The organism is Ruegeria sp. YTSA168, from assembly GCF_059610045.1.
The window spans coordinates 1-54,200 of sequence record NZ_JBXWMW010000007.1 but is presented as its reverse complement, the minus strand read 5'-3'; the positions used below and the strand labels follow the sequence as shown (position 1 = coordinate 54,200).

Sequence of the window (54,200 nt, the reverse complement as noted above, 5' to 3'; positions counted from 1 at the left end):
CCTCCGTGATCCGTTGCGCAGACTTCTTACCCATAGGAATCATCCAAAGAGCAGCCATTGCGCTTTAGCAAACTCAAACTGACCGGCTTCAAAAGCTTCGTTGACCCGACCGATCTGATCATCGCGGACGGGTTGACCGGGGTGGTCGGTCCCAATGGCTGCGGCAAATCCAACCTTCTAGAAGCTTTGCGCTGGGTGATGGGCGAAAACCGCCCGAAATCCATGCGCGGCGGCGCGATGGAAGATGTGATCTTTGCCGGGGCGGCCACGCGATCCGCGCGCAACTTTGCCGAGGTTGTCCTGACCATGGACAATTCGGAACGCCTCGCGCCTTCGGGTTTCAATGAAAGCGATCAGCTTGAGATCGTGCGCCGCATCACCCGCGATGTCGGCAGCGCCTACAAGACCAATGGGAAAGATGTGCGGGCGCGCGATGTGCAGATGCTATTTGCGGATGCTTCGACGGGCGCGCATTCGCCTGCGCTGGTGGGGCAGAACCGCATTGCCGAGCTGATTAACGCCAAACCTCGGGCGCGTCGTCGTATCCTGGAAGAGGCCGCCGGGATCTCGGGCCTCTATCAACGGCGTCACGAGGCCGAGTTGAAGCTAAAAGGCACCGAGGCCAACCTGACCCGCGTCGATGACGTTCTGGAACAGTTGGGAGGCCAACTATCGCAGCTTGCGCGCCAGGCTCGGCAAGCCGCCCGCTATCGCGAGATTGGAGAATTGCTGCGTCAGGCCGAAGGCATGCTGCTGTATCGCCGTTGGAAAGAGGCCGACATGGCCCGCCAGCAGGCCGAAGAAAAGCTGCGCGAACGGATCACCGAAGCCTCGCGCGCCGAAGCAGCCGCACGCGAAGCCGGGGTAAAGCGAGCTCAGATCGAAGAAACCTTGCCCCCGTTGCGCGAAGAAGAGGCCATTGCCGCTGCGGTGTTGCAGCGCCAGCAGGTGCAGCGCGATCAGTTGTCCGATCAGGAAACCCGTGCGCGCCAGACGATTGAGACGCTGACCAACCGGATCAAGCAGTTGGGCCACGATATCGAACGCGAATCCGGCCTGAACCGCGATGCGGGCGAGATGATCGAACGGCTGGAATGGGAGGCCCGAGAGCTTGCCAAAGCCGCTGAAGGTTACGATGACAAAGTGGCCGAAGCCGCCGAGGTTGCCCGCGAAGCTGCCACCGTTTTGCAGCAGCGCGAAGATCACTTGTCGCAGGAAACCGAAGATATGGCCCGGTTGGTGGCCCGTCACCAATCGGCGCAGCGCTTGGTCGAGGATAGCCGCAAAACCCTGGCTCGGTCGGAAGGCGAAGAAGAGAAGGCCCGCGCCGCGGTAGATGACGCCCAGCAGGCCCTGACCCGCGCAAGTGAAGCCTTCGCAACAGCCCAGGTCGGAGAGGAAGAGGCCCGCGTGGCGGCGGATGCGGCCGAACAAGCATTGGCGGCTGCGGATGACAAACGCGCAGAGACGCAGGCACGCGAAGCCGAAGCGCGGGCGCAACGGTCCGAGGCCGAAGGCGAATTGGGTGCAATCCGCGCTGAAACCATGGCGCTGGCAAAGCTGGTCGAACGCGACACGGCTGAGGGCGGTCAAGTGTTGGACCTGCTGCGCGTGGCACCGGGGTATGAAAAAGCTCTGGGTGCCGCACTGGCCGACGATCTGCGTGCGCCACTGGTCGAGGGCGATGGCCCATCCGGCTGGGTTCCGATGGCGGGGTACGACAGTGACCAGCCACTGCCCGAGGGGGCAGAACCCTTGGCCTTGCATATCAACGGCCCGGATCGGCTGAGCCGACGGATCGCTCAGATCGGGCTGGTGGATGCGGATCAGGGCGCGCGTTTGCAGGCCCAGCTGAAACCCGGTCAGCGGCTTGTGTCTCGATCCGGCGATCTGTGGCGCTGGGATGGGTTCCGCGCCTGGGCTGAGGATGCCCCCAGCGCGGCGGCTCTGCGGCTAGAGCAGTTGAACAAGCTGGAAGCGCTTAAACAGGAGCTTGCGCGGATTGAAGCACAAGCTGACGGCGCGCGTGCGGCGCATGAGGCCCTGTCAAAACAACTTGCAGAGGTGACCGAAGCCGATCGTGAAGCGCGTGAGGCGCGCCGGGCAGCCGATCAGCGTATGGCCGAAACCGCCCGACAGCTGAGCCGGGCAGAGGCAGACCGCAACCTGGCGCAAGGCAAGCTGGAAACCCTGACATTGGCTGTGGATCGCCATAAAGAGGATGCCATGGCCGCCCGCGCGCAATTGCGCGAGGCCGAAGGTGCCCTGACTGGGTTGGGTGATCTCGACAGTGCGCGGGCGCAGGTTGAAGACATCAAACAGACGGTCGAGGCTGCGCGGATTACCATGCTGACTCATCGTTCGTCCCATGACGAACTACGCCGTGAGGGCGAGGCCCGGACCCGGCGCTCGCAGGAAGTCACTAAGGATCTCAGCGGTTGGCGGCATCGTCTGGAAACCGCCGAGAAACGGATTTCCGAACTTGCGGAGCGCAAGGAAAGTTCCGAGGAAGAACTGACCGAGGCCACAGCGGCACCGAGCGAAATTGCCGCGGCGCGCGAAGAGCTAAACACGCTGATCGAAACTGCCGAGGCGCGACGGGCTGAAGCTGCCGATAAGCTGGCCGCGGCCGAGGCCCAGCAGCGCGAGGTTGTGATGGCCGAGCGTGAGGCAGAACGTCTGGCCTCGGAAGCGCGCGAAATCCGAGCGGCAGCCGAGGCGCGCTGTGACGCGGCGAAGGAAAGCGTTGTTGCGGCAGCTGAGCGGATCGCCGAAGATCAGCAGTTGACCCCGAACCAGTTGTTGAACCAGTTGGACGTGAACCCCGATCAGATGCCCGCTGCCGATGCGCTCGAAGCCGAGGTCAACCGCCACAAACGCCAGCGTGATGCGATGGGCGCGGTGAACCTGCGGGCCGAAGAGGACAGCAAAGAGGTTCAGGAAGAGTTTGACACGCTCAACACTGAAAAGGCTGATCTGGAAGAGGCGATCAAGGCCCTGCGCAGCGGCATAGCCAGCCTTAACCGCGAAGGGCGCGAGCGTCTATTGACTGCATTTGAACAGGTGAATTCAAACTTCGCGATGCTGTTCAAGCATTTGTTTGGCGGCGGAGAGGCCAATCTGGTCATGGTCGAAAGCGACGACCCTCTGGATGCGGGGCTTGAGATCATGTGCCAGCCACCAGGTAAGAAGCTGTCGACCCTCAGCTTGTTGTCAGGCGGCGAGCAAACGCTCACAGCGACCGCGCTGATCTTTGGCGTCTTCCTTGCCAACCCGGCCCCGATCTGCGTGCTGGACGAGGTCGACGCGCCCTTGGACGACGCCAACGTCACCCGCTTCTGCGATTTGCTGGACGAGATGTGCCGCCAGACCGACACGCGGTTTCTGATCATAACCCACCATGCGGTGACCATGGCGCGGATGGATCGGTTGTTCGGTGTTACTATGCAGGAACAGGGCGTCAGTCAGCTGGTCTCGGTCGACCTGAAAAAGGCCGAGCAGATGGTCGCCTGACCCATCACCGTTTCGTTATGATGATGTCGGGCTTATCGCGCTAATTTAGTCTTATGAAACGCGTTCTGATCCCCGCCCTTATCGCCGCCAGCCCGGCCTTCGCCGCCGATTGGCCAACAAAAACCGGTGACATCCCGCTGTCTTCCGACGAATTGGATGCTTTGGCCGGCCAAACGCTGACATTCTACGATGATGGCCAGGCCAGATTTTCGGCAGGTGGGGCCTACTCTTTCACCTATTCCAGTGGTGACGCGGCGTTCGGGACATACTCGATTGCCGAAGATGGCAGTGTTTGTATCGCATATCGCAATGGGTTTGATCGGTGTGATCTGTATGTGCGCAATGGTGAGCGATTGATCCTGATCGATCAAAAAGGCGATAGGTATCCGGTGCGACCGAAGTAATTGACCCGTTATTTGTCGGTTCAAGCGATCATATGATTGAAGATTGAGGAAATCTGTAAAGAAAATTCGGGAAAATCCTCCACACTGCTTTGATACTCTTCTCTCAACTCGAATGGTGAAGAAAGTGATCAGATGTGTCGGTTTTTGGCTTGGGTCGGCAAGCAGCGATATCTTGATGAACTGGTGCTGGAGCAAGAGCAATCTCTTGTCATCCAAAGCCGCAATGCGCTGATTGGAAAGACGCCGATCAACGCGGACGGGTTTGGTCTTGCCTGGTATTCAGACCGAAAGGTGCCTTGCTTTTACAAAGACACGCACCCGGCGTGGTCGGATGCCAACCTGAAACAGCTGGCGCATCATACGAGATCACGGCTTTTTCTGGCCCACGTGCGGGCCTCCACCGGTACGGCGACGTCCCGGAACAATTGCCACCCCTTTGGGGTCGACCGCTGGAGTTTTATGCATAACGGGCAGGCGGGTGGGCATGACCTGATACGGCAGGAGCTGGATGCGATGATCCCGGCGCATCTGTACGGACACCGCTTTGGAGCAACTGAAAGCGAAGCCATCTTTCTGGTTGCACATGGAGAGGGGCTAGATGCCGATCCTATCGGGGCAATGGCGCGCGCCGTGGCGCGCGTCGAACTGGTGTCGAGAGGGAATAAGGTTCTGCCTTACATGAGGTTTGCCGCCTGCTGGTCAGATGGCGAGCGCTTGTATGCGGCACGTTACGCCTCGGATAAACACGCGCCCAGTCTGCACTACCGAACCTGTAAGGACGGCATCATCATCTCGTCCGAACCGCTGGACGGAAACAATGAGGGTTGGATCGAAATCCAACCCAATACGGCGATTGAAACCGAAGGGTCCTCGGTCAAGGTCCATTCGTTCAGACCATTCGAGGCTTTGGATCAGGCCGCAGTCGCGTAAGGCTTTATAGCCGATTCAGTAGGTCTGCGGTAGGCCACCCATCCGCAGGCAGCCCCAGCCGCTTTTGTTCGGCCTGTACTGCGGCGCGCGTGCCCGCGCCCAAAATGCCGTCAATTTTGCCGACGTCATAGCCTTTGGCCTGCAATTTGGTTTGCAGCTGTTTCATCTGCGCACCCGACAGTCCTGCGGGTGGAGTGCCCGCGTCATAGATTTGACCGCCTTCAAGCCGGGTCCCGAAATAAGCAGCGGTCAGCACATAGACAAAGCTCTGATTCCATTCGAAATAAACATCGAAATTTGGATAGGCGAGAAAGGCAGGTCCTTTATGCCCCTGCGGCAGGATTAGCGAGGCCGGAAGGTTGGCCAGAGACCCGCTGCGCGCCTGAACGCCCATGGCTTGCCAATCCGCGACCGAACGTGGTTTGCCAGGGCCAGACAAGGACCAGTCCATCTGGGCAGGAACTATCACCTCTTGCAGCCACGGCTGGCCCGGTTGCCACCCCAGATGTGACAGCATCTTGCCACCCGACACCAATGCATCGGGGGCTGAGGTTTTTAGGGAAACCTTACCATCGCCATCGCCGTCGACGCCATTGTCCAGAATATCTTGCGGCAGCATTTGCACCATGCCGATTTCACCCGCCCAGGCCCCGGTGGTGCGGTTCGGGTCGAAATTGCCCTGGCTGAACAGTTCGATTGCCGCAAAAACCTGCGGTCTGAACAAATAAGGACGGCGGCAATCATGGGCCAGGGTGACCAGCGCGTTGCGCGTATTGAAATCACCCTGAAACGCGCCGTAGTCGGTTTCGAACGCCCAGAAGGCCAGCAAAACGCCCCGTGAGACGCCGTAGTCCCGCTCGATCTGGTCAAACACCGCGTCATATTTGCGCGACATGGATTGCCCTCGGTCGATCCGGTTTTGCGAAATCAGGCGGCGTGAGAAATCGATGAAGGGTTTCTGAAACACCCCCTGAGCCCGGTCAGCGCGTAGCACCGCTGGGTCCTGCTGTACGCCTTGAAAGAAGGCATTCACCGTGGCCTGATCAAAGCCCTTTTGCGCGGCTTCGGATTTCAACCCGTTTACAAACTGGTTGAAACCGCCACCGCATTGGGCAAAGGCAGGTGCCGCAAACAGGGCGGCGGCGAACAGAGAGGGCAATAAACGCATCGGAAGTCCTTCAGAATATAAACGTGATCCCAACCCACACTGACAGAAGGCCGAGTGCAAGCCCCCAGACCCGCCACAAGATGGTACATGCGCGGAAAATCTCCTCCGCTCCGATCTCACGTTCGGCGTTTCCGTTCACCCAAGCCAGATCGCGGAGCTGTCCGTCATAGCTGCGCGGCCCGGCGAGCGCGATGTTCAGCGCCCTGGCCATTGCGGCTTCGGGCCAGCCTGCGTTGGGTGAGATATGACGACGCGCATCTGCGACAATCTCGGCCCAGCGAGACCATTGGCCGGAAAGCGCGATGATCATCAAACAGGTCAACCGTGCCGGGATCAGGTTCAGCAGATCGTCGAACCGGGCCGAGGCCCATCCGAATGCGCGGTGCTTTTCCGTGCGGTAGCCGATCATGCTGTCGGCAGTGTTGACGACCTTGTAGATCAACAGCCCAGGCAGGCCGCCAATCAGGAACCAGAAGGCAGGGGCGATAACCCCGTCACTCAGGTTTTCTGCCGCGCTTTCGATGGCAGAACGGGCGGTTTGGGCCTCCGTCATATCCGTCGTATCGCGGGATACGATCATGGCGACTTTGGCGCGGCCATTCTCCACAGATTGTCGCAGCCCATCGCCCACGGCCCGCACATGTGAAACCAGTGAGTTCTGCGCCAGAAGGATGGCGCAGATGATCACCTCGACCACCGGACCAAACCGGGCCAGTGCCCAGCCCAAGAGGCCAGCCAGGCTGATCAGCAAGATCAAGGTTCCCACGCCTTTCAAACGGCGGTACGGGTGGTGGTTCAGGGTTCTGTCCAGTGTAGCAACCGCTTTCCCCATGATCACCGCAGGGTGGCGCAAGCGGGACCAGAGCCAATTGGGCTCGCCCAGTACCGCGTCCAGCAGCATGGCGCAGGTCAGCATGAACGCGGTGCTCATAATGCGTTTTCCAGCTGGCTCCATCCGTCTGACGGGGGCAGCCCAAGGCGCAGATAGGTGTCGGAATAGGGGAAGATGCGGCTCCAGATATGCCCGCGCGCCAGACGGTTTCGCCAAATCTGCGCGTTGTCGACCTTATACAGGCGAAACAAGGTGGTGCCGCCAACCAGCTGCGCGCCTCTGTTCAGAAGCAATGCGTCCAGACGGTTCGCGCTGGCGACCAGTTTTGCGCGTGTCTCCTCAGCCCAGCTTACGTCTTGCAAAGCAGCGGTACCTGTTCGCAGGGCCGGGCCGGACACGGACCAAGGACCGGTCAGGTCGTTCAGCCGAGAGATCATGTCAGGCTGACCGATCGCAAAGCCAAGCCGCAGCCCAGCCAAGCCCCAGAACTTGCCGAAACTCTTGAGAACTACGACACCAGGGCGGGCAGTTAAATGGATCAGAGACGCCTCTGGGCTCACGTCGCAAAAGCTTTCGTCAATCACGGTCAAGGGCGCATTGGCATCCTCTTCGCGCCAGAGGTGACCGTCTGGGTTGTTCGGGTGCACGAGAACGCGCGCATCGGCGGGGCCGTCTTCCTGAACCTGCCAGCCTTGCGCCGCAAAGGCCGCTGCATGTTCATTATAGGTGGGCGTTGTGATTTGCACCCGCCCGGCAGGCGCAAGCGCGGGTAGGCGTGCAATCACAGCGGATGCGCCGGGGGCGGGCAGTATCTGCGCATCCTTCGGCACATTCCAAAAGTTCCGCGCAGCCTTACAGAGCTGTTCAAAGGCGCCATGATCGGGCAATTGCATCCAATCTTCGGGCCGGAAGGCCGGCAGGTCATAGGGGTGTGGGTTGATCCCGGTCGACAGGTCGATCCAATCGCCGCGGGTGCCGCCATAGTGCTTGATCGCCTGATCCAGCCCACCGCCATGGTCGCGTTCGGCGCGCGGATCTAACATGTTGTCACTCATCGCGCCTTAAGCCTCAAACGCCAAATTTGCCTTGCTTCAAGCGGATTTTTGCCGTTTTGACAAGCAAATCCGAATGATCAGCGCGTGTCGCTGGCGTCGTTAACATTTTGTTAAGGAAATAACGGGATCACAGACCACGGGGGTCGGCACCACTCACCATACCAAGTGCCGAGGTTGTTGCAAATGAAAGTTCTGATTGTTGAGAGTAACCCCGACCTCGGTCGGGTTTGGAAAAGGCATCTTGAAAGACAAGGTGCAGATGTTGAACTGGTCACCGGGCAAGAGGCTGCGATCCTCGCGCTCTATGGGACGGCGTTTGACATCATCGTGCTGGATTTGGTGCTGGAAAGCGGCAGCGCGCTGGCAGTGGCTGATTTCGCCAGTTATCGCCGCCCCGAGGCGCGGGTGATCTTTGTCACCAACACCACTTTCTTTTCAGACGGGTCAATCTTTGCCCATAGCCCCAATGCCTGTGCCTATGTGCAAAGTGGAACACCGCCAGAGGATCTGGCGGCGATGGTTGAACACTACGCGGCAGGTCGCTGATCGCGGCCATGCGGCTCCATGTAGTCCAGCACCGGGTTTACCGGGATGATCCGGTGCGGATTGATGCTGTCGTGGCTATAGTGATAGTGGCGCACGATGTGGGTCATGTTGATGGTCTGCGCGACGCCCGGCCACTGATATAATTCGCGGGTATAGGCCCAGAGGTTCGGGTAATCGACCAGCCGGCGCTTATTGCATTTGAAATGCAGGTGATAGACCGGATCGAACCGGATCAGGGTTGTGAATAAGCGCCAGTCCGCCTCGGTTACGCGATCCCCCATCAGATAACGGTTCCGGCTCAGGCGGTCTTCGAGCCAATCCAGTGTGTCGAATAACGGGCCGACAGCGGCATCGTAGGCTTCTTGCGAGGTGGCAAAACCGGATTTGTAGACACCATTGTTGACATCGGAATAGATGCGAGCATTGACCTTTTCGATCTGATCGCGCATCGCCTCGGGCCAGTAATCATCGGTGTTGCCGGTAATCCCGTCGAAAGCCGCGTTGAACATGCGGATGATTTCCGAGCTTTCGTTCGATACGATTGTCTGTTGCTGCTTATCCCAAAGGATCGGAACGGTAACGCGACCGGAGTAAACGGGATCGGCCTTGGTATAGATCTGATGGGCGAAATCGAGGCCATAGAGGTCATCACCCGTCGCCCCGTGATCGTCCGTCTCGAACGTCCAGCCTTTGTCCAGCATGTCCGGATGCACGACTGAGACCGGGATCAAATCGCGCAGCCCTTTGAGTTCGCGGAAGATCAATGTGCGATGTGCCCAAGGGCAGGCGTGAGAGACATACAGGTGATAGCGACCTGGTTCTGCCTTGAACCCGGCCTTACCAGATGGTCCCGCGCTGCCATCGGGAGTCAACCAGTTGCGAAACTGTGCGGCGCTGCGTTTGAACGCCCCGCCGGTGGATTTAGTGTCATACCAGCTATCATGCCATGTGCCGTCAACCAGCAAACCCATTGGTCATCCTCCGCATTTTGAGTCTTCAGCAAAGATAGGAGGGCAGGGATAGTCCTGCCACATTAGCCTATGCGCATCTGGCCTGCGCCTTTGCACAGTCAGGCCTGCGATGGCTGCGCAACATTTTGCCACCCGGTCCGGTCTATGTGACGAAGTTCACTGGATTTTTACGCTCACGTGCCCACAATAATAGATACAAGAGGGGGAATAGTTTGATGAGTACTTATGTTTCCAAAGAGATTCGCGCCGAATTAGACGCCGCACGAATCGCCGCCCTGAAAAAATCGAGCCGTTTGCGGGTTGAGATGGGCGACAATACCCATAAAATTCTGAAATTGTGGAAAGATGGGTTCACGGTTGAGGCTGCCACCACGCCGCGCTTGCGCGGGTTAGTCGATATCTATGACGGGGCGAACCATCTATACCAATGCCTGATCATCGCGGATGAGGATGAAGGCGGTGAGATGCGGTACGAGTTCAAGCGCAGCACAGCGGCGCATGATAAGGCACCGCTCGATTTCTACCGTGCGCCGGACGCGCCAATCGCGTTGTTGGGGCACGAGGACTAGGGCCTTAAGGCTGGATCGAAGCCGGGTGCTCCGTAAAGAAGTTCGCCCGGCTTTGTTTTTTATGCAAAAGCAGATCGCTTACTGCAAATCCGAGAAAGCCTTTTTCAACCGCGCACAGGCGTCCTCGATCCGCGCGCGCTGGGTTCCCAGGTTGAAGCGCAGGAAGTTTTCGCCGCCGGTTCCAAAAGTTGTGCCGTGGTTCCCCGCGATTTTGGCGGTCTGTTCGACACGGTTGGTGAATTCGGCACGCTCCATCCCGGTTCCCGAGAAATCAACCCAGGCAAGGTAAGTGGCCTCCAGCGGCATTGACCGAAGGCCGGGGATGTCAGCGATGGCCGCGTCGAACACCTGGCGGTTCGTTTCGATATACGCGACCTGTTCGTCCACCCATGCAGCACCCTCCGCCGAATACGCGGCCGCCGTTGCAAACTGGCCGACCGAGTTGGGTGCAAGCGACAAGGCAGCCATACGTTTGGCGAATTTGCCGCGCAATTCGGGATCGGGGATGATCACTTGACCGGTGTGCAGCCCCGCGATGTTGAACGTCTTTGACGGCGCAGTCAGCATCAACAAACGGTCGGAAACCTCAGGGGCCGCGTTCTGCATCGGGATGTGAGTGTGACCCGGAAAGACCAGATCGTGGTGAATCTCATCCGACAGGATCAGCAGGTCATGACGCTTGGCGAAATCGGCAACGGCTTGCAGCTCGTCCTGACTCCAGACGCGCCCACCGGGATTGTGTGGCGAGCACAGGATAACCATCTTCTCGCGGCCGGTCATCTGTTCGTCATAGGCGTCGAAATCCATCTCATACCGTCCATTGGTATTGCGCATCTCGCATTCAACGACTTCGCGCCCGGCATTGCGGATGACTTTGGCAAAGGCGTGATAGACCGGGGTGAACAATACGATCCCGTCACCCGGTTTGGTAAAGGTGTCCAGGCACATGCCAACCCCGTTGACCAGACCGGTGGTCGTAAAGATCGCATCGGCATCGACCACCCAGTCGTGACGGGTGCGCATCCACCAGCGGATCGCGTCCTTATAGGGTTGATCCAGATTCACGTAGCCAAAAACGCCATGATCCAGCAGCTCGCGCATCTTGTTCAGCACAGGTGACGGTGCGCGAAAGTCAGTGTCGGCGACCCACATCGCCAGGCCGTCATCGGCTGGCACGCCGTAAACCGGCTCCATCATGTCCCATTTGGCGCAATGGGTGCCGTGGCGGTTGATGAGGTCGTCAAAGCTCATGTGTGTCTCCTGTATGATCGTTTCGCAAGCTATCGGGAATTGCAGCATGCGCAAGGGGGGCGTTGCGGCGGCGCGCGCGATGCCCTAAATCAGCCCCATGAAACGCACTATTCTAATTCACCCTGATCCCCGTCTGAAAAAGGTTTGCGCGCCGGTGGCTGACCTGACGGACGATTTGCGCAAACTGGCTGATGATATGCTCGAGACGATGTATGACGCGCCGGGTATTGGCTTGGCTGCGCCGCAGATCGGTGTTTTGGATCGGCTGATCGTATTGGATTGTGTCAAGGAAGAGGGCGAGGCCCCACGCCCGTTGATCATGTTCAACCCCGAGATCATTGCCTCCTCCGATGAGACCAATGTCTATGAAGAGGGCTGTCTGTCGATTCCCGAACAATATGCCGAGGTGACGCGCCCCAAGGTTGTGGATGTCGCCTGGATGGATCGGAACGGCAACCTGCAGCAAGAAACCTTCGATGGGCTCTGGGCGACCTGTGTGCAGCATGAGATTGATCATCTGGATGGCAAACTGTTTATCGACTACCTCAAGCCTCTGAAACGGCAGATGATCACGCGCAAGATGCAGAAGCTAAAGCGCGAAAAGGCGCGGGCATGAGCGTTCGGATTTGCCTGCCCTGGCCCGATAAGCGCCTGCGCACCAAGGCTGACGACGTTGTCGAGATCACGGATGAAATCCGCGCAATCTGGGACGATATGATCGACACGATGGAGGCGATGCCAGGCGTTGGCCTTGCCGCCACGCAGATCGGTGTGATGCTGCGCTTGGCGGTTGTTGACGGCTCGACTGAACGGGGACGGGCGGTGCGTTTGGCAAACCCGGAAATCCTGCACAGTTCAATCGAGATGCGTGAGCATGATGAGGCCAGTCCGAATCTGCCGGGTGTATCCGCCAAGGTGAAACGCCCGCGTGCTGTAACGGTCAAGTTCCTGAACGAAAACGGGATGATCGACCGCCGCGATTTCGTGGGGATCGAAGCCACCAGCGTGCAGCACCAAATCGATCATCTGAACGGTAAGATGTATTTCGACAGGCTCAGCAAGGTCAAACGTGACATGCTGCTGCGCAAAGCCAAAAAACAGGGGTAGCGATGCGCGTTATCTTCATGGGTACGCCTGATTTCTCGGTCCCGGTGCTGGATGCGCTGGTCGAGGCCGGGCATGAGATTGCCGCCGTCTATTGCCAGCCGCCCCGTCCGGCGGGCCGCGGTAAGAAAGATCGCCCGACACCGGTTCATGCGCGCGCCGAGGCGCTGGGTCTGACAGTGCGCCATCCGGTGTCTCTGAAGTCAGCCGAAGAACAGTCCGCTTTTGCGGCACTGAATGCGGATGTGGCGGTCGTGGTTGCCTATGGTCTGATCCTGCCACAGGCTATTCTGGATGCGCCGGATCAGGGCTGTTTGAACATCCATGCCAGTTTACTGCCGCGCTGGCGCGGAGCCGCGCCTATCCACCGCGCGATCATGGCGGGGGATAAGGAAACCGGCGTCTGTATCATGCAGATGGAGGCCGGGTTGGATACAGGTCCCGTCCTGCTTCGGCAAGCAACTCCGATCCAGACCGAAGAAACAACGGCCCAGCTGCACGACCGCCTGTCAGTTATGGGTGCGGAGCTGATCGTTGAAGCGCTGAACCGACTGTCTGATCTGACCCCCGAGCCGCAGCCCGACGAAGGCGTCACCTATGCCTCGAAGATCGACAAAGCCGAGGCGCGGATCGACTGGTCGCGCAGCGCTGCCGTGGTTGATCGCCAGATACGCGGCCTGTCGCCATTTCCCGGTGCCTGGACCGAGATGGAGGGGGAACGGATCAAGCTACTGGCCTCGCGTCTGGCAGAGGGGCAGGGCGCGCCCGGTGAAGTTTTGAACGATGATCTGCTGGTGGCGTGCGGGCAGGGCGCGGTTGAACTGCTGCGCTTGCAAAGGGCAGGCAAAGGTGGGCAGGATCGGGAAACCTTCCTGCGGGGCTGGCCGATCCCACCCGGCACACGATTGGTATCGGAGTAGCGCATTCATGTTCATGGTCTTGATGGGTACTGTGGTGATCGCCGGGATCGTTGGATACCTGTCCGAAAAAACCGGCTTTACCCATAATGGCTATTTGCAATCTATCATCATCTGCGTCGGTGGGGCGTTTCTGTTCTACTTTGTACGCATCATGTTCGGGATCAGCTTTGGCCCTCCTGGGCTGGACGCGGTCCTGTCGTCGGTCGGTGCGCTGATCATCGTGCCGACCCATTGGAGGAAATAACATGCCCGTTATCGCCCTGATCATCATCGGTGCCGCTGCGGGCTTTCTGGCGACCCGTTTGATGCGGATCGAATCCGATATCCCCACAACGATGCTGATTGGTATTGTCGGTGCGCTGGTTGGCGGCTTCCTGCTGCGGGCCCTGGCGACGATGATGGGCTGGCTATCTGGCTTTGTCGGGGCTGTGCTGGGGGCGTTGCTGGTGATCTGGATTTGGCAGGCAATTCGTCGTCGATAGCAAGCTCCGTTGGCGCTTAGCTGTCCAAGCAAACATCAGATGCGTCTTAGCGTTCGTCGCACATCGTTGCTGAGCCCAAACGGGGTGCGGCGCTATTGGTCATGTCAAACTGGTCAGCCTCGGCTGCGGTCATCCAGTGCATGTCTTCAGCAGGGGCGGCGTTGAGTGTGTACCAGTAGAATTCCTCATCCACGCCGATGTCTTCGAAGTAATCGAGATAGCGGTCATGCTCGGGATCATCCTCGGGCAACTCTGTGGCAATGATACCCCCACCGCTCCAGCTGTGGACACCGACGCAGGCCCCCGGTTGCAGAATGCGGGTGTTCCCGGCCAGAAACAGATCGGTCCCGCCCGATGCGACCAGCCCGTCAGAGGGCACCAGTGTATTCATCCCATTCTCATGAACAACGCGGCTGAAGATGACGTTGGCATCGTCATCGACGGACCCTTCGATTTGCTGCAACACCAGCGTTTTGGCCTGAGGGTTCTGCGCGACCACCTCTTCAAAAGCATCCAGCGTAGTATGGTCAATGGTGCCGGTCGCAATGATCTGATCCCCTCGGGCGACAAAGCTGACGGGCGTATATTGCTCAGCGCAGGCGGTCAGGACGGTTAGACCCGTCAAAATCGCATATGCTTTCATCAGTCTTCGATCTCCAAAGTTTAGCAGATTGCAAACAGCCGGCAGTTGGTACGCAGATATCGAGCTTATTGTCGCGGTGGTCGGGCTTTGTAAACCGGCAGTTTCCAGCCAAACAGCAAAGAGCCTGCTCTGAGAACCCAGCAGACAGCAGCACATAACCCAAGAGCCAGTAGGCCCTCCAGCCCGAACTTGGTGGCCAAAACCGCGCTTAACGCGCCTGCCAAGGCGCAGGAGACATATAGCTCACCCTGTTTCAGCACCAGTGGCACCTCATTGCAGACCACATCGCGCATCAGGCCGCCCAGACATCCGGTTGTGACACCCATCAACACCACGATGATCCCGGATTGGCCCAGTGAAAGCGCGGCGCCTGTCCCGGCGGCCACGGCGATGGATAGGGCGAAACTGTCAAGCCAGACGAGCCAGTTATATCTGCTTTCAACCAGATGAGCGGTGAAAAACACCAGAACGGCGGCGCTGACGGCGATCAGGATGTAATCGGGTTGACCAATCCAGAAGACAGGATGCCGATTCAGCAGCACGTCCCGTACAGTTCCACCGCCGACCGCCGTCAGGCAGGCCATGAACGCAAACCCCACAAGATCAAGCTGTGCCCGGCTGGCGACAAGCGCACCGGTCAATGCAAAGATCAGGACCGAGGCATAGTCGAGCAGTGCAAGCCCGTTCACGCCTGTGCCTTTTTGGGTTTAAACGGGGCCATGCCAGCGCGGGCCAGTTCATCGGCTTTTTCGTTTTCGGGATGACCCGCATGGCCTTTGACCCATTCCCAGGTCACATCGTGGCGCGCTTGTGCGTCATCCAGACGTTGCCATAGATCGACATTCTTGACGGGTTTTTTGTTCGAAGTTTTCCAGCCGTTCCGCTTCCACCCGAAAATCCAGCCGGTGACGCCGTTTTTGACGTAAGCGCTGTCGGTTACAATAGTGATCCGAGATGCGCGCTCCAGCGTTTCCAAGGCGCTGATCGCGGCCAGCAATTCCATGCGATTGTTCGTGGTCTCGGCCTCGCCGCCATTCAACTCACGCTCTTTCAGAACCTTCTCACCCTCCATCGCGCGCAGCAATACGCCCCAGCCGCCGGGGCCGGGATTGCCTGAACAGGCACCATCTGTGTAGGCGAACAGCTCAGGCATGGGTCGCCAGCGCGATGTAGTCCGAGACAGAGCCCTCCAGGCCAGTGCCGCTGCCAAGCCTTTGGTCGGTAATGGTAAAGCCTGCGTTTTCCAGATAAGTCTTCAATTCATCCTCGGAGTAGTAACTGTAGTAACGCCCCAATCGGTCGGGGCCTTCACCTTCGCCCAGTTTCATGGCGACAAAGAACACGCCACCGGGTTTCAACGCGTGGTGAATGGCGCTGAGGTGTTTTAGGAAATCTGCCCGCGTGGCATGCAGCAAGCTGAAATTGGCCCAGATACCATCATAGATGCCTGTGACTGTAAGATCGGAAAATGTGGCTTGCCGGGCTGATACACCGGGGTGTTCTGAGGCCAGTTTTACCATTTCTTCCGACGCATCCATTGCGTCGACCTGTAATCCGGACTTGGCCATGATTGCAGAGGATGCGCCCGGTCCACACCCCAGATCCAGCACTTTGCCACCGGCGGGCACAGCTTGAATGAACCGGCTGAGTTGAGGATCGCCTGTATTGTCTTTGTTGGTCAACTCGGCGTAGCGCGCCGCCTGAGCGTTATAGACGGATATGGTGTTGCGGTCGCTCACAGGTAAACTCCAACTGCCAGGCAGAGCAATACAATCGCGGTCAGCAAAATGCGTAGTCGCATCCACCAGTTGGGGGCCAGGCCCCAATACCAGAAGATGGCGTCCAAAACCAAGAGCCCCGCAAAGCCAGCAATCAGGTTATTGCCCGCATTCACCGGCCCGCCACCTGTCATGAAAAAGGCCCAGAGCGCGGGCAGAACCGACAGGGTATACCCCACTGTTGCTCGGCTACCTGAGGCTTTGGTCGCAAACCCCCAAAGCACCCCAGACATGAAACTCAGGATCACCGAGCCGTAAAACAGCTGGATGTATGGCCCGACGAAGCGGGTCCCAAATTGGCGCGAACCCCAAGCGTTCAGGTCGCTGTTCAGATAAGTCAAAGCGCCCCAGATAAACGGGATCAGCCCGGCCAGACCTAAATACAGCGAAGCCCTTGGTACGCCATTCATGTGGGCTGCCTTAGGACGCGAGGCACTTTGAATTCCACGTTTTCCACGGCGTTTTCGGCCAGCTCAACCGTCACGTCATACCGTTCACGGAAGGCGTCGACCACCTCGTTCACCAGTTGCTCGGGGGCCGAGGCTCCGGCTGTGATGGCCACGCTGGAGATACCCTCTAGCGCGCGCCAGTCGATATCGGGTGCGCGTTGAACCAGCTGCGCATAGCTGCATCCGGCGCGCGAGGCGACCTCGACCAGACGTTTCGAATTTGATGAGTTCGGCGCGCCGACCACCAGCAGGGCGTCTGACTTCGGCGCCACGGCTTTGACAGCTTCTTGCCGGTTGGTGGTGGCGTAGCAGATGTCTTCCTTGTGCGGCCCTACGATGGCTGGAAAGCGGTCCTGCAAGGCTGCGATCACGTCTTTGGTGTCGTCAATCGACAGGGTGGTCTGGGTCACGAACGCCAGCTTGTCCGGGTCTCGTACCTCGATATCAGCGACATCTTCGACCGTTTCGACCAACAGCACTTCGCCTTCGGGCAATTGCCCCATGGTGCCAATCGTTTCCGGGTGTCCTTTATGGCCGATCATCACCATCTGCAGACCGGCATCGAAATGGCGTTGCGCCTCGATATGCACCTTTGACACCAGCGGGCAGGTCGCATCTACAAACAGCATCTCGCGCCTGGATGCCTCAGCCGGGACAGATTTTGGAACGCCATGAGCTGAGAAGATCACAGGCCGATCATCGGGGCACTCGTCCAGCTCGGCCACAAATACAGCGCCTTTGTCACGCAAGCCATCGACGACAAATTTGTTGTGAACGATTTCGTGGCGCACGTAGACAGGCGCCCCCCATTTTTCCAGCGCCATTTCGACGATCTTGATGGCCCGGTCTACGCCCGCGCAAAATCCGCGAGGGGCGACCAGATGCAATGTCAGTGGTGGCTTGGTCATGTCGGTGTCTCCTTACGGCACAGGTAAGGCTTTTCCCGGCATTGGTCCAGCCGCCAGATCTGTCATCCATGTGACATGAATCGGTGTTAGCCAGCCAGTGTTTGAGCACCAAGCTATAGTTAATGAAGCGCGGCCAGATCAGTGAGCCCTGGCCGCGCGACCTTCCTGGCCTTTATTGGCCAAATTTCGATCAGGTTCCGCTAGCGACTGCGACGCTGCGCGGTTCAACGGGCATTTCGCGCGGGGGCCGCCCGATCACATCGCGGAGGTCTTCCAGTTCGATGAAGTTATCGGCCTGACGGCGCAGTTCGTCAGAGATCATCGGCGGCTGGCTACGGATGGTCGAGACGACCGAAACGCGCACGCCCTGTCGCTGCAGGCTGGCGATCAACGGACGGAAATCTCCGTCGCCCGAGAACAACACGATATGGTCAACGCGGGGGGCCAGTTCCATGGCATCGACGGTGAGTTCGATATCCATGTTTCCTTTGACCTTCCGACGCCCCATGCTGTCAGTGTATTCCTTGGCCGGTTTGGTCACCATGGTGAAGCCGTTATAGTGTAGCCAGTCCACCAGCGGTCGGATCGGAGAATACTCGTCATTTTCCAAAAGCGCTGTGTAGTAGAAAGCCCGAAGCAGTTTGCCTCTGCGCATAAATTCCTGGCGTAGCAACTTGTAGTCGATGTCAAACCCAAGCGCTTTGGCGGCCGCATAAAGATTGGAGCCGTCGATGAACAGCGCTAGCCGTTCGTCTTTATAAAACATAAATAGTCCCTTCCGGTATAATACAGCGCGGTGAGTGAAGTGTGAGTGGGTGTAAAAATGTCGCGCTTTGGTGCCCCTATAATTAGGGCTTTTGTTGGGCATCGCAAGTATGCAGTTGACCGAATATACGGCCCTATATGAGTGATTCTGTGCCAAAAACCATCGTTGCCTTGGGGGCAAATCTCAGTTTGGGACCAACTGAGCCGCACTTGACCTTACGGCAGGCGCTTTCTGCGCTTTCGGGGAAGGGCTTGGTGATTCGCGACGTCAGCCGGTTTTTTTCCACCCCTTGTTTTCCCGCAGGTGCCGGGCCGGACTATGTGAATGCGGCCGCACTGATTGAAACGGCGAAGGCACCTGAGGAGTTGTTGCAGGATTTGCATGCCGTCGAACATGAATTCGGTCGCGAACGCGCGCAACGCTGGAGTATGCGAACCCTCGATCTGGATCTGATCTGCTATGAGGATCACGTATTGCCCGACCGTGCCACTTTCGATCATTGGCGCGATCTTGATCCGGAACTGCAGGCGCAGGCGGCCCCGGACGAACTGATCCTGCCGCATCCGCGTCTTCAGGACCGGGCGTTTGTGTTGGTTCCCATGGCCGATATTGCGCCGGACTGGCGGCATCCGGTGCTGAACAAGACGGTGAAGCAGATGCTGGCTACCTTACCTGCTACAGACGTGGCTGAGGTCACGCCACTGTGATTGGTGCAGGGGCCGCATTTCTTGCTTGTCAAGACGTACAATCGGCCTTAGATAAACCTCTTCCTGACATGGACTCAGTAACGGAGAGCGCCCAATGGCCCGCGTGACGGTTGAAGACTGCGTAGACAAGGTTCCGAACCGGTTCGAACTGGTGATGCTGGCGGCCCACCGGGCGCGCGAAATTTCTGCCGGCGGTCCGATCACAGTTGACCGTGACAACGACAAGAACCCTGTCGTGTCGCTGCGCGAGATCGCCGACGAAACCCAGAGCGCGGATGAACTGCGTGAGCGTCTGATCGAAGCCAACCAGACCCAGATCGAGGTTGATGAGCCCGAAGAAGATCAGATGGCATTGCTGATGGGCGCCGAAACGGACAAGCCCGCCGATGATGACATGTCCGAAGAAAAGCTCCTGCGTGCTCTGATGGAGGCGCAAGGCCAGGGGTAACCCCAGCGGTAAAGGTGCGGACCGGATGATTTCAGCAGAAGACCTGATTGCGCTGGTCCGCAATTACAATCCCAAGACAAATGCCGAACGCATCGAACGGGCCTATGAGTTTGGCCAGCAGATGCATGAGGGGCAGTTCCGCCATTCTGGCGAGCCCTATTTTACCCATCCCGTTGCCGTTGCCGCCATTCTGACCGAACAGCGTCTGGATGATGCGACGATCATTACTGCCTTGCTGCACGACACGATCGAAGACACCAAGGCGAGCTATGGTAAAGTGGCCGAGCTGTTCGGGGATGAGGTCGCCAAGCTGGTCGATGGTGTCACCAAGCTGACCAACCTGCAGCTTTCCAGCCGCGAAACCAAACAGGCTGAGAATTTCCGCAAGCTGTTCATGGCGATGTCCAAGGACCTGCGGGTCATCTTGGTCAAACTCGCCGACCGTCTGCACAACATGCGCACGATCAAGGCGATGCGCCCCGAAAAGCAGGTGATCAAGGCGCGCGAGACGATGGATATCTACGCGCCACTTGCAGGCCGGATGGGGATGCAGTGGATGCGCGAGGAGTTGGAAGACCTTGCCTTCCGTGTCCTCAATCCCGAAGGCCGCCAATCGATCATTCGCCGCTTTATCACCCTGCAACGCGAAACCGGCGATGTCATCCACCGGATCACCGGTGATATGCGGCATGAGTTGGAAAAGGCAGAGATCGAAGCCGAGGTCTTTGGCCGCGCCAAGAAACCCTATTCGATCTGGCGCAAGATGCAGGAGAAAGACCAGGGTTTCTCGCGCCTGTCCGACATCTACGGGTTCCGCATCATCACGATGACCGAGGAAGACTGCTATCGCACGCTTGGAGCCATCCATCAGCGTTGGCGTGCGGTCCCGGGGCGGTTTAAGGACTATATCAGTCAGCCGAAATCGAACGGCTATCGTTCGATCCACACCACCGTGTCGGGCCGCGATGGTAAGCGGGTCGAAGTGCAGATCCGCACCCGTCAGATGCACGATGTGGCCGAAACCGGGGTTGCAGCGCATTGGTCGTATCGGGATGGTGTGCGCACGGAAAACCCATTTGCCGTGGACCCGGCCAAATGGATTTCGAACCTGACTGAACAGTTCGACAACGAAGAAGACCACGAAGATTTCCTCGAAGCCGTTAAGCTGGAAATGTACTCCGACCAGGTCTTCTGTTTCACGCCCAAGGGCGAGGTGGTGAAACTACCGCGCGGGGCGACACCGATTGATTTCGCCTATGCCATCCACACACGCATTGGCCACGCCTGCGTCGGAGCAAAGGTAGATGGTATTCGCGTGCCGCTATGGACCCGGCTCAAGAACGGGCAGTCGGTGGATATCATCACCGCAGATGGACAGACGCCGCAGGTCACATGGCTTGAGATCGCGGTAACAGGCAAGGCGCGCACCGCGATCCGGCGTGCGCTGCGCGAGGTTGATCGCGAGCGCTTTATTCGGTTGGGTAAAGAGCTGGCACGCTCGGGTTTTGAACATGTAGGTCGCAAAGCGACCGACAAGGCGTTGGACACTGCGGCACGGCACTTGCGCCTGAAGGATCGGGATGAACTGTTGGCGAGATTGGGCAGTGCGGAACTGACCGCCCATGACGTGGTCGAGGCCGTTTATCCCGAACTGACCAAGGATGAGGGCGATGCGATCCCGATGCGCCGCGCGGTGATTGGCCTGGAGCCGGGGCAGAAATTCGACCGTGCACCTTGTTGTCAGCCGCTGCCGGGTGAGCGCATTGTTGGCATCACCTATCGCGGTAAAGGCGTTGAGGTGCACGCAATCGATTGCAATCGATTGTCGGATTTCGAAAGCGAGCCAGAGCGCTGGGTCGATCTGCATTGGCATTCCGGCACCCACCCCGCCGCCTATGGCGCGACGCTTGATTTGACCATCGGCAATGATGCCGGGGTACTGGGGCGCATTTGCACATTGATTGGCGAGAAAAAGGCCAATATCTCGAACCTGGAGTTTGTTGATCGGAAACCAGATTTTTACCGGTTGCTGATCAATGTTGAGTTGCGTGACCTGGAACAGTTGCATTCACTCATGCTGATGCTTGAGGCTGAAAGCCATGTCGCCGCCGTAGAACGGCACAGGGAACAGGCAAAACCAGTTGTTGCGGCTGGCTGAGTAGGGGTGATCAGGAGTGGTTTTCAAGCGCCGAGATCGACGCTCGCCCATCCAGATCGCATCGGAGTTCGTCTATCCGCGCGGTGGCTGGACCCGCGCCTTTCACTACGTCAAGCATCGTGTGCGGCGGCTTCCGGATTCGCCTGATCGAATCGCGCGTGGCATCGGCGCCGGGGTTTTTGCGGCCTTCACGCCGTTTTACGGGATGCACTTTGTTGTTGCTGCGCTTTGTGCACGGCTGATCAATGGCAATATCCTTGCGGCGCTCAGCGGGACGTTCTTTGGGAATCCGCTGACTTATGTCCCTATCGGGGTGATCTGCCTGCAAGCGGGTCATTTCATTCTGGGCACTGAATTCGATGAAGGTGTCGAACACGGCCTGATGCGAAAGTTCGCCAGCGCGCTGGGCGATCTCAAAAACAACTTTCTATCGATTTTCACCGATCGGGTTGCCGACTGGCATGGGCTTGGCGTGTTTTACCATGAGGTGTTTTATCCTTACCTCGTTGGGGGCATTCTGCCCGGCCTTTTGGCCGGGGCCATTTGTTACTACCTCAGCCTGCCGCTGATCCGGACGTATCAGCAACGCCGCCGCGACAAGATCAAAGCGAAATTCGAAGAAATCAAACGGCGGGCAGAAGAATCGGCTGACGCCCTGACCTCAAAGACCCTAGGCTCGGGCCAAACATTGAAAAAGGAATCGAACGATGTCTGACAACCAATTGCGCCTGGGTGTAAACATCGACCATGTCGCCACCGTACGTAATGCACGTGGCGGGGCCTATCCGGATCCTCTGCGTGCTGCCAAGCTGGCCGAAGAGGCTGGGGCCGATGGCATCACCGCCCATTTGCGCGAAGACCGTCGCCATATCTCGGACGCAGATATTGACGGGCTGATGGAGGTTCTTTCGGTCCCACTGAACTTTGAAATGGCCGCAACGGACGAGATGCAGAAAATCGCCCTGCGCCATAAGCCGCATGCTGTTTGTATCGTGCCCGAAAAACGCGAGGAACGCACCACTGAAGGCGGGCTTGAAGTGGCGCGTGAAGAAAACAAACTGGCGCATTTTATTGCGCCGTTGCGTGATGCGGGATGTCGGGTGTCGATCTTCATTGCCGCAGATCAACGCCAGATTGAAGCCGCGTATCGCATCGGGGCTGAGGTTATCGAACTGCACACCGGCGCCTATTGCGATGCCCATGCCGAAGGCCGGCTGGAAGATGCCGCGCGCGAGCTTGAGGCGCTGCGCGCCATGTCGAGTTTCGCGCATTCGTTGGGGCTTGAGGTGCACGCAGGTCACGGGCTCACCTATGACACGGTTCAACCGGTCGCGGCCTTCCCCGAGGTGAAAGAGCTGAATATCGGTCACTTCCTGATTGGCGAGTCGATTTTTCTGGGCCTCACGCCTGCCATCCAGCAGATGCGCCGCCTGATGGACGAGGCGCGCGCGTGATCACATCCGGCTTCATCGCCATCTGGTTTGCCTGGCTCATGGCCGGGGGCTCTCCGGGACCTGCAACCATGGGCATCGCTGGAACCGCAATGAACGAAGGCCGCCGCGCCGGTCTGGCCTTTGCGCTGGGCATTTGTGCGGGTTCTGCGGCCTGGGGGATCGCAGCAGCGCTGGGGCTGTCGGCGATTATGCTGGCCAATGTCTGGGTTTTCGAAATTATCCGGTATGTCGGCGTGGCCTATCTGGGCTGGCTCGCCTTTAAAGCCCTGCGCCGGGCAATGGCCGCGGATGAGGTCGCTTTGGGCCAACCTGTCACAGGTTCTCTGTCGACAATATTTGCCAAGGGCGCTGCGATCCACCTGACCAATCCCAAGGCAATCCTCAGCTGGGGTTCTATCTACGCTATCGTCGCGCCGAGCGACGCCAGCTTGCTGATGCTGCTGGGGTTTTTCGCGCTTCTCTATGCCGGATCACTACTAATTTTTATCGGATATGCCTTTCTCTTTTCCTCAAGCCGTATGGTCCAAGGTTACCGCCGGGCCCGCCGCTGGTTTGATCTGGCATTTGCCGGGTTCTTTGGGGTGGCGAGCTACAAGATTCTGACGGTGCGGTTGCAATGATCCTCGGCATCGGCACAGATCTCGCAAACATCGACCGCATCCAGGGCACGCTGGATCGCTTTGGCGACCGGTTCCGCAACCGGGTCTTCACCGAGACCGAACAGCGCAAGGCCGAACGCCGTGCTGACGCCGCTGGCACCTACGCCAAACGCTGGGCCGCGAAAGAGGCTTGTTCCAAGGCGTTGGGCACTGGTCTGCGCATGGGTATCTCTTGGAAAGATATGGCTGTTACCAACCTGAAAACCGGCCAGCCGATCATGCATGTCACCGGCTGGGCGGCCGAACGGCTCAAGGAAATGACGCCCGAGGGGCATGAGGCGATCATCCATGTCACTCTGACGGATGATCACCCCTGGGCGCAGGCTTTTGTGGTGATCGAGGCCAGACCGCTTGCAGACACGGCTGCGGCCTTGACTTGGCCCCAGTCGCCCCGCATGTAGCATCCCAACGACGTAATGACCGGAGAGCAGCATGGCCGAAGACGCCAAAACAGGTAACCCCGTGTGGGAGACGATCAAAACCATCGTCTATGCCCTTTTGATCGCGGGCGTTTTCCGCACCCTGTTCTTTCAGCCGTTCTGGATTCCCTCCGGCTCGATGAAGCAGACCCTGCTGATCGGGGATTTCCTGTTCGTGAACAAGATGGCCTATGGCTACTCCTATGCCTCCTGTCCCAGCTTGAATTTCGTGAACATCGATGCCGAAGATATCTGTGGCTGGCTGCCCGGCGACGACAACACGCGTATCTGGGGCGGAGAGCCCGAGCGCGGTGATGTCATCGTGTTCCGCCACCCGGTCACGGGGCGGGACTATATCAAACGTCTGATCGGATTGCCGGGTGATCGCATTCAGGTGCGCGAAGGCCAGATCATCCTGAACGGCACGCCGGTGCCGCAGCAGCCAGACGGCGTGTTCACTGAAATCGCTGAACCACAGGGGCCGCAACGTCTGCGCCCGCGTTGTGAAAACGGGCCGGTTGGAAATGGCGGCACCTGCGAAAAATCGCGCCTGATCGAAACTTTGCCCAATGGCGTGTCCTATGATGTGCTGAACATTGGCAATCAGGGGTCAGACAATACCGGCATCTATACCGTGCCCGAAGGCCACTATTTCTTCATGGGGGACAACCGCGACAACTCGGCCGATAGCCGCTTGCCGCAATCTGCCGGTGGTGTTGGCTTTGTGCCATACGAAAACCTGATCGGCCGTGCCGACCGGATCATGTTCTCGTCCGCCGGGCGGTCCATGCTGTTCTTCTGGACCTGGCGCGGGGATCGGTTCTTTAAGGCGGTGAATTGAAGCTTTCCTCCGAGATAAGAGCATTCCAGCAGCGTTTGGGATACGAATTCACCAATCCCGAACTGCTGGTGCGCGCGTTGACCCATGGATCAGTGTCTTCGGCCACGAGACCCGATAACCAGCGGTTGGAGTTTCTGGGGGACCGCGTACTGGGCCTGGTTATGGCGACTGCCTTGCTAGAGGCGGACAAGAAAGCCACCGAAGGCCAGTTGGCACCGCGCTTCAACGCGTTGGTTCGCAAAGAGGCCTGTGCTGATGTCGCTCGCCAGATTGATCTGGGAGCCGTCTTGAAACTGGGCCGGTCCGAGATGCTGTCGGGGGGGCGCCGCAAACAGGCACTGCTTGGCGATGCGATGGAGGCTGTCATCGCGGCCATTTATCGTGATGCCGGTTTTGAGGCGGCGCGGGACGTCATCATAGCTCTGTGGGGCGACCGCATCCACAAGGTCGAAGCCGACGCCCGCGACGCAAAAACCGCGCTGCAGGAATGGGCGCAAGCCCGCGGTCAGAAACCCCCGGCTTATGTCGAGGTCAAACGCACCGGCCCCGACCACGCCCCCATCTTTACCATCGCCGCCCGTCTGCAAGATGGCACTGAGGCGCAGGCGACCGCAGGCTCCAAACGCCAGGCCGAGCAGGCTGCTGCGAAATCCCTGTTGGGTCAGTTGAGTTGAGCTGTTTCGCCGAATTCGGGACATGAAGATCAGACCGGCACAAAAAGCGGACGCTGCCAGCCTTGCGGCATTGTCGATTGAGGTCTGGATCAGTACCTACCTGCGGCGAGGCGTAAACGCATTCTTCGCCGAGTTTGTTCTATCCGAATTCACGACCGCCCGGTTCGAGGCTCTGCTTGAAGAGGGGGGTGATATGCTGATGGTCTCTGAAAACAGCGATGGGATCGATGGCTATGTTCGCCTGTCAGAGAAACGCGTTGCACCTGTTGATGGGCTTTCCGACCTTGAGGTCCTGACGTTTTACGTCCAGCCCCGCCATCACGGCAAAGGCATAGGCTCCGCATTGCTGGATGTTGCGATCGAATATGCTCGGGGTCGAGGCCGTAACGGGATCTGGCTGACAACCAATTCCGAGAACAAACCCGCAATTGATTTCTACCTGTCCAAAGGGTTCCGGCAGGTTGGTATCACGGATTTCCGTATCGGGGATCAAACCTACCCAAACCATGTGCTGGCCTTGAGAATACAAGGGCAAGATTAAGATCAACCTGCCGGACAAACCCGCTTGGCCGGGTCTTCCAATGCTTAATCAAATGACATTGAAACATCCGGCTCCTCGAACGCTCCAGAACTACGTCGCCCACCCGCAATGCGACAAATCCCTCTGGCCCGCCGCGCCATTCTGCTATAGGGATGCGCACTTGCAAACAGGATCGCAGCACACATGACCGCACGCGCCGGATTTATCGCCCTGATCGGAGAGCCAAACGCAGGCAAATCCACCCTTTTGAACCGCATGGTCGGGGCCAAGGTCTCGATCGTGACGCATAAGGTGCAGACCACCCGCGCCCGCATTCGCGGTGTGGCGATGGAGGGCGACGCGCAACTGGTTTTTGTCGATACGCCCGGCCTGTTCAAACCCCGCCGCCGCCTGGACCGCGCTATGGTCGCCGCCGCTTGGGGCGGGGCTGCGGATGCGGATGTGGTTGTCCTGATGGTCGAGGCCCATCGCGGCATCACCGAAGGCGTAGAGCGCATCCTTGAAGGTTTGGAAGAGATCGGACAGGGCCGCACCATCGCGCTTGCCATCAACAAGATCGATAAAGTGCCCTCCGAGAAGCTGCTGGCGCTCACCAGCGACCTGAATGCGCGTTACCCGTTTGCCGAAACCTTCATGATCTCGGCCGAGAAAGGCCACGGTGTCGAAGACCTCCGCAAATGGCTGGCCTCGGAACTGCCCGAAGGCCCGTGGCTTTACCCCGAAGATCAGATCGCCGATCTGCCCCTGCGCATGATCGCGGCGGAAATGACGCGCGAGAAGCTGACCCTGCGCTTGCATCAGGAACTGCCCTACCAACTGACGGTCGAGACCGAGACCTGGGAAGAACGCAAGGACGGCTCGGCCAGAATTGATCAGGTCATCTATGTCATGCGCGACGGTCACAAGGGCATCGTTCTGGGCAAGAAGGGCGAGACGATCAAGGCCGTCAGTCAGGCCGCTCGGGCGGAGCTGGAAGAGTTCCTGGACCGCAAGATCCACCTGTTCCTGCAAGTGAAGGTCCGGCCCAACTGGCTTGAGGAATCCGAGCGCTATTCGGAAATGGGGCTGGACTTCAAAGACGGTAACGCATGACTCGCCTGACGGCTGAATTCTGGGTGCATGCCTATCTGGCGCGGCTGCGTCTACAGGATATCCCGGCTTTCGTCGTGGCCCATGGGGACAACACGGCCGGGGCGGTACTGGTCAAGATGAACACACTCAACGGTCAGGCCATCGCCTATCAACGTAGCTTTGACCTTATGAGTGGCGACCGGAAGTGGATCGAGCTATCTTCGGGGCCTGAAGACGATGTGGATGCCACCCTCACCAGACAGCGCAGTTTTGACCCGGATCTTTGGGTGATCGAGGTCGAGGACCGGCAAGGGCGGCATCTGTTGGGGGAAGAGGGGTTGGAGTAGACTTCTCATGTGCACAGAGTTTTAACAGTGCCCTGAAACTTCCTGCGTAATGCTGGCACCTGAACTGTTGTAGACATCGATTCTTAGCACGCCTCCCATTTCTAAGAACTCTCGGATGGTTTCATCCTGACAACCGTCGAAGTGGTCTGCAAGTATGATGTTATCCGGGCTCATTGACGGCAATGAGTTGTATTCATCAAATTGTGTATCAGGAATAGATGCTTCGATAAAAACCGTTTTTCCGTCGGTGGTGACCTCAGTCATTTCGAAACCATCTTTGTCGGGTTCTCCAACAAGCGTTCCAAATGCCAAGGCAAAGACATTTGCGTACGTGCAAAGCTGTTGGCCTTTGCAGCTTTCAGTGATTTCCCAGAATTGTTTGTCAGTAAGCCCATCTTCCGTAGAGCAAGCAGTAAGTGAAATTGTTGCGAAGCAGATTAGGAGCGATCTTAGTAGCATTCTAAATCTCGTAATGGGTTCGTGACATAAATAGTTCTTTAGAGTGCCTTCCTGCCATGGATGGTTTGAGTGTTGAATGTGAGTAAGTCACAAAAGAAATTGTTATGTATGAATGTGGCGCGTTTGCTTCATAGTCACTCTGAACTGGGTAGCCTGATCTTCTGTCTTGAAAGGCAGTAGATAAATTTCGGCATCTACAACGCTTTGGGAAAACAGTTTTCGACAATGGACTGGCGCGATCACGGCATACTTTTGACTTCTCGCCGTCACGGTGAAACGGGAGCGATTATCGAGGTCTTTACTGAGGGCCACGGGCGTCATGCCGGTGTGGTGCGGGGCGGGACCAGCCGCAAGATCGCCCCGATCCTGCAACCCGGCGCGCAGCTGGATGTGCTGTGGCGCGCGCGGTTGGAGGAGCATATCGGCACGTTTCAGGTTGAACCTCTGCGGTCCCGTGCGGCGGCGGCGTTTTCGGGGCGTTTGGCCTTGTCAGGTTTGAACGCGGTTGTGTCGCTGCTGTCCTTCTGTCTGCCAGAGCGAGAGCCGCACCCGGCGATCTACAAGCAGACCGAACAATTGATGGACCTGTTGGGTCAGGATGAGATCTGGCCGCTGGCCTATCTGCGTTGGGAATTGGCGCTGCTTGAGGAACTGGGCTTTGGTCTGGACCTGTCGACCTGTGCCGTCACCGGCGCGACGGAGGGGCTGGCCTTTGTCTCACCCAAAACAGGCCGCGCGGTCAGCGCAGAGGGTGCGGGTCATTGGGCAGATCGGCTGCTGCCATTGCCGCCCTGCCTGCGGGGCGAAGGTGACGCACCGGATGTTGAGATTTTAACCGGCCTTCAGACCACGGGCTATTTTCTCGAAAACCGCGTCGCCCCTGCGTTGGGCCATACGCCCTTGCCTCAGGCACGGGCGCGGTTTGTAGATCAGCTTACTCGACGGCTTTGAACACCATCTCGTGCCCGGCTTCGTTGCGCAGGATCAGCACGTTCCCCGACACCTCGGATTGAGTCATCGCCATCAACGCGGCAAAATAAGTGCCTTCAAGTTCGAGCGATGCGCAGGCCGCTCGCGTCGCGCTGAGATTTTCAATCTCGAACCAGGGATATGGCGCGCTGATTGTCGCTTGATAGCTGTTGCAGGGGGCATTTCCGTCAATCTGCCCGTCTGCGGGAAACCTTAGCAGCGCGCTGGCCTCAAATAATTGGCCATCAATCTCCTGCAACTTCCATGTCTGGTCTGCCGCACCATAGGCAGACACGGTTTCATCCCGGTCACATTGCAAGAGCCCGATGAACGGTAACGCAAAGGCAAGGCGGATCATATCAGTTTCCTACAACCTTGGAACGCTTTGCCTTTAGGCGTGTCGATCCGGCATCGTCAAGGAAGTTGAAGGCTTCTGGTCGTATTCAGGCCATAGTTGACCCAAGGTCACAAATCGACATAGTGGAGCCAAGCTAAACCCGGGACTTAGTCAGCATTACACCTCATGCTGAAGGGCGATGCCCTTTGAACTGGTCGTTCCAAAAGTAGAGTTTGTTTCATGTCACAGGTCAGCGACACCGAAACCAAAAAGCGAACGCGGCCCATCGTCAAAGTCGTGATCGTCCTGGTTTATCTGGTGTTTTTGTTCCTGCTGGTTGAATTGCTGTCTTACGTCGCGGTTGTCCACCTGTTTGACAATGCGCTCGGTGGCAAGGCCGAGCGTCATCTTTACTCCTCGATCCGAGGGCATGAACTTAACCCCGACTACCAACGTCAATTCGATACGGGCGGGCAGCGCATTCATTCGGATCAGGGGTTCAGGTATGACTCCGTTGTCGATCTGCCTAAGCCAAATAGCACCTATCGCATCTTTCTGATGGGAGGCTCCACCGCCTATGCCATCGGATCGCAAGGGCGCGTGTATCCAGATCATCCGACGCTCACCAATAGTGAAACGGTGTCCTACTTTCTTGAACAAACGCTCCGCGAGCAGCTGAAGGATGACATGCCCGGTGTGAAGATCGAGGTGATCAACGCCGGTGTTGCCGCCTATCATAGCTTTCAGCATGTGCTGTATATCTACGAGACGCTCTATGAGTACGAGCCCGACCTGATTGTTTTTCTGGACGGCCACAATGATTTCTACAATGTAGGCGTTACAAATCCGATCCAGAGCTATGGCTATTCCTCAGCCCGGATGGTGGATGCTCTAAACGACCGCGAGCCGTTCTTTGCGGCCTATGCATTCCTGCGGGCCCCGGCCAAGTATTCCTATACGTTCAAGCTGGCGTCGAAATTCACACAGGGGCTGTATCAGCGCTATGAAGCCCCCAACTACAATCTGACCGGCGACGTGACCGCGTTGGAGCGCGACTTCTCAGCCGAGCTAGCCGAGACCGCGCGTCGTGGATTTTTGCGCAATTACAAGCTGATCGAGACTTTTGGTGCCTATCATGGGTTCTGCTACCATGTCTTCCTGCAGCCCGAGGTCGTCTTTGAGGACGTCGAAAACCTCAGCGCGGCAGATCAGGAAATCGCTCAGATCACGCGCGACTGGTATGTGCCCGGACGAGAGCAGGTGATGACGCGCGCGCGCGCTGAGTTTCCGGCGCTGTTTGATCAGGCCGATATTCCCTATACCGAAATCGCTGAGATTGCAGGTCCAGAGCACAAAGACAAAAGCCTGTATGTCGACTATACGCACCTGACGGCGGAAGGGTCGAAATTGGTGGCGGCCCGGATGTTGCCCGTGGTGGTCGACACGATCTCAAAATGCCAGACAGGATCCTGACCTCAAAACGCAAGCTCACCGTTTAGCAATTGCGTGCGCACCTCCATCCTTGGGCGCCAGTTGTACCGGGTATCTTCCCGAACAGGCCCCCAGAACAAGGCCCCGCTATTGCGCCACGGATCAAGGATTATGCCGTCATACATCGAATCGCCTTTGGCACTGATAAGGGCGGAATGGTGAATGATCCGGAAGGGTGTCGGTGGTGATGTGGCCCAGTGCAGTTCGAGCGTTCGAAACCCTTCCTGCCGCAATCGTCGGGTCATGGCCTGTGCCCAGTCATTGCACAGCCCGTATTCCCGAAAGCCATTGGCGACCTTGGCGTTATGTATGATCGCCGGGTCGGTTATATTCCATTCTCGGGCAAGTTGCTGAGAATAGGTGTACGAGATCGATGCGGCGGTTTGTGCCTCGACCGGATCAACCTCTGGCCCGAGGGATTGAATGGTTTTTGCCAACGCGTCGATATCGTCCTGATTGACGGTTGGCTGCGGCACCGCGCAGCCGCTTAGGATCAGGGCTGTCAACATAGCCCAGAGAACCAGTATTCGTGTCATGTCAGGTGCCAGCAATTGTACAGTTTCGTCTTGTGCCAATAAGCGGGTACCAACGGATTTCATAGGGGAAGTTTGGCCGCAGGTTTGCCAACACGACGGGATCAGGGAATTGGACTGCGTTGGTTACAACAACTGGCGCAAGAAAAGACCCGGCGCTAAGACCGGGTCAGTTGGGGAAACAAGGCTGCCTTGTTCGATCATCCGAGCAGACGTCGTGCGATGACCTGTGCCTGAATTTCGGCAGCCCCTTCGAAGATATTCAGAATGCGTGCGTCACACAGAACGCGGCTGATCTTGTATTCCAGCGCAAAGCCGTTGCCACCATGAATTTGCAGCCCGTTATCGGCCGCCGCCCAAGCAACGCGGGCCCCCAGCAATTTGGCCATACCGGCCTCAAGATCGCAGCGATGGCCGTGGTCCTTTTCCCAGGCCGAGAAATAAGTCAGCTGACGCGCGATCATGATCTCGACCGCCATCATCGCCAGTTTGCCCGAGACGCGAGGGAAGTTGATCAGCGATTTACCGAATTGCTTGCGATCCCGCGCGTATTGCATGGCAATATCCAGTGCGCATTGCGCCACTCCAATGGCGCGGGCGGCAGTCTGGATGCGGGCAGATTCAAACGTCTCCATCAGCTGTTTGAAACCCTTGCCCTCTTCTCCGCCCAGCAGGTTTTCACCTTTCACTTGGAAACCGTCAAAACCCAGCTCGTATTCCTTCATTCCGCGATAACCCAGAACTTCGATCTCGCCACCGGTCATGCCGGGGGTGGGGAATGGGTTTTCATCGGTGCCCGGGGTTTTTTCGGCCAGGAACATCGACAAGCCACGGTGGTCAGTGCTGTCCGGGTTGGTACGGGCCAGCAGGGTCATGACATGGGTGCGGGCCGCATGGGTGATCCAGGTTTTGTTGCCGGTGATCTGGTAGTCGCCGTTTTCATCTTTGACTGCCCGGGTGCGCAGGCTGCCAAGGTCTGATCCGGTATTGGGTTCTGTAAACACCGCGGTCGGCAGAATCTCAGCGCTGGCCAGCTTGGGCAGCCAATTGGCCTTTTGCTCATCGGTGCCGCCAGCCAGGATCAATTCAGCTGCAATTTCAGACCGCGTACCCAGCGAGCCGACGCCGATATAGCCGCGCGACAACTCCTCCGAGACCACGCACATCGAGGCTTTGGACAGACCAAAGCCGCCGAATTCCTCGGGGATGGTCAGGCCGAACACGCCCATTTCGGCCAGTTCTTCAATGATCTCGATTGGGATCAGTTCGTCTTTCAGGTGCCAGTCATGGGCGTTGGGTTCGACCTTTTCGACCGCGTAACGGCGGAACTGATCGCGGATCATCTCAAGCTCTTCATCCAGGCCAGAAGCCCCGAACATGGCAGCGCCGACCTGCGCCTCCATCAGCTCGACCAAACGTGTCCGCGCGGCTTGTGTGTTAGCCTGCGACATGAGGGTCTGCACCTCGGGGCATTGGAACCCGGACAACGCGTCCCAACCAAGGCCGAGATCCTGAAGGCGCACAACCTCGCTCTGGTTCATGGGGATACCGCCGGCCACCTGATGCAGGTATTCACCAAAGGCGATCTGATGCAAAAGCTGTTCGATCTCGCCGAACTTACCTGCGGCCTCCAGTGCTTCGGCCCAACGCTGCATCTGTTGCAGTGACTGATGATAGGTGGCCAGCCATGCCAGCCCATGGGCGGCGGTTTGGTTGGCTTCGATCAACGCACCGGAGACGCGCCCATCGGATGTCACCATGCCCCGCACTGAAACGCGTGCTTTTTCAAAGACTGCCTCAACAGCGGGTACAGCTTTGCTGGTCAGGCTCAGAAGGTCTGGCAAAGTCGTGCTGGTGTTCATCTGGGTTACATCCTGTCCGTCATGGGCCATGAATCGCGTCCTGTTTTGGGTCGTCTGGTCATATCATGCTGCACGTGCAGCGCAACAAAAATACCTATTACGTTGCGAAAAAGTTCGAAAGTTACGCCTTCATTTTTGCAGTGCAGAGATTTTCTGCGGTGATATCTAGAAGCCATGACGTTGTTTTCCACGCTCTCCCCTTTTGATCTTGTCTTGGCTGCGACAATTGCGTGTCTGGCAGGATGGGTCAAAGGCATGGTCGGGTTTGCAATGCCTATGGTATTGGTCTCGGGCCTTAGCATTATCTTGCCGCCCGAAATTGCAGTTGCCGGGTTGATCTTGCCCACACTGGTGACCAACGGTGTACAAGCGCTGCGCGAAGGGGTTCGAGCCGCCTATGACTCGATCCGGCGATTCCGCGTTTTTTTGGGCGTCGGTTTGGTGTTCCTACTGATCGGCGCCCAGTTGGTGGCGTTTGTGCCGACAGCCACGTTTTTGCTGCTGATCGGTCTTCCTGTGACAGCTTTCGCGTTGATCCAGGTCTTCGGAGTTACGTTCACATTGGCATCCGCCTCTGCCCGAGTTGAGGCCGCGATAGGCGCTTTTGCAGGTTTCGTCGGTGGGATGTCCGGGGTCTGGGGGCCGCCGACGGTGGCCTATCTGACGGCCTTGAACACACCAAAGCAGGAACAGTTGAGGGTTCAGGGAGTGATCTATGGCTTGGGCGCGGTTGCCTTGGTCGCGGCGCATATCGGATCGGGCATTCTGAACCGGGACACAGCACCGTTTTCGGCGGTGTTGGTCCTTCCAGCCCTTGCAGGGCTATGGCTAGGCATGCGATTGCAGGATCGCATTGATCAAACCAGATTTAGAAAGATCACGCTGTTGGTGCTTTTGTTCGCCGGGCTGAACCTTGTGAGGCGCGGTTTGTTCGGCTAGCGGGTCAGGTCCGTTTGTCCGCAAAACGGAATGCGAAATACAATCCCAGCATCAGGAAAAACAGGCCCGAGATATCGCCGATCAAAAAGGCAATATATTCAACCGTTGCGCTGCCAAAGGCCATGTTGGTCAGGCCAGAGACCAGAAATGAGGTGATCACCCCAACGCCCATAACACAAATCCAGCAGGGTTTTCGGTCAGCCCTTGGGAACAAATCCCAACCCACCCATTTCAGAAGGTAGAACACCGTCGGTACAGTTGTGACCGCAATGGCAATGGCCATCAGGCGGCTGGGCAGGAACAGATCCGCCCCCCCCACCATTGCAAAAACCACAATGACCCCCGGCAACAGGGCAAAGATCGCCCGCCAACCCAACAGCCAAGCGGATAGCACGCGCACTCCGTGCGGAAGAAACAGCAGGCTTGCCCGGCTGGGATATTCTGGGAAGAATATGTTCTGTAACGGCATCAAAACCTCAAAGGTGAGGAGTGATGCGACCACATACGCCAACGAGGCAAAGAATGTTTCGGTGGTCCACCTGCGCACCGGGATCAACCGATGACGCGCAGGAGGCGCAGCTTATCTGGGCGCATGAACGACATACCGCCCGCGGTTGGCGTTGCCGCTTTGTGATAAATAGCCTTTTTCAACCAACGACTTCAGCGCGCGGAAAAAGGTTGGGCGCGAGACGCTTTGGACCAGTGTGTGTTCGATCAAGCCGAACGTCCGAACCTCTTGATCTGCTTTCGATAGTTCCTCGGCCGCGTAGTAGATGTCGCGTTCGACCGGCGATAGTTTTTCCAGCCCCAATGTACGCTCCATGCTCTGCATCAACTTGCGCAGTTCGGTCAGTTTCGAAATTTCTGTCATATTTTACCTGTCTTGCTTCGTGCCTGACACCGTCCAGTCCTGGTGTTGCGAAACGGGTTGAATTTGGGTGTTCAACACGTCGCGCGCTGGCACGTATCCCCGTGTAAGTGGTTTACTCTTTTGGTTGGGTGGCCCGATCTGCAGAGGTGAGTATGCACGCGCGAGAAACCCTGTGGTGCTTTCTGTTTTGGATCCGACGCGGTTGCATCGGAGGTGTTGGTAATGGGCAATGTGCCTATCTCAATCTGAGCGTCAAAACAATAAAATTGTTGAGAATGGTGCCGTGGCGTAACTATTGAAGGTCAAAGCACTATATTGACGACGCAAAAAAGAAGGGGCGCAAGCGCCCCTGTCTGTTTAGCCGATTGCGACGGATTTGATGTCGTCGTCTATGAAGGGGATGTATTGCTCGAAATTTTCGGCAAACATCTGCACCAATTTCTCGGCTTGTTTGTCAAAGGCTGCCTGATCGTCCCATGTACGGCGCGGGTCCAGCAGAACTTCGGGAACGCCGGGGACTGAAACGGGTACGTCAAAGCCGAAATTGGCATCCTTGCGGAACTCGGCATCTGCCAAAGAACCTTCGAGGGCTGCGGTCAGTAGTGCCCGGGTCGCCTTGATCGGCATCCGGCTGCCCACACCGTAGGCGCCGCCAGTCCAACCGGTGTTGACCAGCCAGCAGGTTGCACCGTGCTGGGCGATCTTGTCGCGCAGCAGATTGCCATAGGCCTCGGGCCGGCGCGGCATGAAGGGTGCGCCAAAGCAGGTCGAGAAGGTCGGCTGCGGCTCGGTCACGCCACGCTCGGTCCCGGCAACCTTCGAGGTGAAGCCAGACAGGAAGTGATACATCGCCTGCGCCGGGGTCAATCGTGCGATCGGAGGCAGAACGCCAAACGCATCGCAGGTCAGCATGATGATGTTCTTCGGATGCCCACCCAAAGCGCTGCTGGAGGCGTTCGAGATATACTCGAGCGGGTAGGCACAGCGCATGTTCGCGGTCAGCGTGTCGTCGTCGAAATCCAGTTCCTTGGTTTCGGGGTCGAAGATCATGTTTTCGATGACCGTGCCGAACTTGCTGGTCGTCGCGTAGATCTCGGGCTCGGCCTCGGCGTTCAGGTTGATCGTCTTGGCATAACAGCCACCTTCGAAGTTGAAGGTACCACGATCCGACCAGCCATGTTCGTCGTCACCGATCAGAACGCGCGCAGGGTCGGCGGACAGCGTTGTCTTGCCGGTGCCGGACAGGCCGAAGAAGACGGCGGTGTCGACCGGGTTGCCCACTGCGTGGTTGGCCGAGCAGTGCATCGGCATAACGCCTTTTTCGGGCAGCATGTAATTCAACAGGGTGAAGACGGACTTTTTATTCTCACCCGCGTACTCGGTGCCGCCGATCAGGATCAGCTTGCGGTCGAAGTTCAATGCAATGACCGTATCGCTGCGGCAGTTGTGCTTTGCCGGGTCGGCTTGAAAGCTGGGGCAGTTGATGACGGTGAAATCCGCGATGAACTCGTCTAGATCCTCTCGATCCGGACGGCGCAGCAGGTGGCGGATGAACAGGTTATGCCAGGCCAATTCGGTGACCATGCGCACATTGATTGAATAGGTGGGATCAGCTCCGCCCACGAGGTCCTGCACGAAATAGTCGCGGCCCTTCATATGCTCGAGCATATCTTTATAAAGCGCATCGAACCCCTCTGGGCTCATCGCGGCGTTGTTTTCCCACCAGATGCTGTCGGCAACGCTGTCGGTTTTGACAACGTGCTTGTCCTTGGGGGAGCGGCCAGTGAACTTGCCGGTGGTGACCAGAAAGGCACCGCCATTGCCCAGCGTGCCTTCGCCACGCTTCAGCGCCTCTTCGATCAGCGCTGGTTCCATGAAATTGTAATAGACATTGCCCAGGCCCTCGATCCCCTGATCTTCGAGGCGGAATTGCGGGTTAACCCGTCCAGATGTCATGCGTGTCTTCTCCTGTGGCGGCGCTGCGACTTGTTGGGTCGGGTGCGCCATTGGGGCAGTTTGCCGGGGAAAACCGGCCGATGGGCGGGTCTTATCATGGTCCTTTGGGGCGTGAACAGGACGGTTTGGCGCAGTTAGCGCAACCAAGACCAGGTTTAGCGCCACCAAAAATTTCCTGTCGGAAAACTGGGCAGCATTTTGCGGGCAGCAAGGCATTTTTGCCGCATAGCTGCCGCAACAATGGCACGATTCACGGTTACGGATTGATTCGGATCAGCAAAAACGCCAACAATACCTTACAAAAAAGCGTATTATTGCGTATGTGAGCAGGAATAGGGGTAAGCCCGATGTCAAAGATTGCACTGGTGGATGACGATAGAAACATTCTGACGTCCGTATCCATGACGCTCGAAGCCGAAGGTTTCGAGGTTGAAACCTACAATGATGGACAGGCCGCGCTGGACGCGTTCAACAAGAAACTGCCGGATATGGCCGTTCTGGATATCAAAATGCCGCGTATGGACGGGATGGACCTGTTGCAGCGGCTGCGCCAGAAGACGCAAATGCCGGTGATCTTTCTGACCTCGAAAGATGACGAGATTGATGAGGTTCTTGGCCTGCGTATGGGGGCCGATGACTATGTCAAAAAGCCATTCTCTCAGCGTCTGCTGGTTGAGCGCATTCGCGCTTTGCTGCGTCGGCAAGAAGCCACCAGCGGCGACGCAACAGTTGCGACCACCGGCGACACCAAGGTTATGGAGCGTGGAGAGCTACGGATGGATCCCTTGCGCCATGCGGTCAGTTGGAAGGGCACCGATGTTTCGTTGACCGTGACCGAATTCCTGTTGCTGCAGGCACTTGCACAGCGTCCGGGCTTTGTCAAAAGCCGGGATCAGTTGATGGATGTGGCTTACGATGATCAGGTCTATGTGGATGACCGTACCATCGACAGCCATATCAAGCGTCTGCGCAAGAAAATGCGCGCGGCAGATTCTGAGTTTTCGGCAATCGAAACTTTGTATGGTATCGGGTACAGATACAACGAAGAATAGGCGCGGCCATCTACAAGGGGTAATGGGGTCCCGTGCGCGACACCGAGCAAGCCAATGAAACGCGCGACGGTGATGTCGTTCTTGGGGATGACTGGGTTATCCCCCAGGATCCCGAGTCTGCGGAGTTACGAGAGAAGCGCTCCCGCAGGAACCTGTTTTCTCTGCGCGGGTCACCTCTGGCCCGCAAGATCATCACCTTCAACCTGATTGCTCTCGTGATCCTGGTCACAGGTCTGCTTTATCTGGATGATTCGCGCTTCGAACAGGTGCAGCAGACGGCGCGGAACCTGATGGGTGACGCCCAACTGGTCAGCAATGTGTTCGAAACACAGCTACGCCAGGGTGTGGCGCAATCGACGCAGGATACCAGTCAGCTTGACGTCAAGGATACGTTGGGTGGTCTCAGCTTGCCCGAAGGGGGCGAGGTTTTTGTCTACGATGCCAGCGGTACGCTGATCGGCTGGACGCGGGGGGCGCCGCAAGCGTCGGACCTTCCCGTTCTATTGCGGCCCGACACCGAGATGCGGACTGGCGGGACTGTCATTAGCGACGCCTTGAATGCGGTTTGGACGGGATTGTCGCGCATATTCAACTGGTCGTCCGGCACCGAGGCCCCAACACTGGCGCAACAGGTGCAGTCAATCATTCCGCAAGCACTCATGGGGCAAACCCAGGTTCAGGCAGTGCAGGATGATGCCGGGGATACGGTGATCGTGGCCGCCGCGCCGATCCTGTATGAAGGTGTCCCGGCGGGCGCCGTCGCAATGTCCGGCCCTGCGGGTGAGATCGATGCGCTGGCCCGGCGTGAACAGGAACGCATCCTTCAGATGTTTGTTGTTGCGCTGCTTGTCTCGATTGGCCTGAGCCTTGTTCTGGCCTCGACCATTGCCAACCCGCTGGCAGATCTCGCCTCGGCGGCCGAAATGGGTAAGGACCGGGGCACTGGCGTCAATCCGGGGCGTATTCGCATTCCGGACCTCAGCGCCCGACCGGATGAAATTGGCCGGCTGAGCCGCGCGCTGCGGGGCATGGTGACCGCGCTGTACAATCGCATTGATGCGAATGAACAATTCGCGGCGGATGTCGCGCATGAGATCAAGAACCCGCTGGCCAGCCTGCAATCCGCCGTCGGAACCCTGCGTATGGTCAAACGCGACGATCAGCGCGAGAAGCTGCTGGGCGTGATTGAACATGACGTAAAGCGGCTGGATCGCTTGGTCAGCGATATCTCGAACGCGTCGCGTCTGGATGCCGAACTGGTCAAAGAGGAAGAACAGCCGTTCGATCTGCTGAAGCTGCTGGGCAATATTGGCCAGTTTCTGGGCGAGGATGCCCGTGCACAGGGTATCGATTACATCACTGACCTGCCTGCCGATCCGATTGTGGTGAACGGGCTCGAGGCGCGTCTGGCGCAGGTTTTCGTCAACCTCATCACCAACGCGATTTCATTCTGCGAGGAAAGCGACGCCATCCGCGTCTGGGTGCGCAAGCGCGATAATCGTGTTCTCGTGGTGGTCGAAGATACCGGGCCGGGGATCCCCGAACAGGCCCTGACAAAGGTCTTCAAACGGTTCTATTCGCAGCGCCCGGCCGAGCATTTTGGCAACAATTCCGGCCTTGGTCTTGCGATCTCAAAGCAGATTGTCGAGGCACATGGCGGCGTGATCTGGGCTGAAAACATCCGCCCGACCGAGGCGGATGTCACCTCGGACCCGCTAGGCGCGCGCTTTGTCGTAGGGCTACCTGTCTGATCCAATGAAGATCCCATCCCTGAAAGATGCGGAAGACCGGGACAGTGCCTGCGTTCATGCCAGCTGTGTTGCCGTTGCCGACAAGGGACTTCTGATCGTCGGGGCCTCTGGTGCGGGCAAATCTTCTTTGGCGCTGCAGATGATGACACAGGGCGCAGTATTGGTTGCCGATGATCGAGTTGATCTTGGGATGGCACGAGATTGTATCATGGCCTCACCCATACCTGAGATTGCCGGTTTGATCGAAGCCCGCGGGGTCGGCTTGCTGCGGGCGCAGAATACGCCGTCTGTTGCACTGCATTTCGTAGTGGATCTGGATCAGCAAGAGACGGCGCGCCTGCCTGATCTGATCACGGTGCCGCTGCTTAGGGGCACTGTGCCCTTGCTTCGGGGCGCTGCTGTGCCCAATTTGGCACCAGCCTTGCTGCAACTTCTTAGATTCGGACGCGTAGACCCGGAATGGCCGACGAAATGACATCGCAAAAGCGAACCGTTCTGGTGACAGGGCCGTCAGGCGCGGGTCGCTCGACCGCGATCCATGTGCTCGAGGATCTGGGCTTTGAGGCAATCGACAACCTGCCTATGGGGTTGCTGGCGCGTTTAATGGAAGGGGCAGAGGCTGACCGGCCCATGGCCCTTGGTATCGACGCGCGCAACCGGGATTTTTCGACCATTGGTTTTATCGAACTTGCCGAGAAGCTGGGCCGCATGCCTCAAGTGGATTTGACAGTCCTCTATCTGGATTGCAGCGATGATGTGTTGCTGAGGCGCTTTTCAGAAACGCGCAGGCGCCATCCGGTTGCCAAGGGTGCAGGCCCCGAAACCGGCGTTCGCCGCGAAAAAGAGCTGTTGGCCCCTATCCGAGAGATCGCGGATACCCTGATCGATACCAGCGGGTTAAACGTACACCAGCTGCGCGAAGAGGTTGAGCGCTGGTTCGCTCCCAAAGACGGTCGCCATCTCGCGGTCTCGATTGAATCGTTTTCCTACAAACGCGGTTTGCCGCGTGGATTGGATATGGTCTTCGACTGCCGGTTTCTGGCAAACCCCTATTGGCGACCTGAATTGCGGTCGGCAGATGGTCGAAACCCGGATGTCGCGCACTATGTCCAGTCGGATATGAACTATGCGCCGTTTTTTGACCGGATCATCGATCTGCTAAGTTTGCTGCTACCGGCGTTTCGCGCCGAGGGTAAAGCGCACCTGTCGGTGGCGTTTGGTTGCACAGGGGGGCAACACAGATCGGTGGCAATGGCCGAAGCGGTTGCAAAGGCCCTTGCAGAACAGGGCCAGCAGGTGGCAATTAGACACCGCGAAATGGAACGACGCGCGTTGAATGTGAGGCCGGATTGATCGGGATTGTAATCGTAGCGCATGGCGGTTTGGCTCAGGAATATCTGGCCGCCATGCAGCATGTGGTAGGCGCGCAACCGGGTTTGGCGGCGATTGCGATCGAAGCCGATCATGACCGCGAAGAGAAACAGGCCGAAATATGCCGCGCAGCGAATGAGGTTGATCTGGGCGATGGCGTTGTCATCGTGACCGATTTGTTCGGCGGCAGCCCCTCGAACCTCAGCCTCAAGGCCTGTGCGCCCCAGGATCGCCGAATCTTGTATGGCGCGAACCTGCCCATGCTGATCAAATTGGCCAAAAGCCGCCACCTGCCGGTGGCCGACGCAGTACGTCAGGCAATGGAGGCTGGACGCAAATACATCAATGCGCAAAATGTGACATTGGACTAAGACCGGACAGATTGAAATGACCAACCGAAGCTTGAAAATCATTAACGAAAAAGGCCTTCACGCCCGTGCCTCTGCCAAACTGGTCGAGGTTGTCGAGGGGTTTGATGCCAATGCCGAAGTCTCAAAGGATGGCCTTTCTGCATCCGGCGACAGCATCATGGGCCTTTTGATGTTGGCAGCCTCACGCGGAACGACTATTGACGTTCAGACTTCGGGGCCGGATGCTGAGGCATTGGCAGAAGCCTTGGAAGCGCTTGTGAATGACAAGTTCGGAGAAGGGTTCTAAGTCGCCCTACCGGGACAGGAAGAACGGGAAGACCAGGAATTGGCGGAAACAACGCACGAGACCAAGACAGGCCCGATTGTAAACAGGGCCGAGGATCAGGGCGAGATCTACGATCGCAGAACGCTGACCTATGCGAACTCGTTCGACGATGCCTGGACCGCGACCGCCATTCGCGCCATCGAATGGTGCACCGGCAAGCTGACCATTCTGAGGATGGTCAACAAATTCGAGAAAAAAAACGAGATGTATCGTGGCCAGCGGTTCTGGAGCGGTGCGCTCAAGACCATGGGTATCACCCTTACAACGCCCGAAGACCAAATCGCGCGTATTCCCAAAACCGGTCCTGTTGTCGTTGTTGCCAACCACCCGCATGGCATGGTGGATGGTATGATTTTTGCAGAATTGATCGGGCGTGTTCGCAGCGACTACCGCATCCTGACACGTTCGGTTCTGACGGGCCTGGACGAGGCCGCAACGTCATTTATGATTCCGGTGCCTTTTCCGCATGACCCCGAAGCGCAGGCAAAAATGCTGGAAATGCGCAGCAAGGCGATGGACCACCTCAAGGATGGTGGCGTTGTCGCGCTGTTCCCCTCTGGCGTCGTGATGTCGTCTGACGATTGGTTCGGCCCGGCGATTGAGCGCGAGTGGAACGTTTTTACCGCCAAAATGATCCGCCGCTCGGGTGCGACGGTTGTTCCGATCTATTTCCCGGGTCGGAACTCACGTGCCTATCAGATCGCCAATAAACTGTCGCCGATCCTGCGCCAGGGATTGTTGCTGCATGAGATCGTCCGTTCCTGCAACAAACCGCAATCCCCGGTCATCGGCGAGCCGATCTCTGACGACGATATGCAGCTTCTGGAACGCGATCCGCGCGGGTTCATGGCGTGGCTCAGGGACCGCACCATGTCCTTGGGCATATTAGATAAACCCTGATCCACTCTTCATCTGGCCAGAAGTATCCCGGGGGTAAGCCCGGATATCATCCGGGCGAGGGGGCTGGCCCCCTCAGCGTGTGGGTACGGGAACCTCACCGCGATAGTCATAAAATCCGCGATCCGTCTTGCGCCCCAACCATCCGGCTTCGACATATTTTGTCAGCAAGGGGCAGGGGCGATACTTGGTATCCGCCAACCCGTCATGCAGCACATTCATGATCGCCAGGCAGGTATCCAACCCGATGAAATCCGCCAATTCCAAAGGCCCCATCGGATGGTTCGCGCCCAGCTTCATGGATTGATCGATGGACTGAACGTTCCCCACGCCTTCGTATAGCGTGTACACCGCCTCATTGATCATCGGCATCAGGATGCGGTTGACGATAAAGGCAGGGAAATCCTCGGCGCTTGCGGCGGTTTTGCCCAGGCGGTCCACCACTGTCTTGCAGGCGGCATAGGTTGGCTCATCGGTTGCGATCCCTCTGATCAATTCGACCAGTTGCATCACAGGAACCGGGTTCATGAAGTGAAACCCCATGAACCGCTCTGGCCGATCTGTCCGGCTGGCCAGCCGTGTGATTGAGATCGACGAGGTGTTCGACGTGAGGATCGTATGTGGCAGCAGATGCGGTTGCAGGTCTTCGAAAATGGCCTGTTTGATCGTCTCGCGCTCGGTTGCGGCCTCAATGACCAGATCGGTCTGGCCCAGCCGCGGCAGTTCCAGCGTTGTCGTGATCCGCTGTAGCGCAGCCTGCATCGCCTCGTCGCTGATCTTCCCGCGTGAGGCCTGACGCGCCAGGTTGCCCTGGATTGTGCTGACCGCCCGGTCCAGCGCATCCTGACTGACATCGTTCAGCAGGACATCATAATCCGCCAATGCCAGCACATGGGCAATACCGTTGCCCATTTGACCTGCGCCTATAACTCCGACTGATTTTACATCCATGTTCTGCTGCCTTTGCCCTGCGCGTTACGGGCGACAGTATCGGCAGTACGGGGTGGGCGGCAAGGGGCAGGGATGGCCGCAATTCGCTTCAAATGCGCACATTAGGAAAATCTCAACATCTGGGGCTTCAAGATGGCAGTTGGGTGAAAAATGGGTGAGTGAGATGAGCTATCATCAAGCAGGCTCCGGCGTGGCTGGGGGCGAATTATGTCAGTATACTGGGTCGAAACTGTGGTTTCGCGGTCCTGCCAAGGCGCTGGATGGCCCCTATGTGGCCTGTGTCGGCATGGATGAAACCTTTGGGCGATTTGTCGAGCAACCGTATCCTGCCGTTCTTCAAGACAAATTGCGGCAGACATGCGTCAACCTTGGTAGCCTGTTTTCGGGTGTCGATGCCATTCTAGCCGACGACGGTTTGCTGAAGCTGATCAATGGCGGCCAGGTATGTGTTCTGCAACTGCCCGAGGTTCATGGCCAATCGAATCAATTCTACCGCGTACACCCTCGCCGTAATGACCGCTTTCTCGCGCCTACGTCAGACCTTTTGGCGTTGTATCCTGAGATTGATTTTACCGAGATCAATTTTGTACGCCATTTGCTGAACCGGCTTCAAGCCAATCAGGATGCCCGATTTGAGATTGTCGCGCAGGAGCTGCAAGAAGGTTGGGTGAAGGCGATGAAAACCCTGCTGCAAAACATCCAAATTCCGGTTCTTCTGCTGAACCTCAAAGTGGGTCGGGTACAGCCTTTCGAGGATGCCATGATACAGATCAGCGATGCGATGGTGGGTCAACTCAGGCCATTTGCAGCGAAAGTGGTCGAAGCCGAGGCCGCCGTATCGGGCGCGTCTGAGACGCTTGAGGATATGCTGTTTGGCACGTTGCAACAGCCGATGGCCGAACACATGATTGGCCCCGCCGCACATCGCGCCATTGCGGATGCGGTCTTGCCGGATCTCAGAGATCTGAACGACTAAGGCCCGCCTGTTGGCGGGCCTTTCGACGGTCTTCTAAAAAAACCAGTCTGTTAGATCAGCCGAGTTTTTCGGTTAGCTCAGGCACCGCCTGGAACAGGTCGGCAACCAGACCGAAGTCGGCAACCTGGAAGATCGGCGCTTCTTCGTCTTTGTTGATTGCAACGATGACCTTTGAGTCTTTCATCCCCGCCAAGTGCTGGATCGCACCCGAGATGCCAACAGCGACATAAAGGTCCGGGGCAACCACCTTACCGGTCTGACCCACCTGCCAGTCGTTCGGAGCGTAGCCAGAGTCCACGGCGGCGCGCGACGCGCCAACAGCGGCGCCCAGCTTGTCGGCCAGTTTCTCGATCAGTGCAAAGTCCTCTTCCGAGCCGACACCACGGCCGCCCGAGACAACAACGCCAGCCGAGGTCAGCTCGGGGCGGTCGCTTTCGGCAACCTTGTCTTCAACCCACGAGGACAGGCCTTCGGAACCCGGAACCGAGATGGTCTCAACCGGAGCCGAGCCACCTTCGCCTGCCGCGTCGAAGCTTGCAGTCCGCAGAGTGACGACTTTCTTGGCGTCGTTCGACTTTACAGTCTGGATCGCGTTGCCCGCGTAGATCGGACGTTCGAAGGTCGAGCCGTCAACCACGCCCGACGCATCCGAAATCACCATCACGTCCAGCAGCGCAGCAACGCGCGGCATTACGTTCTTGGCGTCGGTGGTCGCAGGGGCGACGATATGCTCGTAGCCATCGGCCAGCGACACGATCAGCGCTGCGGTCGATTCCGCCAGGCGGTGACCCAGCGATTCGTCTTCAGCCACCAGAACCTTGGACACACCGTCGATTTTGGCGGCGGCCTCACCTGCAGCAGCGGCAGACCCACCTGCGGCCAGAACGGTCACGTCACCCAGCGCTTTCGCCGCGTTGACGGCCTTGGCAGTGGCGTCCATCGACAGCTCACCATTGTTAACTTCTGCCAGAAGAAGAACAGCCATTACACAGCCCCCGCTTCTTTGAGTTTCTCGACCAGCTCGTCGACCGAGCCCACAACGATACCAGCAGCACGTGCCGGCGGCTCTTCGGTTTTGACGATTTCCAGACGCGGCGTGACATCGACCCCGTAGTCGGCGGCCGTTTTCTCATCCAGCGGCTTTTTCTTCGCCTTCATGATGTTGGGCAGCGATGCATAGCGCGGTTCGTTCAGGCGCAGGTCAACGGTCACGATGGTCGGCATCTTGACGTTGATGGTCTGCAGGCCGCCATCCACCTCGCGGGTGATCTTGGCGCTGTCGCCTTCGATGTCTACTTCCGACGCAAAGGTGCCTTGGCTCCAGCCCAGCAGGGCTGACAACATCTGACCCGTGGCGTTCATGTCGTTGTCGATGGCCTGCTTGCCCGCTAGAACCAGACCGGGCTGCTCTTCCTCGACCACTTTGGCCAAGATCTTCGCAACGGCCAATGGCTCGATATCGGTGTGCACATCATCTGCGGCAACAACCAGAATTGCACGGTCGGCACCCATAGCCAGAGCGGTCCGCAGGGTTTCCTGCGCCTGCTTGACGCCGATCGAAACGGCGACGACCTCATCAGCCTTGCCCGCTTCTTTCAGTCGGATCGCCTCTTCCACGGCGATCTCGTCGAACGGGTTCATCGACATTTTGACATTGGCGAGATCAACACCGCTACCGTCCGCTTTGACGCGGACCTTCACATTATAGTCAATCACGCGCTTGACAGGCACGAGTACCTTCATTTTGCGCTTTCTCCTCACAAAAACGGCAAGCCGCAATGCGACTCCACCAATGCTCTCGGACGACTGAATAACGTCTCATCTCGGGCGACAACAGGGCAAAATCGTCACGTCATAAGCTTGGGACGTCGCGTTTTGATTTTTTTGACGCCACGGCGCGAAACTTTGTTGCGGATAGACGCGGCTGATTTGCGGACGCATCAGTCAACAGTTCGTACTCGCCCTTCGGTCCGGGGCTCCGCCCTTCCGGTCGCCAGGGTGTCCACTGGACACCGCGCCGCTTGTCAGCGGTTCGCGCCCGGAACCCACAAGACGTCGTCTTTGCCGTTGTTGTTGGCACAGCGCGCCGCCACAAAAAACCAGTCGCTGAGACGGTTGAGGTATTTGACGGCGACCTCGTTCACCGGCTCCATATTTGTCAGCTCGACCGCAAGGCGTTCGGCCCGACGGGACACGGTGCGGCAGACGTGCAGATGAGCGGCCAGACGTGAGCCGCCCGGCAGGATGAAACTGCGCAGTGGTTCAAGGTCTGTGTTCATCGCATCAATCTCGGCCTCAAGACGGTCGATCTGAGCCGGGGCGATGCGTAGGGGTGGGTAGTCTGCCTCGGCATCTTTTTCCATGTCAGGGCGGCAGAAATCGGCCCCCAGATCGAACAGATCGTTCTGAATGCGTGCCAAGGCCGCATCGGTTTCACCACCGGCCTCTGTGCGTGCTACGCCCACGAAGGAGTTCAACTCATCTACAGTGCCATAGGCGGCCACCCGGCCAGAGTATTTCGCGACCCGCTCACCATTGCCGAGGGCGGTTTTTCCGTCATCTCCGGTTCGTGTGTAGATTTTGTTCAGTACAACCATTTAAGACGCCCCCTGTCCTCTGAGATAGACGTAGAGCAGGATCAGCAATACGGCAATGAACTGAAACAGGATGCGCAGCTGCATCATCTTGTTGCTTTTCTTCGCAGCCGCCATGCCGCCTTTGCCGAAGTTGGAAATGCCGATCGCCAACACGACCACCACTGACGCCATTGCCAGAAGCAAAACGACCATCAAAAGGTCCATGAGGATTCACCGTCTGCGTTTTTTGTTTCGTTTGGCCTGATCTAGCCCCGATACCCGAAAAAGCGAACCGGTAATTTCGTCTCAGATGTCAGATAGAATGCGGTCAATCGCCTTTGTGGGCAATATCCGGCGCAGATAACCGGCAATATAGGTGGGTGTGGTGACATAGTACCGCGCTTTAGGTCTTCGCGCCTCGACCGCATGGACCAGCTTGGCCGTGACTGCCGAGGCGGGCAGTTCGAACTTGTCGGGCCCCGAGCTTTCATACAATCGCTTCAGCAGCGAATGCTCATATTTCTCGCGCAGGGCCGAGCTTTCCCAATCAATGAACCTTTCGAATAACGGGATGGCCTTTTCACGCAGCTTTGACGTGATCGGGCCCGGTTCGATGAGGATCACGCGGATATTGGTGTCCTTGAGCTCCAGACGCATCGTGTCGCTAAGCCCTTCGATGGCATATTTCGTCGCCACATAGGCGCCCCGCCATGGAAATGCCACCAACCCAAGTACAGATGAACATTGAACAATCCGGCCATGCCCTTGTTCTCGCATGACGGGAATGACCTGCCGCGTCAGCTCGTGCCAGCCAAAGAAATTGGCTTCAAAGATGTGGCGCAACCCGTCTGTGGGTACATCTTCGACCGCACCGGGCAGGCCATGGGCGCCATTGTTGAACAAGGCATCCAGCGTGCCACCGGTGGCCTGCAGAACTTCGGTCAATCCGGCCTTGATACTGTCCGCAACCGCATAGTCGATTCGCGGGCTTTCAAACCCTTGAGCGCGCAACCGGTCACAATCACGCTGCTGTCGGCACGAGGCAAACACCCGCCAGCCCTGCGCACGCATGCCGTGTGCCGCATCAAGCCCGATACCCGAAGAACAACCTGTGATGAGAATCGATTTTTGCATAAGTATCCCACACCAACCTTTGCCCAATAGCTATGGTCAGCATTGGGGCAGGACAATGACGCTGACCCTCAGTTTGATGTTTTTTGGATAAGCGATGCCGAAATCCATCCGACCTGTTGCCCGGGCAGCACGCGCAGGCGCAGCCAGCCGGTGCCCGAGTCGCTCAGAACTTCGACCTGCTGGCCGATCCGGGCTTTGCCGATGATCGGATAGATCGTACCAGGCCCATCGCGCATGTTCACGCGGGTGCCCGAAATCTCTCGGATGTCCTTCTCCGGTGTGGTTAAAGCAGGCACGCCCACGGTTTCAGGATCGGCATCTGTGGTCACCTCTTGAAGTGAGGTAACACCGTCTTCAAGCGATGCGAGCGCAAGCGACACCGTCTGATCTTCGAACAAAGACGGGTTGGTCTGCAGGCCAGCGGCCACCTGTGCCAGCATGGCCTTGGTTTCTTCTTCGGCCAGGGCTGGCTCGGGCTCCGCAAGTGGCTCAAGCGTTGGTGCAGGTCGATCCGACGGGGCGGTTTCGAAGCTGACCTGAGTCACTAATTCCTCCACCGGAGCAGCGGCCACGGGCTTGGAGGTGGGCTTGAAAGCTTCGGCCATACGTTGCGGATTGTCGGCGCGCAGGCCGCGCGGTTCGAAATCCGGGCCTCCGCTCATCACGTAAAAGGTCCAGCCGAGTGCGGCAAATGTAATAAGAATAAGGCGCGTCATGGCGCATCCCCCAAAATCAATCGTTACAACAACAAAGAGGCAGCATTCATTTATTGTCGGAATGGTAACATATTTTGATGGATGAGTCGAAAATCGGGGGAAAACACAGGCTTGCCTCCCCCTGTTGCAAAAAGCACGACTTGTCCCCAGCAAAATGGGCCATGCTTGCTTTACCCAGCCGCGCTTGCGTCGTATCACATCATCTATGAATGACACGATCGACGACCCCAATATGGAGACCCCTGAGACTGGGGGCGAGGTGGCAGAACCTCTGCGCCGTGCAATCGGTGAACGCTACCTAACCTATGCGCTGTCCACCATCATGCACCGGGCTTTGCCGGATGCACGGGACGGGCTGAAGCCGGTTCATAGGCGAATCCTCTATGCCATGCGCGAGCTGCGACTCAGTGCAGCTGGAGGTTTCAGGAAATCGGCGAAGATTTCGGGCGACGTGATGGGTAACTACCACCCGCATGGTGACGCTGCGATTTATGACGCGATGGCACGCCTGGCACAGGATTTCAACGTGCGCTACCCGCTGGTCGACGGGCAGGGGAACTTTGGCAATATCGACGGCGATAACCCGGCGGCCTCACGTTACACTGAGGCGCGCATGACCATCGTGGCCGAGGCGCTGCTTGAGGGTCTAAACGAAGACGCCGTTGATTTCCGCGACAATTATGATGGCACGCTGACCGAGCCGATCGTGTTGCCCGCGCAGTTTCCGAACCTGCTGGCCAACGGTGCCAGCGGTATCGCGGTCGGCATGGCGACCAATATCCCGCCGCATAATATTTCCGAGCTGTGCGACGCCTGTTTACATCTGATCAAAACGCCGGATGCGCGCGACGATACGCTTTTGAACTATGTGCCCGGTCCGGATTTCCCGACTGGCGGTGTGATCGTTGAGCCGCCCGAGAACATAGCGCAAGCCTATCGCACCGGGCGCGGGTCCTTCCGTTTGCGTTGTAAATTTGAGGTCGAGGATCTGGGCCGTGGCCAATGGCAGATTGTCGTCACCGAAATCCCCTATCAAGTTCAGAAATCCAAGCTGATCGAGAAGATCGCGGAACTGATCCAGACCAAGAAAATCCCGATCCTTGCCGATGTCCGCGACGAATCTGCCGATGATATCCGCCTGATCCTTGAGCCGCGTTCCAAAAACGTGGATCCCGAGGTGCTGATGGGCATGCTCTATCGCAACTCTGACCTTGAGGTGCGGTTCAGCCTGAACATGAACGTATTGATCGACGGGGTCACACCCAAGGTCTGCTCGATGAAGGAGGTGCTGCGCGCCTTCCTCGATCACCGACAAGAGGTACTGCTGCGCCGCTCGCGCCACCGTTTGGGCAAGATCGACCACCGTTTGGAGGTATTGGAAGGCTTTATCGTCGCGTTCCTGAACCTCGACCGCGTGATCGATATCATCCGTTATGACGACGACCCCAAAGCGGCGCTGATGCGCGAGGATTGGGGCATAGATCACGTCCGCGCCACAGACGAATCGGATTACGTCACGCCCAAACCGGGTGAGGGCGAGCTGTCTGAGGTTCAGGTAGACGCGATCCTCAACATGCGCCTGCGCTCTTTGCGCCGTCTGGAAGAGATGGAACTGGTCCGCGAGCGTGACGAGTTGATGCTGGAACGCGCCAATCTCGAAGACCTGCTGGCAGATGAAGGCCTGCAATGGGCCAAGATCGCCGAACAGCTGAAAGAGACCAAGAAAACCTTCGGCAAAGACTACGAAGGTGGTGCCCGCCGGACCCAGTTTGCCGAAGCGGGGCAGGTTGAGGAAGTCCCGCTGGAGGCGATGATCGACAAGGAGCCGATCACGGTCGTCTGCTCTCAGATGGGCTGGATTCGCGCAATGACGGGCCATATCGACCTCAACCGCGAATTGAAGTTCAAGGACGGCGATGGCCCTCGGTTCATTTTCCACGCTGAGACCACCGACCGACTGCTGGTGTTTGCGTCAAACGGGCGGTTCTACACGGTTAGCGCAGCGAACTTGCCGGGTGGACGGGGTATGGGCGAACCGCTGCGCCTGATGGTCGACCTGCCGAACGAAGCGCAGATCATCGACATCTTGATCCACAAGCCAGGGCGCAAGCTGCTGGTGGCCTCGGACGCTGGCAACGGGTTCATGGTGCCCGAGGATGACGTGCTGGCCCAAACTCGAAACGGTAAACAGGTGCTGAACGTCAAGGATGACGAGACGGCGATGATCTGTAAGCCAATCGCAGGCGACCACGTGGCCGTGGTGTCCCAGAACGGCAAGTTTCTTGTCTTTCCGACCGAAGACCTGCCCGAGATGACACGCGGCAAAGGTGTGCGTCTGCAGAAGTACAACATGGCGCGCGGGCGTCAGGGGACGTTGGAACTGGATGGCGGCCTGTCCGACATCACCACCTTCAACTGGGAGGAAGGCCTCAAATGGTCCATGGGCGGCGACAAGACCCGACACGAGGCGGATATGTCCCAATGGCTGGCCAAACGCGCCAGTGTTGGCAAAAAGCCGCCCTACGGGTTCCCGCGCGACTATAAATTCTCGTGATCAAAGGGCCCGCACGGGTGAAATTCTGCCGATGCGGCTTGGCACAGCCTGTATTGGTGCGCTAAGTCAAAAGAAAAACAGGCCTATCGAGACGAGACATGTTGCGCATTCTGACACTGATCACCGGATTGGCCCTGATGGGCGCCTGTACGCAGACTCAGGTTTACGAGGAACCCGAGTCGCTGGGTGAATTCAAGCTGCGGGTGAACTATGCCTTTGCCGAAAAGGCGAAGCAGGGCCCCGTCTCGCGCGATGCGACCCCGAAGGAATGGGAAGATGCTATCCAGAACGCGGTTAACATCCGGCTGGGGCGCTATGAAGGGGCGCAAGAATATGACATCGGCATCAGCCTCGAAGGCTATATGCTGGCCCCTCCCGGTGTTCCCGTCATTTATAATCCCAAAAGCACTGCGATTGTTTTGGTAAACGTTTATGACGTAAAAAAGAAAGAGTTTCTGGCCAAGGCCAAACAGTTCCAAGTGCTGGAAGACACGACTGGTGAAAGCGCCTTTGCCGGTTCAGGGCGCACCCGAACCAAAGAAGAGCAAATGAGTGGTCTGGCCCTCAAAGTTGCTGACCGTGTCGAAGAATGGCTGGCCGAGGAACACAACAACAATGGCTGGTTTGACAAGCGGCCAGAGCTGATCCAACCGCTTGACTCAAGCGAACTGGTGCAAAATCCGGCCTGAGCCTGGCTTTTCCCCAAGGATGTGCTTGATTTTCCCCCCTGAACCAAATATCTCGCGCGCGCAGATGTAACCACGGGACCAAGGGTCCCCCAAAATGCAAAAGGGCGCCTGAGGAATGGCAAAGGAAAAGTTTGAGCGTACAAAACCGCACGTCAACATTGGCACGATTGGGCATGTTGACCACGGCAAGACGACGCTGACCGCAGCAATCACCAAGTATTTTGGTGACTTCAAAGCGTATGACCAGATTGACGGTGCGCCGGAAGAGAAAGCGCGCGGCATCACCATCTCGACCGCCCACGTGGAATACGAGACAGACGCACGCCACTATGCGCATGTTGACTGCCCCGGCCACGCCGACTACGTCAAGAACATGATCACCGGTGCCGCTCAGATGGATGGCGCGATCCTGGTTGTGAACGCCGCGGACGGCCCGATGCCCCAGACGCGTGAGCACATCCTGCTGGGCCGCCAGGTTGGCATCCCGAAGATGGTCGTGTTCATGAACAAAGTGGACCAGGTTGACGACGAAGAGCTGCTGGAACTGGTGGAAATGGAAATCCGCGAGCTGCTGTCTTCGTATGAATACCCCGGCGACGATATTCCGATCATCGCAGGTTCGGCTCTGGCCGCGATGGAAGGCAACAAGCCTGAAATCGGTGAAGAGAAGATCAAGGAACTGATGGCGGCTGTTGATGAGTATATCGACACCCCTGAGCGCGCTGTGGATCAGCCGTTCCTGATGCCGATCGAAGACGTGTTCTCGATCTCGGGCCGTGGTACCGTTGTGACCGGCCGTGTTGAGCGTGGCGTGATCAATGTTGGCGACGAGATTGAAATCGTCGGCATCCGCGACACCAGCAAAACCACCTGCACCGGCGTTGAAATGTTCCGCAAGCTGCTGGACCGCGGCGAAGCGGGCGACAACATCGGCGCCCTGCTGCGTGGTGTGGACCGTGAAGGCGTTGAGCGTGGCCAGGTTCTGTGTAAGCCGGGCTCGGTGACACCGCACACCAAGTTCGAAGCCGAAGCCTATATCCTGACCAAGGAAGAGGGTGGCCGTCACACGCCGTTCTTCGCGAACTACCGTCCTCAGTTCTACTTCCGGACCACGGACGTGACCGGCACCGTGACCCTGGCGGAAGGCACCGAGATGGTCATGCCTGGCGACAACGTGTCGTTCGGCGTTGAGCTGATCGCGCCGATCGCAATGGAGCAGGGCCTGCGCTTCGCCATCCGCGAAGGCGGCCGCACCGTCGGCGCCGGCGTCGTGTCGAAAATCACTGAGTAAGGCGGCTTTGCCGACTGGTGGGCGGCAGTTGCTCTGAAAGAGCAATGAGAGCCCACTCGGTTGAACTAAAGAAGGCCGTCCCAAAAAGGGGCGGCCTTTTTTTCATCACGTGGGGGCCTTGGTACTACGCATTAATCAATCGGCGGTAGTTGCACACTCGGAGGTGCGGACCCGCATTGGGTTGGATCTTCCATGCCGAATGGATCAGGAGTGCAAGAAGATCGCCCACATGCCCGCAAGAATTCGACTTTAGGTGATCGGCTTAGGGCAGCTCGTAAGTGTTGTGTTGTTGCGTTTCTCAATTCGAGGCTAGCCACGTCCCATTGCGTGCATGACAATCGCAGCACTTCCCAACTAACACTGGGAAATGCCAATCCTTCGATTAGTAAACCGTCGCTCAGTGGCGCTTCTCGGCGAATATCATCTTCCCACTCACGCCTATGCTTAGGCTCCAGACTCATTAAATTACAGCCAGAACAGGACGGTAGCTGCGAGTGCGATTGCGGATAGGAAGACCTTCG

General features: G+C 57.8%; 63 protein-coding genes. 37 read left to right on the top strand and 26 right to left on the bottom strand.

Features of this window, described 5'->3' with window-relative positions:
* Positions 1-57: 57 nt before the first annotated feature.
* From AC2FFE_RS13740 to AC2FFE_RS13730, 3 genes are all read left to right on the top strand, one after another.
* Entirely contained in the window at positions 58-3,513 is a 3,456-nt protein-coding gene (locus tag AC2FFE_RS13740; RefSeq protein ID WP_496846898.1) for a chromosome segregation SMC family protein, read from the top strand.
* A 53-nt stretch (positions 3,514-3,566) separates the two neighbouring features.
* Complete coding sequence (locus AC2FFE_RS13735) at positions 3,567-3,917, top strand: hypothetical protein (protein WP_496819867.1); 351 nt, start codon at positions 3,567-3,569, stop codon at positions 3,915-3,917.
* A gap of 132 nt (positions 3,918-4,049) precedes the next feature.
* Positions 4,050-4,847 carry a class II glutamine amidotransferase gene (locus tag AC2FFE_RS13730; protein WP_496819868.1) on the top strand — a complete coding sequence of 266 codons (798 nt, stop codon included), beginning with the start codon at positions 4,050-4,052 and terminating at the stop codon, positions 4,845-4,847.
* Positions 4,848-4,851: 4 nt separating this feature from the next.
* Here AC2FFE_RS13730 and AC2FFE_RS13725 read toward each other — a convergent pair whose 3' ends face one another.
* The 3 genes from AC2FFE_RS13725 to AC2FFE_RS13715 are packed head-to-tail and all read right to left on the bottom strand — an operon-like array spanning position 4,852 to position 7,890.
* Positions 4,852-6,015: a lytic murein transglycosylase gene (locus tag AC2FFE_RS13725; RefSeq protein WP_496819869.1), complete on the bottom strand. Its 1,164-nt coding sequence runs from the start codon at positions 6,013-6,015 to the stop codon at positions 4,852-4,854.
* Between the two features lie 10 nt (positions 6,016-6,025).
* Positions 6,026-6,946: an adenosylcobinamide-phosphate synthase CbiB gene (gene cbiB, locus AC2FFE_RS13720; protein ID WP_496819870.1), complete on the bottom strand. Its 921-nt coding sequence runs from the start codon at positions 6,944-6,946 to the stop codon at positions 6,026-6,028.
* Complete coding sequence (locus tag AC2FFE_RS13715; protein ID WP_496846897.1) at positions 6,943-7,890, bottom strand: threonine-phosphate decarboxylase; 948 nt, start codon at positions 7,888-7,890, stop codon at positions 6,943-6,945. Before AC2FFE_RS13715 ends, cbiB begins: the two co-directional genes overlap by 4 nt.
* A 195-nt stretch (positions 7,891-8,085) precedes the next feature.
* On the opposite strand from AC2FFE_RS13715, the gene AC2FFE_RS13710 reads away from it, so the two are divergent.
* Positions 8,086-8,448: a response regulator transcription factor gene (locus tag AC2FFE_RS13710; RefSeq protein WP_353013332.1), complete on the top strand. Its 363-nt coding sequence runs from the start codon at positions 8,086-8,088 to the stop codon at positions 8,446-8,448.
* On the opposite strand, the gene AC2FFE_RS13705 is transcribed toward AC2FFE_RS13710, so the two are convergent.
* On the bottom strand, positions 8,430-9,419 hold the full coding sequence (locus tag AC2FFE_RS13705) for a glutathione S-transferase family protein (RefSeq protein ID WP_496846896.1): 990 nt from the start codon (positions 9,417-9,419) through the stop codon (positions 8,430-8,432). The two genes, AC2FFE_RS13710 and AC2FFE_RS13705, sit on opposite strands and share 19 nt — an antisense overlap.
* Before the next feature lie 215 nt (positions 9,420-9,634).
* Here AC2FFE_RS13705 and AC2FFE_RS13700 point away from each other — a divergent pair, with 215 nt between their 5' ends.
* Complete coding sequence (locus tag AC2FFE_RS13700; protein ID WP_496819874.1) at positions 9,635-9,988, top strand: hypothetical protein; 354 nt, start codon at positions 9,635-9,637, stop codon at positions 9,986-9,988.
* A 78-nt stretch (positions 9,989-10,066) separates the two neighbouring features.
* Here the strand turns inward: AC2FFE_RS13700 and AC2FFE_RS13695 are convergent, their stop codons facing one another.
* On the bottom strand, positions 10,067-11,239 hold the full coding sequence (locus tag AC2FFE_RS13695) for a MalY/PatB family protein (protein WP_496846895.1): 1,173 nt from the start codon (positions 11,237-11,239) through the stop codon (positions 10,067-10,069).
* Positions 11,240-11,336: 97 nt separating this feature from the next.
* On the opposite strand from AC2FFE_RS13695, the gene def (AC2FFE_RS13690) reads away from it, so the two are divergent.
* Genes def (AC2FFE_RS13690) through AC2FFE_RS13670 form a run of 5 tightly spaced genes read left to right on the top strand, consistent with a single transcriptional unit; the run spans position 11,337 to position 13,745 of the window.
* Positions 11,337-11,855 (top strand): peptide deformylase, encoded by a 519-nt coding sequence (def, locus tag AC2FFE_RS13690; protein ID WP_496819876.1) that lies wholly within the window; start codon positions 11,337-11,339, stop codon positions 11,853-11,855.
* Positions 11,852-12,346 (top strand): peptide deformylase, encoded by a 495-nt coding sequence (def, locus tag AC2FFE_RS13685; protein ID WP_496819877.1) that lies wholly within the window; start codon positions 11,852-11,854, stop codon positions 12,344-12,346. Before def (AC2FFE_RS13690) ends, def (AC2FFE_RS13685) begins: the two co-directional genes overlap by 4 nt.
* Before the next feature lie 2 nt (positions 12,347-12,348).
* Positions 12,349-13,263, top strand: a complete 915-nt coding sequence (gene fmt, locus AC2FFE_RS13680) for a methionyl-tRNA formyltransferase (RefSeq protein WP_496846894.1) — start codon at positions 12,349-12,351, stop codon at positions 13,261-13,263.
* Positions 13,264-13,270: 7 nt separating this feature from the next.
* Positions 13,271-13,507 carry a hypothetical protein gene (locus tag AC2FFE_RS13675; protein WP_480501568.1) on the top strand — a complete coding sequence of 79 codons (237 nt, stop codon included), beginning with the start codon at positions 13,271-13,273 and terminating at the stop codon, positions 13,505-13,507.
* 1 nt (position 13,508) lies between these two features.
* A complete protein-coding gene (locus AC2FFE_RS13670; RefSeq protein ID WP_170531376.1) occupies positions 13,509-13,745 on the top strand; it encodes a GlsB/YeaQ/YmgE family stress response membrane protein in 237 nt (78 codons plus the stop codon).
* Between the two features lie 46 nt (positions 13,746-13,791).
* Here AC2FFE_RS13670 and AC2FFE_RS13665 read toward each other — a convergent pair whose 3' ends face one another.
* The 7 genes from AC2FFE_RS13665 to AC2FFE_RS13635 all read right to left on the bottom strand — a co-directional run bounded on the left by AC2FFE_RS13665 (position 13,792) and on the right by AC2FFE_RS13635 (position 18,289).
* Positions 13,792-14,388 carry a COG3904 family protein gene (locus AC2FFE_RS13665; RefSeq protein WP_496846893.1) on the bottom strand — a complete coding sequence of 199 codons (597 nt, stop codon included), beginning with the start codon at positions 14,386-14,388 and terminating at the stop codon, positions 13,792-13,794.
* A gap of 65 nt (positions 14,389-14,453) precedes the next feature.
* Positions 14,454-15,077, bottom strand: a complete 624-nt coding sequence (locus AC2FFE_RS13660; RefSeq protein ID WP_496846892.1) for a trimeric intracellular cation channel family protein — start codon at positions 15,075-15,077, stop codon at positions 14,454-14,456.
* Positions 15,074-15,541: a ribonuclease HI gene (rnhA, locus tag AC2FFE_RS13655; RefSeq protein ID WP_496846891.1), complete on the bottom strand. Its 468-nt coding sequence runs from the start codon at positions 15,539-15,541 to the stop codon at positions 15,074-15,076. Before rnhA ends, AC2FFE_RS13660 begins: the two co-directional genes overlap by 4 nt.
* Positions 15,534-16,127: a class I SAM-dependent methyltransferase gene (locus tag AC2FFE_RS13650; protein WP_496846890.1), complete on the bottom strand. Its 594-nt coding sequence runs from the start codon at positions 16,125-16,127 to the stop codon at positions 15,534-15,536. Before AC2FFE_RS13650 ends, rnhA begins: the two co-directional genes overlap by 8 nt.
* Positions 16,124-16,576 carry a DUF3429 domain-containing protein gene (locus tag AC2FFE_RS13645; RefSeq protein WP_496846889.1) on the bottom strand — a complete coding sequence of 151 codons (453 nt, stop codon included), beginning with the start codon at positions 16,574-16,576 and terminating at the stop codon, positions 16,124-16,126. The genes AC2FFE_RS13650 and AC2FFE_RS13645 overlap by 4 nt, the downstream gene beginning before the upstream one ends.
* Positions 16,573-17,523, bottom strand: coding sequence for a 4-hydroxy-3-methylbut-2-enyl diphosphate reductase (ispH, locus tag AC2FFE_RS13640; protein ID WP_496846888.1), 951 nt, complete (start codon positions 17,521-17,523; stop codon positions 16,573-16,575). Before ispH ends, AC2FFE_RS13645 begins: the two co-directional genes overlap by 4 nt.
* A gap of 190 nt (positions 17,524-17,713) precedes the next feature.
* Entirely contained in the window at positions 17,714-18,289 is a 576-nt protein-coding gene (locus AC2FFE_RS13635) for a LabA-like NYN domain-containing protein (RefSeq protein WP_353013357.1), read from the bottom strand.
* 137 nt (positions 18,290-18,426) lie between these two features.
* Between AC2FFE_RS13635 and folK the strand changes: the two genes are divergently transcribed.
* From folK to AC2FFE_RS13575, 12 genes are all read left to right on the top strand, one after another.
* Positions 18,427-18,996 (top strand): 2-amino-4-hydroxy-6-hydroxymethyldihydropteridine diphosphokinase, encoded by a 570-nt coding sequence (gene folK, locus AC2FFE_RS13630; protein WP_496819886.1) that lies wholly within the window; start codon positions 18,427-18,429, stop codon positions 18,994-18,996.
* A 94-nt stretch (positions 18,997-19,090) separates the two neighbouring features.
* On the top strand, positions 19,091-19,444 hold the full coding sequence (gene rpoZ / locus AC2FFE_RS13625; RefSeq protein WP_142639234.1) for a DNA-directed RNA polymerase subunit omega: 354 nt from the start codon (positions 19,091-19,093) through the stop codon (positions 19,442-19,444).
* Positions 19,445-19,469: 25 nt separating this feature from the next.
* Complete coding sequence (locus AC2FFE_RS13620) at positions 19,470-21,602, top strand: RelA/SpoT family protein (protein ID WP_496846887.1); 2,133 nt, start codon at positions 19,470-19,472, stop codon at positions 21,600-21,602.
* A 16-nt stretch (positions 21,603-21,618) separates the two neighbouring features.
* Positions 21,619-22,317, top strand: coding sequence for a DUF2062 domain-containing protein (locus AC2FFE_RS13615; protein WP_496819888.1), 699 nt, complete (start codon positions 21,619-21,621; stop codon positions 22,315-22,317).
* Entirely contained in the window at positions 22,310-23,056 is a 747-nt protein-coding gene (locus AC2FFE_RS13610; protein WP_496846886.1) for a pyridoxine 5'-phosphate synthase, read from the top strand. The genes AC2FFE_RS13615 and AC2FFE_RS13610 overlap by 8 nt, the downstream gene beginning before the upstream one ends.
* Positions 23,053-23,676 (top strand): LysE family translocator, encoded by a 624-nt coding sequence (locus AC2FFE_RS13605; protein ID WP_496846885.1) that lies wholly within the window; start codon positions 23,053-23,055, stop codon positions 23,674-23,676. The genes AC2FFE_RS13610 and AC2FFE_RS13605 overlap by 4 nt, the downstream gene beginning before the upstream one ends.
* Positions 23,673-24,116, top strand: a complete 444-nt coding sequence (acpS, locus tag AC2FFE_RS13600) for a holo-ACP synthase (protein ID WP_496846884.1) — start codon at positions 23,673-23,675, stop codon at positions 24,114-24,116. The genes AC2FFE_RS13605 and acpS overlap by 4 nt, the downstream gene beginning before the upstream one ends.
* A gap of 31 nt (positions 24,117-24,147) precedes the next feature.
* Complete coding sequence (gene lepB, locus AC2FFE_RS13595; RefSeq protein ID WP_496846883.1) at positions 24,148-24,975, top strand: signal peptidase I; 828 nt, start codon at positions 24,148-24,150, stop codon at positions 24,973-24,975.
* A complete protein-coding gene (rnc, locus tag AC2FFE_RS13590) occupies positions 24,972-25,649 on the top strand; it encodes a ribonuclease III (protein ID WP_496846882.1) in 678 nt (225 codons plus the stop codon). Before lepB ends, rnc begins: the two co-directional genes overlap by 4 nt.
* Positions 25,650-25,671: 22 nt before the next feature.
* A complete protein-coding gene (locus tag AC2FFE_RS13585) occupies positions 25,672-26,190 on the top strand; it encodes a GNAT family N-acetyltransferase (protein ID WP_496846881.1) in 519 nt (172 codons plus the stop codon).
* Positions 26,191-26,373: 183 nt separating this feature from the next.
* Entirely contained in the window at positions 26,374-27,282 is a 909-nt protein-coding gene (era, locus tag AC2FFE_RS13580; protein ID WP_496846880.1) for a GTPase Era, read from the top strand.
* A complete protein-coding gene (locus tag AC2FFE_RS13575; RefSeq protein ID WP_496846879.1) occupies positions 27,279-27,608 on the top strand; it encodes a DUF1491 family protein in 330 nt (109 codons plus the stop codon). The genes era and AC2FFE_RS13575 overlap by 4 nt, the downstream gene beginning before the upstream one ends.
* Positions 27,609-27,629: 21 nt before the next feature.
* Here the strand turns inward: AC2FFE_RS13575 and AC2FFE_RS13570 are convergent, their stop codons facing one another.
* Entirely contained in the window at positions 27,630-28,067 is a 438-nt protein-coding gene (locus tag AC2FFE_RS13570) for a hypothetical protein (protein WP_496846878.1), read from the bottom strand.
* A 225-nt stretch (positions 28,068-28,292) separates the two neighbouring features.
* Between AC2FFE_RS13570 and recO the strand changes: the two genes are divergently transcribed.
* Entirely contained in the window at positions 28,293-29,018 is a 726-nt protein-coding gene (gene recO / locus AC2FFE_RS13565) for a DNA repair protein RecO (RefSeq protein ID WP_496846877.1), read from the top strand.
* On the opposite strand, the gene AC2FFE_RS13560 is transcribed toward recO, so the two are convergent.
* Entirely contained in the window at positions 29,002-29,394 is a 393-nt protein-coding gene (locus AC2FFE_RS13560; protein WP_496846876.1) for an META domain-containing protein, read from the bottom strand. The genes recO and AC2FFE_RS13560 overlap by 17 nt on opposite strands.
* A gap of 219 nt (positions 29,395-29,613) precedes the next feature.
* Here AC2FFE_RS13560 and AC2FFE_RS13555 point away from each other — a divergent pair, with 219 nt between their 5' ends.
* Entirely contained in the window at positions 29,614-30,846 is a 1,233-nt protein-coding gene (locus AC2FFE_RS13555) for an SGNH/GDSL hydrolase family protein (RefSeq protein ID WP_496819897.1), read from the top strand.
* Positions 30,847-30,848: 2 nt separating this feature from the next.
* Here the strand turns inward: AC2FFE_RS13555 and AC2FFE_RS13550 are convergent, their stop codons facing one another.
* Together AC2FFE_RS13550 and AC2FFE_RS13545 are read right to left on the bottom strand one after the other, a co-directional pair.
* Positions 30,849-31,400, bottom strand: coding sequence for a hypothetical protein (locus AC2FFE_RS13550; RefSeq protein ID WP_496846875.1), 552 nt, complete (start codon positions 31,398-31,400; stop codon positions 30,849-30,851).
* A gap of 197 nt (positions 31,401-31,597) precedes the next feature.
* Positions 31,598-33,289 (bottom strand): acyl-CoA dehydrogenase family protein, encoded by a 1,692-nt coding sequence (locus AC2FFE_RS13545; RefSeq protein WP_496846874.1) that lies wholly within the window; start codon positions 33,287-33,289, stop codon positions 31,598-31,600.
* Between the two features lie 144 nt (positions 33,290-33,433).
* Between AC2FFE_RS13545 and AC2FFE_RS13540 the strand changes: the two genes are divergently transcribed.
* Positions 33,434-34,198: a sulfite exporter TauE/SafE family protein gene (locus AC2FFE_RS13540; protein WP_496819901.1), complete on the top strand. Its 765-nt coding sequence runs from the start codon at positions 33,434-33,436 to the stop codon at positions 34,196-34,198.
* Positions 34,199-34,202: 4 nt separating this feature from the next.
* Here the strand turns inward: AC2FFE_RS13540 and AC2FFE_RS13535 are convergent, their stop codons facing one another.
* The 3 genes from AC2FFE_RS13535 to AC2FFE_RS13525 all read right to left on the bottom strand — a co-directional run bounded on the left by AC2FFE_RS13535 (position 34,203) and on the right by AC2FFE_RS13525 (position 37,025).
* Positions 34,203-34,667 carry a hypothetical protein gene (locus tag AC2FFE_RS13535; protein WP_496846873.1) on the bottom strand — a complete coding sequence of 155 codons (465 nt, stop codon included), beginning with the start codon at positions 34,665-34,667 and terminating at the stop codon, positions 34,203-34,205.
* A 111-nt stretch (positions 34,668-34,778) separates the two neighbouring features.
* Positions 34,779-35,069 (bottom strand): hypothetical protein, encoded by a 291-nt coding sequence (locus tag AC2FFE_RS13530; RefSeq protein ID WP_496819903.1) that lies wholly within the window; start codon positions 35,067-35,069, stop codon positions 34,779-34,781.
* Positions 35,070-35,426: 357 nt separating this feature from the next.
* Positions 35,427-37,025: a phosphoenolpyruvate carboxykinase gene (locus AC2FFE_RS13525; protein WP_496846872.1), complete on the bottom strand. Its 1,599-nt coding sequence runs from the start codon at positions 37,023-37,025 to the stop codon at positions 35,427-35,429.
* A 2-nt stretch (positions 37,026-37,027) separates the two neighbouring features.
* Here AC2FFE_RS13525 and AC2FFE_RS13520 point away from each other — a divergent pair, with 2 nt between their 5' ends.
* The 8 genes from AC2FFE_RS13520 to AC2FFE_RS13485 are packed head-to-tail and all read left to right on the top strand — an operon-like array spanning position 37,028 to position 42,795.
* Entirely contained in the window at positions 37,028-37,351 is a 324-nt protein-coding gene (locus tag AC2FFE_RS13520; protein WP_496846871.1) for a hypothetical protein, read from the top strand.
* Positions 37,352-37,372: 21 nt separating this feature from the next.
* Positions 37,373-38,077, top strand: coding sequence for a response regulator transcription factor (locus tag AC2FFE_RS13515; RefSeq protein ID WP_480549927.1), 705 nt, complete (start codon positions 37,373-37,375; stop codon positions 38,075-38,077).
* A 32-nt stretch (positions 38,078-38,109) separates the two neighbouring features.
* Positions 38,110-39,828, top strand: a complete 1,719-nt coding sequence (locus tag AC2FFE_RS13510; RefSeq protein WP_496819905.1) for an ATP-binding protein — start codon at positions 38,110-38,112, stop codon at positions 39,826-39,828.
* Positions 39,829-39,832: 4 nt separating this feature from the next.
* Positions 39,833-40,303, top strand: a complete 471-nt coding sequence (locus AC2FFE_RS13505) for an HPr kinase/phosphorylase (RefSeq protein ID WP_496846870.1) — start codon at positions 39,833-39,835, stop codon at positions 40,301-40,303.
* Positions 40,288-41,181 carry an RNase adapter RapZ gene (rapZ, locus tag AC2FFE_RS13500; protein ID WP_496819907.1) on the top strand — a complete coding sequence of 298 codons (894 nt, stop codon included), beginning with the start codon at positions 40,288-40,290 and terminating at the stop codon, positions 41,179-41,181. The genes AC2FFE_RS13505 and rapZ overlap by 16 nt, the downstream gene beginning before the upstream one ends.
* A complete protein-coding gene (locus AC2FFE_RS13495) occupies positions 41,178-41,570 on the top strand; it encodes a PTS sugar transporter subunit IIA (protein WP_170531314.1) in 393 nt (130 codons plus the stop codon). The genes rapZ and AC2FFE_RS13495 overlap by 4 nt, the downstream gene beginning before the upstream one ends.
* 16 nt (positions 41,571-41,586) lie before the next feature.
* A complete protein-coding gene (locus AC2FFE_RS13490) occupies positions 41,587-41,856 on the top strand; it encodes an HPr family phosphocarrier protein (protein ID WP_170531313.1) in 270 nt (89 codons plus the stop codon).
* 39 nt (positions 41,857-41,895) lie between these two features.
* Positions 41,896-42,795, top strand: a complete 900-nt coding sequence (locus AC2FFE_RS13485) for a lysophospholipid acyltransferase family protein (protein ID WP_496819908.1) — start codon at positions 41,896-41,898, stop codon at positions 42,793-42,795.
* Positions 42,796-42,867: 72 nt separating this feature from the next.
* Here the strand turns inward: AC2FFE_RS13485 and AC2FFE_RS13480 are convergent, their stop codons facing one another.
* On the bottom strand, positions 42,868-43,743 hold the full coding sequence (locus AC2FFE_RS13480) for a 3-hydroxybutyryl-CoA dehydrogenase (protein ID WP_496819909.1): 876 nt from the start codon (positions 43,741-43,743) through the stop codon (positions 42,868-42,870).
* A 163-nt stretch (positions 43,744-43,906) separates the two neighbouring features.
* Here AC2FFE_RS13480 and AC2FFE_RS13475 point away from each other — a divergent pair, with 163 nt between their 5' ends.
* A complete protein-coding gene (locus tag AC2FFE_RS13475; RefSeq protein ID WP_496846869.1) occupies positions 43,907-44,719 on the top strand; it encodes a DUF6473 family protein in 813 nt (270 codons plus the stop codon).
* Positions 44,720-44,774: 55 nt separating this feature from the next.
* On the opposite strand, the gene AC2FFE_RS13470 is transcribed toward AC2FFE_RS13475, so the two are convergent.
* From AC2FFE_RS13470 to AC2FFE_RS13445, 6 genes are all read right to left on the bottom strand, one after another.
* Positions 44,775-45,704: an electron transfer flavoprotein subunit alpha/FixB family protein gene (locus AC2FFE_RS13470; RefSeq protein WP_496819912.1), complete on the bottom strand. Its 930-nt coding sequence runs from the start codon at positions 45,702-45,704 to the stop codon at positions 44,775-44,777.
* Positions 45,704-46,462 carry an electron transfer flavoprotein subunit beta/FixA family protein gene (locus AC2FFE_RS13465; protein WP_480545020.1) on the bottom strand — a complete coding sequence of 253 codons (759 nt, stop codon included), beginning with the start codon at positions 46,460-46,462 and terminating at the stop codon, positions 45,704-45,706. The genes AC2FFE_RS13470 and AC2FFE_RS13465 overlap by 1 nt, the downstream gene beginning before the upstream one ends.
* Positions 46,463-46,743: 281 nt before the next feature.
* Complete coding sequence (locus AC2FFE_RS13460) at positions 46,744-47,316, bottom strand: cob(I)yrinic acid a,c-diamide adenosyltransferase (RefSeq protein ID WP_496819913.1); 573 nt, start codon at positions 47,314-47,316, stop codon at positions 46,744-46,746.
* Complete coding sequence (locus tag AC2FFE_RS13455; RefSeq protein ID WP_496819914.1) at positions 47,317-47,520, bottom strand: twin transmembrane helix small protein; 204 nt, start codon at positions 47,518-47,520, stop codon at positions 47,317-47,319.
* Between the two features lie 81 nt (positions 47,521-47,601).
* On the bottom strand, positions 47,602-48,429 hold the full coding sequence (locus AC2FFE_RS13450) for an SDR family NAD(P)-dependent oxidoreductase (protein ID WP_496819915.1): 828 nt from the start codon (positions 48,427-48,429) through the stop codon (positions 47,602-47,604).
* A gap of 68 nt (positions 48,430-48,497) precedes the next feature.
* Entirely contained in the window at positions 48,498-49,145 is a 648-nt protein-coding gene (locus AC2FFE_RS13445; protein WP_496819916.1) for an SH3 domain-containing protein, read from the bottom strand.
* Between the two features lie 205 nt (positions 49,146-49,350).
* Here AC2FFE_RS13445 and parC point away from each other — a divergent pair, with 205 nt between their 5' ends.
* From parC to tuf, 3 genes are all read left to right on the top strand, one after another.
* Complete coding sequence (gene parC, locus AC2FFE_RS13440; RefSeq protein ID WP_496819917.1) at positions 49,351-51,699, top strand: DNA topoisomerase IV subunit A; 2,349 nt, start codon at positions 49,351-49,353, stop codon at positions 51,697-51,699.
* 98 nt (positions 51,700-51,797) lie between these two features.
* Entirely contained in the window at positions 51,798-52,388 is a 591-nt protein-coding gene (locus AC2FFE_RS13435) for a hypothetical protein (RefSeq protein WP_496819918.1), read from the top strand.
* 115 nt (positions 52,389-52,503) lie between these two features.
* Positions 52,504-53,679 (top strand): elongation factor Tu, encoded by a 1,176-nt coding sequence (gene tuf / locus AC2FFE_RS13430; protein ID WP_496846868.1) that lies wholly within the window; start codon positions 52,504-52,506, stop codon positions 53,677-53,679.
* Positions 53,680-54,200: the final 521 nt, after the last annotated feature.

Coding starts and splice junctions, on each gene's coding strand:
- AC2FFE_RS13735 (WP_496819867.1), top strand. CDS start 3,567: ATGAAACGCGTTCTGATCCCCGCCCTTATCGCCGCCAGCCCGGCCTTC.
- AC2FFE_RS13730 (WP_496819868.1), top strand. CDS start 4,050: ATGTGTCGGTTTTTGGCTTGGGTCGGCAAGCAGCGATATCTTGATGAA.
- AC2FFE_RS13725 (WP_496819869.1), bottom strand. CDS start 6,015: ATGCGTTTATTGCCCTCTCTGTTCGCCGCCGCCCTGTTTGCGGCACCT.
- cbiB (WP_496819870.1), bottom strand. CDS start 6,946: ATGAGCACCGCGTTCATGCTGACCTGCGCCATGCTGCTGGACGCGGTA.
- AC2FFE_RS13715 (WP_496846897.1), bottom strand. CDS start 7,890: ATGTTAGATCCGCGCGCCGAACGCGACCATGGCGGTGGGCTGGATCAG.
- AC2FFE_RS13710 (WP_353013332.1), top strand. CDS start 8,086: ATGAAAGTTCTGATTGTTGAGAGTAACCCCGACCTCGGTCGGGTTTGG.
- AC2FFE_RS13705 (WP_496846896.1), bottom strand. CDS start 9,419: ATGGGTTTGCTGGTTGACGGCACATGGCATGATAGCTGGTATGACACT.
- AC2FFE_RS13700 (WP_496819874.1), top strand. CDS start 9,635: ATGAGTACTTATGTTTCCAAAGAGATTCGCGCCGAATTAGACGCCGCA.
- AC2FFE_RS13695 (WP_496846895.1), bottom strand. CDS start 11,239: ATGAGCTTTGACGACCTCATCAACCGCCACGGCACCCATTGCGCCAAA.
- def (WP_496819876.1), top strand. CDS start 11,337: ATGAAACGCACTATTCTAATTCACCCTGATCCCCGTCTGAAAAAGGTT.
- def (WP_496819877.1), top strand. CDS start 11,852: ATGAGCGTTCGGATTTGCCTGCCCTGGCCCGATAAGCGCCTGCGCACC.
- fmt (WP_496846894.1), top strand. CDS start 12,349: ATGCGCGTTATCTTCATGGGTACGCCTGATTTCTCGGTCCCGGTGCTG.
- AC2FFE_RS13675 (WP_480501568.1), top strand. CDS start 13,271: ATGTTCATGGTCTTGATGGGTACTGTGGTGATCGCCGGGATCGTTGGA.
- AC2FFE_RS13670 (WP_170531376.1), top strand. CDS start 13,509: ATGCCCGTTATCGCCCTGATCATCATCGGTGCCGCTGCGGGCTTTCTG.
- AC2FFE_RS13665 (WP_496846893.1), bottom strand. CDS start 14,388: ATGAAAGCATATGCGATTTTGACGGGTCTAACCGTCCTGACCGCCTGC.
- rnhA (WP_496846891.1), bottom strand. CDS start 15,541: ATGCCTGAGCTGTTCGCCTACACAGATGGTGCCTGTTCAGGCAATCCC.
- AC2FFE_RS13645 (WP_496846889.1), bottom strand. CDS start 16,576: ATGAATGGCGTACCAAGGGCTTCGCTGTATTTAGGTCTGGCCGGGCTG.
- ispH (WP_496846888.1), bottom strand. CDS start 17,523: ATGACCAAGCCACCACTGACATTGCATCTGGTCGCCCCTCGCGGATTT.
- AC2FFE_RS13635 (WP_353013357.1), bottom strand. CDS start 18,289: ATGTTTTATAAAGACGAACGGCTAGCGCTGTTCATCGACGGCTCCAAT.
- folK (WP_496819886.1), top strand. CDS start 18,427: ATGAGTGATTCTGTGCCAAAAACCATCGTTGCCTTGGGGGCAAATCTC.
- rpoZ (WP_142639234.1), top strand. CDS start 19,091: ATGGCCCGCGTGACGGTTGAAGACTGCGTAGACAAGGTTCCGAACCGG.
- AC2FFE_RS13620 (WP_496846887.1), top strand. CDS start 19,470: ATGATTTCAGCAGAAGACCTGATTGCGCTGGTCCGCAATTACAATCCC.
- AC2FFE_RS13610 (WP_496846886.1), top strand. CDS start 22,310: ATGTCTGACAACCAATTGCGCCTGGGTGTAAACATCGACCATGTCGCC.
- acpS (WP_496846884.1), top strand. CDS start 23,673: ATGATCCTCGGCATCGGCACAGATCTCGCAAACATCGACCGCATCCAG.
- lepB (WP_496846883.1), top strand. CDS start 24,148: ATGGCCGAAGACGCCAAAACAGGTAACCCCGTGTGGGAGACGATCAAA.
- AC2FFE_RS13585 (WP_496846881.1), top strand. CDS start 25,672: ATGAAGATCAGACCGGCACAAAAAGCGGACGCTGCCAGCCTTGCGGCA.
- era (WP_496846880.1), top strand. CDS start 26,374: ATGACCGCACGCGCCGGATTTATCGCCCTGATCGGAGAGCCAAACGCA.
- AC2FFE_RS13575 (WP_496846879.1), top strand. CDS start 27,279: ATGACTCGCCTGACGGCTGAATTCTGGGTGCATGCCTATCTGGCGCGG.
- AC2FFE_RS13570 (WP_496846878.1), bottom strand. CDS start 28,067: ATGCTACTAAGATCGCTCCTAATCTGCTTCGCAACAATTTCACTTACT.
- recO (WP_496846877.1), top strand. CDS start 28,293: ATGGACTGGCGCGATCACGGCATACTTTTGACTTCTCGCCGTCACGGT.
- AC2FFE_RS13560 (WP_496846876.1), bottom strand. CDS start 29,394: ATGATCCGCCTTGCCTTTGCGTTACCGTTCATCGGGCTCTTGCAATGT.
- AC2FFE_RS13555 (WP_496819897.1), top strand. CDS start 29,614: ATGTCACAGGTCAGCGACACCGAAACCAAAAAGCGAACGCGGCCCATC.
- AC2FFE_RS13550 (WP_496846875.1), bottom strand. CDS start 31,400: ATGACACGAATACTGGTTCTCTGGGCTATGTTGACAGCCCTGATCCTA.
- AC2FFE_RS13545 (WP_496846874.1), bottom strand. CDS start 33,289: ATGGCCCATGACGGACAGGATGTAACCCAGATGAACACCAGCACGACT.
- AC2FFE_RS13540 (WP_496819901.1), top strand. CDS start 33,434: ATGACGTTGTTTTCCACGCTCTCCCCTTTTGATCTTGTCTTGGCTGCG.
- AC2FFE_RS13535 (WP_496846873.1), bottom strand. CDS start 34,667: ATGCCGTTACAGAACATATTCTTCCCAGAATATCCCAGCCGGGCAAGC.
- AC2FFE_RS13530 (WP_496819903.1), bottom strand. CDS start 35,069: ATGACAGAAATTTCGAAACTGACCGAACTGCGCAAGTTGATGCAGAGC.
- AC2FFE_RS13525 (WP_496846872.1), bottom strand. CDS start 37,025: ATGACATCTGGACGGGTTAACCCGCAATTCCGCCTCGAAGATCAGGGG.
- AC2FFE_RS13515 (WP_480549927.1), top strand. CDS start 37,373: ATGTCAAAGATTGCACTGGTGGATGACGATAGAAACATTCTGACGTCC.
- AC2FFE_RS13505 (WP_496846870.1), top strand. CDS start 39,833: ATGAAGATCCCATCCCTGAAAGATGCGGAAGACCGGGACAGTGCCTGC.
- rapZ (WP_496819907.1), top strand. CDS start 40,288: ATGGCCGACGAAATGACATCGCAAAAGCGAACCGTTCTGGTGACAGGG.
- AC2FFE_RS13490 (WP_170531313.1), top strand. CDS start 41,587: ATGACCAACCGAAGCTTGAAAATCATTAACGAAAAAGGCCTTCACGCC.
- AC2FFE_RS13480 (WP_496819909.1), bottom strand. CDS start 43,743: ATGGATGTAAAATCAGTCGGAGTTATAGGCGCAGGTCAAATGGGCAAC.
- AC2FFE_RS13475 (WP_496846869.1), top strand. CDS start 43,907: ATGAGCTATCATCAAGCAGGCTCCGGCGTGGCTGGGGGCGAATTATGT.
- AC2FFE_RS13470 (WP_496819912.1), bottom strand. CDS start 45,704: ATGGCTGTTCTTCTTCTGGCAGAAGTTAACAATGGTGAGCTGTCGATG.
- AC2FFE_RS13465 (WP_480545020.1), bottom strand. CDS start 46,462: ATGAAGGTACTCGTGCCTGTCAAGCGCGTGATTGACTATAATGTGAAG.
- AC2FFE_RS13460 (WP_496819913.1), bottom strand. CDS start 47,316: ATGGTTGTACTGAACAAAATCTACACACGAACCGGAGATGACGGAAAA.
- AC2FFE_RS13455 (WP_496819914.1), bottom strand. CDS start 47,520: ATGGACCTTTTGATGGTCGTTTTGCTTCTGGCAATGGCGTCAGTGGTG.
- AC2FFE_RS13450 (WP_496819915.1), bottom strand. CDS start 48,429: ATGCAAAAATCGATTCTCATCACAGGTTGTTCTTCGGGTATCGGGCTT.
- AC2FFE_RS13445 (WP_496819916.1), bottom strand. CDS start 49,145: ATGACGCGCCTTATTCTTATTACATTTGCCGCACTCGGCTGGACCTTT.
- parC (WP_496819917.1), top strand. CDS start 49,351: ATGAATGACACGATCGACGACCCCAATATGGAGACCCCTGAGACTGGG.
- AC2FFE_RS13435 (WP_496819918.1), top strand. CDS start 51,798: ATGTTGCGCATTCTGACACTGATCACCGGATTGGCCCTGATGGGCGCC.
- tuf (WP_496846868.1), top strand. CDS start 52,504: ATGGCAAAGGAAAAGTTTGAGCGTACAAAACCGCACGTCAACATTGGC.